Source organism: Edaphobacter sp. 4G125, from assembly GCF_014274685.1.
Lineage (GTDB): Bacteria > Acidobacteriota > Terriglobia > Terriglobales > Acidobacteriaceae > Edaphobacter.
Window position 1 is genome coordinate 3001940 of record NZ_CP060393.1, and the last position, 57671, is coordinate 3059610.

A 57671-nucleotide genomic window follows, 5' to 3' on the forward strand; every position below is an offset into this window, starting at 1 on the left:
TGGCCGATCGCAAATACCATGCCCGCAACAAAACCGACAGTAATCGCATGGCGGCTTGCACCCCATAGTCCGCCGGATCGGTCTAGTGGTACAGCCAAAACTGCCAGGATGCACGAAATCAGCAGCCATGCGTACGCCACACGCAGGAAGAAAGGAAAGCTCGGATGGATGTTAAGTAATTTGGGCGGCTGAATCGGGCGCCTCCATATATGCAGAGCATCTATGGAGAATATGGCAGCACTCAGCAGGACGATGGTTGAAGCCATCCACCATTGAAAGAAAGTGAGTGCGATACCAGCAACACTTAACACATATGCTAATATCAGCCGATTCCCGTCTGGTTTCTTTAGTCCGGCGAAGATCGATAGCCACCTGGCGTTGAATCCCCAGATGGTCGGTACAATAACACCCCACACCGCGAGAGTTACAAATTGCTGATCGAGCAGGTGCGGTACTGCAGGTGAGGCTCCTATCCATGCCTGATGCGTTAGAAACGCGCCATTCACAATCAGGGTAATAAAAAAAGTGACCGTCGATGCAGCTACGATCTGCATCCAAACTTCTGGCTTGTAGGATGTCGCTCGCGGGCGGTGCCGCCGTACGGAGATGAAAAAGAGTACGAAGGCTATACATTGCAGAATTGCACCCAGGGGGAACAAGACCCGCCAGTGCCACGTTGTTATGCCGCTCCACCAGCGAAGACCGATGCCGATCAGCCACAGAGACCAGACCCACCATCCTGTCACAAGAGGAAACTTCCTTCCCGACTGCATTTTAGTCAGCGAGTAGAAGCCTATCCCGAGTATAAAAGACCCAATCCATCCAAAGATCTGTGCCTGTCCATGTGCTTGCAGCCAGCCCAGCGGCAGCGCGTCAGCATCATGCACTTCGGAGATGCTTAATAGATTCCACACGCCAAGAAACGTCCCCGGCAGCAACATGAACAAAAGTCCAATCAAAATGAAGGCAGTCACCAGATACTGACTGTGCAGTTCATTCCTGACGTGCAGGAGATCTCCTTGTGCACCGACCGGTATATCTTCGACATGGGAGGACGTTTTCATCCACGCTCCTTCGCGAGCTCGAGCGCGCGGGGAAAGAGGATGTTGTTCTCTAGATGGATATGCTGATGGAGATCAGACTCTAAATCTTCCATCGTTTTGTACAACGCGCGGAACGTGGTGCAGGCATCAGTCGGAGGCTGATAGTTGTTTGTGGTTTTCCGTAACTGACAAAATTCCTCGCCGGTATGATCGTGGTCCTGCATCATGCGCGATATGGGATATTCCAGATTGCTGAATACAGGCGAGGATACAGATCGTTCCTCTGTCTCCAGTTGCTTGATGTACGGAAATAGAACATCTTCTTCGCAGGAAAAGTGATGGATTAATTCTGCGCGAACGGCCCCGAGCGCGATCCCTATGTTGAATATCTCGGGATGGCTGTTTCCATGCCTCCGCTCTACCTTCGTTGCAAGTTCCTGCAACAGATCTAGCTGGTCGCGCGCAAATTCATGATGATGATGAACGATATGGTCTATCAGATCCTGTAGGGGAAATTTCTTCCATTGTGGTCCCGAAGAACCTTGTCGCTGCCGATGCCGCTCCAATTCTTCAAGCACTGGGGCAGCTTCCACATTGTGTTGCGAGCACGCTTCAGCCAGCGAATGCGCTCCACCGCAACAATAATCGATATCGAATCGTTTTAGGACGGGGATGGCGGAGGGTACTTCAACCGCTATCTCGCGGACAGGTGTATCCAGCGTAATGACCATGGCAAGGGCCTCCTAAGAGGACGCTACGCCGAATGGAAGAGTCTCTCAGTGACATTTGTCACAGATGCTTGAAGATAACGAGAAGTGCGCGATTTTCATCATGAAACACGTTGCGAACAATGTAGCCATCCGTGAAGATAAACATATGTCCCTCGCGCGTCGCTTGGAAGTTCTAGGCAAATCGACACTTTTCGGAAACGTTCCAGAAGCCGCATTGCGCGATCTTGCTTCTGGCGGAATAGAGAAAAAACTTTCGTGCGGACAAATTTTGTTTACCGCGAACAACCCATCCGAAGGCCTTTATGTTGTGCTTTCTGGAGCCGTGCGGGCATTTCGGGTAAACATGGATGGCCGCGAACAGACAATCCATATTGAGCGCTGTGGTGGCACTCTCGCTGAGGTGGCAGCCTTTGATGGGGAGCCATATCCTTCTACAACCATTGCTGAGGAAGACTCTGAAGTACTTTTTTTAGAGCGGCAGACTGTGCAACGCTTTATGTTGCAACACCCGGAGGTGGCACTTACAGCCCTTCGCATACTCGCTCAAAAATTGCGCAGAGTGGCATCATTGGTAGAACAACTCGCGCTCATGGACCTTGGACAGCGCTTGGCTCATTTATTGTTGGAAGAAGCTGAGAAAACCGGCCGCCCTGTCGAAGACGGCATTTCTTTTCAGCAGCCTCTCTCGCACTCCCAACTCGCAGCACGCTTAGGGTCCGTACGCGAGGTCGTCTCAAGAACCTTACAGAAACTTACACAATATGGCATTGTTCAGTTAAACGGTCGCAATATGATCATCATTTGCAACGTAAAGGCACTCCGCGATTTCGCAAAAAGCCATTTGCGTTAGCCTCAGAATATTCGCTCACGCTTCCGAATTCCCTCGGCGATCCCCTCGATCGCTCGCAACTGAAATCCTTAGAGCCCAATTCTTAACGCCCTACTCTTACATTAGAAAGAACAGTCAGATCTTCTCTTGAGATTAACGAGCCGATTTTAATCAACCGATGTTCGATTTCTGGACAGCTATAAGGGCTCAATCCACGAATACTAGAGGGCTCAGCACTAACTACTGTTGTTCATGGCTCAGGTTCCTTATCATATCAACCGGGGCATAGACCACTCTAAGGCTCTCATGCGGAAAATAGTTCTTTTATAGCTTCTGTTGGCCGTAAACAAGATGCTCGATCCGGAGTGCAATGCAATGCGATTTGTATTCTGATTCCCAAACGCAATAGGATTTGGCGAACAATTTACCGACAACAATGGCACAGGTTTAACTACATGCACGATCCAAGTTGTCGAAAACGCGGCGTTGTAATCCTGAGAAGTTGGAATCGATGCCGTCACCACATGATCTCCTGGAGGAAGGACAGAATAGAAGTCAGACTCATCCCAATAGTTGCAATAGTTAACATTGCCATCTGCTGAACAATATTCGCCTGATGACTTTATCGTGTCATAGCTAGAACTGGCAGGGGCACCATCAACCGTCCAGCGGATGCTGCCATTCGGCGGAACAGTTCCCCCATAACAGGTATAGCTATCGTGCTGCTTACTGCAAAAATAGCTTTTGTAGCCGCTGCGTCAAGGATGCGTGGCAGCGTGGGCATGTCCGCATCGGCAATTCGCTGGTAAATCCCAGGTATCAACGCGAGCAGTACTTTTCCAGCGGTGAGTGAGGAACACGACGGCACGCACAGCAGCGAGCCACAGTAGTGTGTGGCGAAAGTAACGCCCTTCATTGCGAGCGAATCCATGTACGGGGTCTTAGCGACCTTATTACCATACGCACGGGTGATGGCCTAGCTGTGCTCGTCGGACATAATCCAGAGAATGTTAGGCTTCTTCACGGCCTTCTTAGGCACTGGCGAACCCGGATTCGCCAGCTACGACTGTGCGAATCTTCCCCAGATCAAACTTCATGCCTGTTCATGCTCCAGATGTAAATCGCTTCCCAAAAGGTCCGCTGTACCCGAAACCAAGTCATGCATATCGCCTAACGACTCCGAATTCAACGATCCTGCCTTGCTACATTAAAAAATGAGCATCGTTGACGACAAGAACGTGTTGCCGGGATGAAGTACCGTCCCTGGGAACTGCGAATGATTGGGTGAGTCCGGAAAGTGCTGAGTTTCCCGGCAAATAAGAATTGCACTTCAGCCATTGCTCAAAGGGAACATAGAGCCTTCGTTCAGCAAAATCGAGAATCTCGGATGCTTGCTGAAGCTCACAATTGTTACTCATTCACGCCGTTGTCCAACCCATTGATAAAGCGCGGGAAGAACCAACAGCGTGAGCAGCGTCGAGGTCACAAGTCCTCCGATCACCACCGTAGCGAGGGGGCGCTGCACTTCCGCACCGGCACCATGCGAAATTGCCATTGGAATGAAGCCCAAGCTAGCCACAAGCGCCGTCGTGAGAACAGGCCGTAGCCGAGTTTCGGCTCCCTGTTCTACCGCCGATTCAATTGGAAGGCCTTCATGTCTTAGCTCCCGAATGTAGGTCAACAAGACAATGCCGTTCAGAACGGCGATCCCGAAGAGCGCGATGAAGCCGACTCCGGCAGAGATACTGAAAGGCATTCCACGCATAAGAAGCGCCGCTATACCTCCGGTCGCGGCCAAAGGAATGTTTAGGAAGATCAACAGTGCCGGAAATGCGGACTGAAAATTTAGGTAAAGGAGCACGAAAATGAGTGTCAGGGCGGCAGGCACGACAATCATTAATCGCTGGCTCGCGCTTTGGAGCTGCTCGAATTGTCCTCCCCATTCCAATTGATAGCCATTCGGAATCTTCACTTTGGTGCCAACAGCCTTCTGTGCATCTGCAACAAAGCTCGCCAGGTCGCGTCCGCGGACATTCACCTCCACACTGATCCGGCGTTGTCCTCCCTCACGACTGATTTGCGCCGGCCCTTCCTCGTCTTGGATATCAGCCAATTGAGCAAGTGGAATGAAATGGCCCTCCGTATCTCCTACTCGCAAATTACTTATGGCGTCCACCGTCGAACGTTGCTCCTCTGGGAATCGCACCTGCAATGCAAAACGGCGGTTGCCTTCCACAATCTCCCCAACTGGCTTTCCTCCGATCGCTTCGATGGTGTCCAGAACATCGGAAGCGTCCAAACCGTGACGCGCCAGAGCATCGCGGCGAAGATGGATGCGGAGATATGGCAAGCCGGCAACGCGTTCAGCACGTACATCCGCTGCTCCTGAGACCTTGCTTACGACTGCGGCGATCTGGTCTGCCTTCTGGCGCAACACTTCCAGATCATCTCCGAAGAGCTTGATTGCGATGTCACTCCGCGAACCACCTTCCATCAATTCCTGCATCCGCATCTGAATCGGCTGAGAAAAACTGTAGACCGCTCCCGGAGCCTCTGCCTCCAACCGTTTCTTCATTGCGGCGACGAGATCGCTTTTACTGAGCTTCTTCGGCCACTCATCAGAAGGCTTCAACGTGACATAGACATCGCTCTGGTCGATTGCCATGGGATCGGTAGCGACTTCAGGACTGCCTGTGCGACTGAAGACTGTCGAAACTTCCGGGAATTCGCGTAAGACCGTCTCGATGATCTCGTTCCCATGCAGCGATTCCGTCATGGAGATACCGGGCACACGGTACATCTGAACCAGAATCGAGCCTTCATCAAGAGAAGGAATGAACTCCGCACCGAGAAACGGAATAGCGATCAAAGAAATTGCAAAAATGCCAACCGCAATTCCCGATGTCCAGCCCGGATGTCCCAACGCACGTTGGAGCAATGGACGATACCATTGATCCGCCTTTCGCATGAGCCAAGTCTGCTTCTCGGCAACGTTTTTCCGTAAGACATACCAGCTCAATACCGGCATCAGCATCAACGCAATGACAAGCGAAGCAAGCAGCGCGAACAGGACCGTTGCCGCCATTGGTTTAAACATTTTCCCCTCGACGCCACCCAGTGTGAGGATTGGAATGTAGACAAGGACGATGATCAAGACGCCAAAGAAGATCGGTTTGGCCACCTCACGGGAGGCAGCGAGAATGACATCGCTGACCTGCTCCTCTGGCTTCTTCTGATGCAGGCGACGGAGGATGTTCTCGATGATGACAACCGAACCGTCGACGATCAAACCGAAGTCGATAGCTCCCAAACTCATGAGATTGCCGGAGACCTTCGCTTGAACCATGCCGATGAAGGCGACCAGCATCGACAACGGAATCGCGAGGGAGACTACAACACCAGCCCTAAAACTTCCTAACAGCAGAAGCAGGACTGCAACTACCAAAATGCCTCCTTCGATCAGGTTGCGTGTCACCGTACGAACAGTTCGGTTCACCAGGTCGGTACGATCATAGAGTTGCTCGATCCGTATGCCATCGGGCAACGTCTTTTGGATACCGGCCAAACTCTCTTTCACTCGGCTGGCAGCGGCACGGGAGTTTTCGCCAATCAGCATCATGGCGACACCAATAACGATTTCTCCCTTTCCATCCTGAGTTGCAAATCCACGGCGCACCATCGGCGCAAAACGAACGTTGCCGATATTCCGGATGAGAATTGGGGTTCCGGTTGATGAGTTGCCGACGACGATATTTTCGATATCGGACAGACTACCGATCAATCCCTCCCCGCGAATCAGCGATTGTTGTTCCGACCGCTCCAGGTAAGCTCCTCCGGCGTTCGCATTGTTCTTCGAAAGCGCCTCAATGACGCGCCGCAGCGGTACATGGTATCCGGTCAGTTTGTCACTATCCACTGCGACCTCATAGGTCTTGAGCTCGCCTCCTTGACCATTCACCTCAACAATGCCCGGAACGCCACGGAGCTTGGGAGCAATATCCCAATCAAGGATGCTTCGCAACTCCATCGGGCTCCGACCGGAACCTGTAACCTTGAATTGATAAATCTCTCCGAGCCCAGTCGAAATCGGCCCCATCTCTGGTACACCCACCTGAGAAGGAATAGCCTCTTTTGCCTGAGGGAGACGTTCGTTGACCAGCGTTCGACAGAAGTAAGGGTCCATGCCGTCCTGGAAGTAAATGGCGACGTAGGAGAGACCGTACTTCGACGTAGACTGGATACGCGTGATTCCTGGCAGACCGCGCATGGCGGTCTCGACTGGAAAGGAGATTAGTTGTTCTACTTCCAGTGGGGACAGACTTGGAGCACGGGTCAACACTAAGACCTGGTTTGGCGTGATGTCTGGCTCAGCATCAATGGGAAGATTGCGCAGGGAGATCATTCCCAAGATCGCAACAAACACGGTTGCGAGTAGCACAAGAATGCGAAAGCGAAGAGCGAGCTCAACAAGACGTTGCATGGTTACTCCTCCCCCAATTCGCCGCCAGCCAGAATCGATTTCAAGTGAAATGCACCCTGGGTGACTATGGGTTCTCCAGCCTTCAAACCACTGACAATCTCAGTCATGTCACGGACGGTGACGCCCCGTTCGACTTCCCGCTTCTCGAACTGAGTGGGCGAGCGACGTACGAAGACAACGTTCTTGCCCTCGACTTGTTGCAGGGCGCTCGACGTGACAGCGATCGCTTGTTTGCTGAAGTTTGTCGGCAACTCGATGTTGACGAACATGTCGGTCTTTAGCCGCATGTCGCCGTTGTTGACTTCGCACCGGACGCGAGCTGTTCTCGTCTGTGGATCGAGGACATCGCTGACGTACGCAACGCGCCCAACGAAGTTTTCTCTGGGATAGGTATCGACCGTGATGAATGCGTCCTGGCCAATGCGAATCCGTCCGAGGTCTTTCTCATACACTTCTGCCTGCACCCAGACGTGGGAAAGATCGGCAACGGTAAAGACCGGCCGGCCGGCATCCACCACGTCTCCTGGCGACGCCATGGCCTTCGTGACTACACCGGCAAAGGGCGCTTTGAGCGCCGTCTTGAATGACCCACGACCCTGTTCATCGGACACACCAAAGCGACGAAGCCGCAGACGGATGCTGTCGATCATAGCCTGTTGCGACCGGATGTTGGCTTCTACACTCGCTTGCTCTGCCTTGCTCGATTCATAATCCTTTTCGGCGCCTGCGCCGACATCTGCAAGGCGACGACTCCGCTCGGTCTGGCGGGTCGCCGGGATCAACTGCGCCTTCAGCCGCTCCAGATCAGCATGGGCCGACTGCTCCTGCGCAATCAACTCACCCGCTTCCACATTGTCAAAGGTCGCGAGAATCTGGCCTGCTTGGGCGCGGTCTCCCACTCTGGCATAAACCTCAATAATTCGACCGCGAGCCAGCGGCCCCACTTCGCCGACACGGCTATCGATCGGTTGGACCGTCCCTGTGACGCGGAAGTATTCCTTAAGCTGGGTCAACTCCGCAGGCACAGTCAAAAGTCCAATGTGCTGCTGTGCCGGAGTCATCATCTCGACGAGATTGTTTTTGTTGGTTGTCTCCGACTGGGTGGTTTCGCCTTCATCCTTCGGGGCGTTCTTACGATTGCAGCCGGTGACGAGTAGAGCGACACAGGCAAGGGCAACAATCAGATTTTTCATGGAAGGTTTCCTCCTACCGCGCGTTCCAGCTCGGCGTGTGTTCGGGCGACATCGGCTTGCGCATCGATATAGGTCAATTGCGTATCCACGAGACGCCGCTGTTCATTGAGAACATCAAGCAGGCGTAGTTGCCCCAACCTATAGGCTTCGCGGATGACAGACAGATTGGCGGCAGATGGGTCCAGGACTCCTTCCCGAAGCATTTGCAAGGAGTCTTGGGCGGTTCGCCAGTTTTGGTATGCGGACTCCACTGCAAGCGGAATAGTTCGATCCAGATATTCCCGGCGTAAGCGAGCGCCTGAGGAACGAGCTGCCGCCGCCTGCACACTACCTGCCCCACTGCGACTGGTACGTAGGGGGATCGAGACGCCAAATTTCAATATGTCGTCCCGGTCACGCAATGGACTGAGTGTGCCGCTGGTGTTAAACCCATACAAGTCGTCGAACTGACTGTTCTGCCGGGTATACCCGGCAGAGAGCGTCACATTCGGCTTAGCTTCTGCCTTCGCAAGTGCTATCCCGGCGACCTCTTGCTCTTCCTCCATCCGCGCTGCCTTCAGGTCGGCCCGACTCTCAAGAGCCTTCTGTTTTAGGGCATCCAGTTCAACCGTTGTCGGCACAGAAAAGTCCACATTCGGGATGGGTGTTGCCTGCTCCAATCCCACTAGGCTGCGCAACTCCAATTCTGCCGAGACAAGGCGCCCTTGTGCACTTCTTCGTGAAACCTCGGCCCGGCTTATCTCCACCTTGAGAAGATTTGCCTCCAGCGGTGCGACATCGCCTTCTTTCACGCGCGCTTCGGTGAGCCTCAACATCTCCTGATTGACTGCAATCAGATCGTTCAGGACCTTCAACTTGCGCTGTTCCGCGAGCACCTCCGCATACGCGGTCTTAATCTCGAAGCCGAGCTGCACGACACGGGCCTGGTAGTCCGCCTCCGCGATGGAGATCGCGTACTCAGCCACTTGGACACGCTTCCCACGTTTGCCGAAGGTCTCAACTAATTGGGAGTAATCTGCGCCGTACTGATCTTCTCCCAAGGTCCCGAGTGGTTTTCCCGTAATACCTGTCAAGCCGAGTGTTGGAGAAGGCCGGACACCAGCCTGTCGTTTGAGACCCTGGGCTTCTGGTATCCGCTCTCGAACGGCGGCGAGATCTCGATTATTTTGAATACCTGCACGCACCAAATCGTCCACCGTAAGAATGGTGGAAGCCGCTTGCTGCGCCTTTAGTGCTGGCGTCAGCAAGAGCAGTGCGCACAGGAAGAGAGTTCTTCCCTGCATACACATCTCCTAAGTTGTCTTTGAGGTCGAGTGTTGACGCGAGATTAGGAGAGTTGGGGAGGGTGGTCGATGGCGGCAGGACTGAACAGGGGCTGTTCGACAGCCATTTCGGGGGTAGCTGGAGTGATTGTTTCCTGATGTATCAGTACGACAGGCTTGACGACAACAACATGCGCGCAGCAGCACAAGCAGTTGTCGCACCCGCCCGGCACCCGCACCTGCTCTTTATTATGATTCTGCACGCCAGAGGAGATGTAGCAGTCGGACGAGGGCAGGAGATCGCACGCGAAAATCTCGACGGATGCAAAAAGCACCAACAAGATCGCCGTCACGCGGAACGCTCTGGAGACAAAGCCCACGTATCTATGGTGCCATAAATTTCTGATGCGCGGGTCGACGCGTCACGAATGGGATACGAACAGAACTTGCGAGTGCGCCCGCAGCTTGAACGAGGGGGAATAAGGAACAGACCAGCAAATAATTTTCGAAGGCTTCCCTATCGCCGAAGCGGAAGACTCACTGCGATTGTCATCATAGAGATGACACTTCCCTACCACTCAATTGAGTCGATAGGACAAGCACGGAAATCCTACAACGCCTTCAGACCATTCAAGACAACGGAATTCGAGCCCCTCAGAATTCTTGAAGAATCGCCTGTTGCGATCGAAGCGCAGGTTGAAATTCGGAAGCTAGCCCAATGGACTAAAGAAGAGCTTCAAACGGATACATCACTAGGCAACCACAGCGATTATGGCAGTCAATAAGGGACAAAATGGTACTAAAATGACCCGATTTTGGTGCTTCATTCGACGGAAACGCCCAGAATCATCAACTCATTAGAAAAATCGCCTGAACTGCAAAACCTTTATGCGCAGGTTCGATCCCGCCCTATGCTGCTCCAGGTTTCACAAGCGGCCTGCTAAACGGTTTGACTAGCAAATCCGTGACGTGCAAGCCCTCGTAACCATTGGTAGACACACCAACCAGAGTAGTTTGAGGAAGTAACCTGAGACGAAGTTCCTAGCCGCCGTGCGACGCAGATCGTGAAACAGGAGATTGGGGACACCCGCAAACTCACATGCCCTTTGCCATAGTTTGGTGAAGTGTTTGACTGCCTTTCCATTTGGCCGTGTAAAGACGGCGGCATCAGACCCCTTGCCTCCTACACAAAGAGTCAAAAGCTCATGGACGCGAACGGTCATTTTGACTTCGCTGCCCTTCTTGTTTTTCGTTCTCCCCGGGTGCAGGCGAATCGTTCGCAGCACAAGGTTGACTTGATCCACTGTGAGTTTGATAAGTTCACCGATCCGCCAGCCATACGTCTTCCCAACTTCGACGATTGCCTGAAACCAAAGTTGAGGACAGTAGCTCAAAAGCTTGTCATATTGCTCGTCCTCAAGAAAGCCCTGCCGGACATTATCTTCTTCAAGCTTCGGAAAATGCGGAATGTAATACACCTTGGGCGGAGTCGCTTGATACCAAGCCGAAACATCCGCTTCAACGCGGCCGCTGGACGGGGCAACGCTTTCAGTGCATCGCTGAAGGAGCGGCGGATTTTTCGGGATGAGTGGAATCTCGGACAGAATGGACAAAGTCAGTCTCCAGTCTGGAACCGACGGTGTCGTAAGTTTTTGATTCTATGGTGCCGGGAGGGGGGGTCGAACCCCCACGACCGCAAGGGTCGGCGGATTTTGAGTCAGTTTTCGGGCATTTTGCATGAGTTTGCACTGGGCCGCAAAATGCCGCACAACTACCTAATAATGAGCGGTTTATAGCCGAAATTGACCTTGCACCCGCTTGCACTGAAATGCACGAATTTTGGCAACGAACAGCCACCAAAACGGCCACCACGGCGTTTCGGCGGACTTTTTCTCAGATTTATTGGGGTTTTCGCGCCTCCAGGTGCCATTTGGTGGCTGTTTTGGTGGCTGTTTTAGGCTTCAAAGTACTGACAATAAGCACGTTGTGAGCGGTCACACTTTTGGTGGATTTTGGGAGAAATACGCCTTGTTTTGAGGGTGGCTGTTCCAGTCCTCCGAGGAGGTCTTTTATAACATCTATTGTTATACTAATGGTGTGAACGGCAGTGATCTCAAAACGGCTCGCACCACTTCGAACTGGACACAGGCAGAGGCCGCCAGTCGACTTGGTGTCACGCAGGCATATCTCTCCATGCTGGAGCGTGGAAGTCGGCCTGTCTCCGATGACCTCGTTCCCACCGTTCTTCGTGTCTTCTCACTGCCTCCGACTGCACGTCCACTGCAGACCACTAAGAGCGCGGCTCCGGGAGAAGAGTTCTTCAAGGCGTCTTTGGGTGAACTTGGATATCCGGGATTCGCTTACCTGAAGAGCCGTCGGCTTTTGAACCCTGCCGAACTGCTGCTGCTTGCACTCGACAGTGAAGACCTCGACGCGCGTGTGACGGAAGCACTGCCGTGGCTTCCTTTCCATTTCCCTAATTTGGACTGGGCTTGGCTTGTCGCCGAAAGCAAGCTAAAAGATCGTCAGAACCGCCTGGCTTACGTGACACTCTTAGCGAGCGATGTGGCGCAGTCTCGTAGTGAGGTGAAGCTCGCTGGAGCTTTGCAATCTCATGTTGCAGGTCTCGAACGTTCCCGTCTTGCAAACGAAGACACCCTCGCGAAACAATCCCTGTCGCAAGCTGAACGAAAATGGCTCCGCACTCATCGTCCTGCAAATGCAGTGCATTGGAACCTGCTCACCGACCTGAAAGCTGAGGACCTTCAGCATGTCTTCTAATCCATTCCCTCCCGAGCCTTGGCATTCATTCCTGAGCGATCTTGACGGGTCTCTAAACTCGACTGCGCGGTTGGACTGCATCGGAGGGTTTGTTGTCACGCAGCTATATGGGCTCGCCCGGCCAACCGCAGACGTGGATGTCATTGAACTGGCTCCCAGAGAGGCTTCCGAAACCCTGATGGCGATCGCGCTACAGGTGGGCCACTTCATCGGAAACATCGTATTTACCTTGATCGTGTAGGCGTCGCAGCCATTCCCGAGAACTACGAAGAGCGATTGACCGAGATGTTCCCCGCCTCGTACAAACATCTGCGACTGATGGCTCTCGATCCATACGACATTGCACTCTCCAAGCTCGAACGAAACAGCCAGAAAGACCGCGACGATGTTCGGTTTCTCAGCCGCATAATCCCTTTCGATCTTCAACTCCTTCAGCAACGTTATGACGAAGAGCTTCGCTGGCAGCTTGGACGGCCCGATCGTGAAGATCTGACGCTGAGGTTGTGGATGGAAATGCTATCGGAATAGCGAAATCGAACATTGGGTTATGAGCGACCCGGCTCACGTATGTTGTTGTTTCTGGCAATCCTTCTCACCAACGGCTGCTAGTTTATGGGAACTTCGGGAAACAGGGGCAAGAGCTCTTTCAGTTTTGCTGCTACGGCGGGCATTGGTGACTCTTTCGTGTCCATTCCGCTTCTAGATGCGAGCATCGGGCTGACATCGCGAAGCTCGTCGTAGGTCACACCGTGAACTATGGGGATGAGCTGATCACGCGCGAGGAGCGCCGATAGTTCCTTGTCGGCGATACCTTCACTTTTTAGCCGCTTTAGCAAATGTGGCGTGACCAGCACGATGCCGACGCGCGAGTTTGCGAGTCCGCGGTCGATCTCCCGCATGAGCGGAGCGCCGAGCATGACATCCTTCTCGCTGAACCAAACTTTGACACCTTTCGATTCCAGCAAATCATGCAGTTGCTTAGCATCCCCGGCGCGATCGTCCCATGCGTGGCAAAGGAAGATGTCGCGTTTGTCAGGCTTCGGGCCAAGCCTCTCCAACGCCTCCCGAAACGGGGTAAGGGCTCTGACTTCGGCAGGGGTGTAGCCAACCGAAGACCCTACCGGTGACCAGCGTGGTCTTGCGCTCCCACCCGAACCGCCTCCACTTCGTGCGCTTCCGGAACTTCCTGATGAGCCGGAGTAAGACGAGTACGGACTGGGCGAGTAGGAGGAACTGTACCCGCCACCCCAACCACCATACCCTCTGCTATATCCTCCGCCGCAGGCCGGGCAGTTTGCGCGCCCGCTCGCAGTGCGGTGACCTTCTCTAGGTGCTGTGCATCTTGCCATGGGCAAAATAATACGCCGGACGGGAAAATCTATGGATATTTGTCGAGGTTCGTGTGAGACGTTGGAAGTGAAATGTCCAGCGACCGTCTATCCCTTTAAGAAGAAGTCCGCTGACTTTCCATAGAGTTCGGCAAGTTGAAGCAATTCCATCACGTCGATACGACGTTCGCCTGTTTCGCATTTCGAGAGAAATGAGTGTGAGAACCCTAGTTTCGCCGAAACTTCTTTCTGATTTAATCCGGCCTCTTGCCTTGCCACGATCAAACGTTCGAGGATAGCGTCATAGGTTTCTTGAAACGGAGCAGTGCGCGCTTTCCGCGATCTCCTGATTCCGGTCTCAGCCCTCATCCCCATCTTTCAAGTTTGGGTAGCGACCTATAGAATCCCCTAATAAGGGATTCGCTTTGCAAGGGAGATGCGTGTGGCTAACCAGATGATTGAATGCCCGGAAGTTGCTGGGAAAACAGTCGAACGCCTGAGACTTGCCGACAACGACCTTGGCGGTCAAGAGCTCCACTTGGAGTTCATTGACGGCACAGCATTCTCTCTGATCATCGAGCCTAAAACGACTCGCCAAGCGCGCCTAGTAGCGCAGTCCGATGGGACCATTCAGACTCTGCGGAACTACAGTGAATAGCTCTACTATTCCCGCGAGGAATAGTGACAATATCAGAAGTTATTGGACTCAAGGTTCCAACGAACCGTAGGTTTGCGCCATGCTGACTTGCTCAAGTTAGCGGAGGTGCAAACGTGATTCGTTCCTACCCCCAACTCAGATCGGTTGAAGGCACCGTTCGGTTGCCATTTCGTCTAGGCTCTTCCCATCGTGTTCGCCCGCTTCGTAAGGTCAGTCGGGTGATCGTCAAGCAACAGGCTTACCGTGTCCTTCGAGTCCTGTTCCCTAGCCTGGTTGCTCTCTCCTTCGCCACCGCTGCCCACGCACAAGGAACGATGGACTTCTCTGGTGCGCAGACGTTAATGGGCACCTTCAAAACATTCGCGATGTACGCAGGTGCTGTCATCTGTCTGGGCGGCCTGATCTTCGCTGGCATTCGCATGATGTCAGGGAGGTTCCAAGACGCTATCCCAGGTCTGTTCGGCGCGCTTTTTGGTGCCGGTGTTCTCGGATGGGGAGCTGGCTGGATTGGCTCGCTGACCGGGCAGTCGATGTAGGAGGTGCATCGACTATGGCTCGCCGGGGAGAACCGCAACCGATCAATCAAGCGCTGAATCGACCGAGAGCCAAACTTGGACTCGATCTTACAGCATGGATGGCGATCTCATTCGTCTGCGTTGCGGTTTTCCTCGTCGGCTTTCGTCTGCTGGCGATGATGGCCTTTCCCACGCTCGCTACCGCCGCGTGGCTCATCATCCGCAAACACCCAAAGATGTTTCAACTGTATGGCCTCAGCCTCAACCAAAAGAGCTACTATGACCCGCGCAAACAGTGAACAACTCAAAAACGTTCCGTGGTACGCCAAAGCTGGAGCAGCATGCAGCATTGTGCCGATTGCCCGCTTTGTCGGTGACAACATCTTCGCTCTCAAGGGTGGCGGTTATGGATGCTTCTTCCGACTTTCCGGCGTTGATGAGGAAGGGCTCACCGACCAGGAGCTTGAGTCCCAGCTTCGCATGATCGAGGGCAGCTTGCGTGGCCTACCCGAAGGCGCGGCTCTCTATCAGTACACACGGGTGCGCGCTGGATTTCCCCTACCACGTCAGAGCAACTATTCCAATCCAGTTACGCAAGTGTTCGTCGAGGAACGACTCCACTTCCTTGAGTCGAGTGCAGCGTTCAGAAGAATCGACCTCCACTGGTGCTTGACCATCGAGCCGTCGCAGGTCAAGGCATTTGAGAAGAAGCCGCAAGAGAACGCAGCCCAAACTTCACGGCTACTTGCCGAATTGCAGAAGACTGCCATGCTCCTTGCCGGGAACCTCAGCAGTTCCGTCGGATTGGAGCTGCTTGGCAAACAGGATGTGTTCCGTTTCTTGAGCTATCTGTTCAATCTTGAAGATTGGGTCGAAGCCGGCGAGCTGCGAGATGACACAGGCGTTGACCGACAGGTTGTACAGAGTCCCGTCTCGTGGGAGAGCGATCATCTGCGCATCGGCAAACGGTTCGTGCAGATGTACTCCCTCAAAACCACACCCGAGGCTTCGCGGCCCTGCCTCTTTTCAGACTTGCTGACGCTTAATTGCGACAGCATCCTTTGCTCCACATGGAGACCGAAGTCATCAGCGACGGCACGTAGAGAGATCGACCAGCAGGAGAAGTTCATCAGCTTCTTCAAAGTTGGCGTGCTGTCTCGTGTGATGGCCGGGAAAGACACGGCCTCACTGGATACCGGAGCCGGAGCGAAGGCCGCGAACAACGCCGTGGACGATCTGAGCGATGTCATCCGCTCTCTGGACAAGAAGGCGCAAGGTGAGTTTTCTCTTCGGCTGCTTATCGCAGCACGCAGCCAGGCGGAGCTTCACTCCATCTCTCCGGCTGTGCATCGCGTCTTCGTCGAAGCACGGGCTCAGATCATGGAAGAGACGCTTGGCAATCTCTCGGCGTTCTATGCCATGTTTCCCGGTAACGGGAAGTTCAATGTCTTTCCGATGTGGCTAGGCGAGGATCACCATGCGCGCTTGTCTTCGATCTACGCTCCGAGTCTCGGCCACGCGCACTCCGAAGACCTTGACGCCGAATATCTCAACATCTTCGAGACGCGCACCCGGACACCGTTTTTTCAGGATGTCTATGTTGAGGGCGTCCGCGTGCAGCTCATCCTCGGACCCACGGGCTCAGGTAAATCCGTGATGGGCAACGCCACGATTGCTCATGAGCAAAAGTACGGCGGCTTCACCTACATCTTTGATATCGGCGGCAGCTATGAGAGCGTTGTAGAGCTGTACGGAGGGCGCGTCGATCGCATCGGCAAAGACGGCCCGCGCGTGAACCCGTTTACGCTGGAGCCCACCGAAAGCAACATCCAGTTTCTCTACAGCTTCATCAAGCTCCTGCTCACGAACGGCGGCGCGGAGCTGGAGCCCGAAGACGACGATGTAGTGCATAAGGCCGTGCAGGATATCTACCTGCTTGATCCCTCCAATCGCAGACTTGCGAATCTTTACCTCCCGAAGAGGCTCGACCGGTATCTGTCGAAGTGGATTGGCAAAGGCATCTATAGCGCCATCTTCGACAACTTAGAAGACAGCCTTTCGCTCTCGCGAGTCCAGTGCTTCGACTTCCAGGGAGTCAATAATTCGCAGTATGCAGACCTGATTGAGCCGTTGATGGTGTGGCTCCTGCGGCGCATCAACGACGTTCTGTACAACCCCGCCAATCTCGGTGTGCCAAAGCACATCCTGATTGAAGAGCTCTTCTCTTCCATGAAGAACAAGCAGCTTTTGGATGCGGCACTGGCTTCGATCAAGACCGTCCGCAAGAACCTTGGCGGCGTGACCATGATCGGCCAGTCCGCCGAGGACCTGGGAGCGAATGCCGACAGCATCGTGAACTCCTGCACATCATTCCTGTTCCTGCCCGATGCGACCTTCAATCGGAAGCGCTATGCAGAGCTGTTCAAGATGAACGACCAGCAGCTCGCGCTCTTCGAGAGTCTTCAAAGTCGCGAGGCGCTGTACATCCGCCGTGATGGTCTAACGAAGGTCGTTCGCTTGAATCTCGACAATCGCAGCTATGCTGCGTTTTCCACTAAGCCGAAGGATCGTGTTCGGCGCTCCAAGCTCATCGCCAAATATGGACTCTCCGAGGGCATTGCTCGCTTTGCTCAAGGTGAGACCGCGTAACCGAAACGAAAGGACACGAACCATGAAGCCCCTTATTCCCATTGCCGTCGCCCTCGGTTTCTTCCACGGAGGATTATCTGCCGTCGCTTCAGGTCCAGAGCATCCTCTCCGGCCAAGCGCGCAACGGTCAGTCACAGTCATAGAGTCGCAGGCTCCCCCTGTGGTTCGTGCAGGGCTTCTGCAATCGACGCTGATTGTCTTGCCCGCCGAGGAGAAGGTTGCAAACGTCTTCGCTGGCGATACGGTTGATTGGGTGTTTGATGGCGGTCACGTGGCGAGCCGCTTTATCAGCGTGAAGCCGAAGACCGCTGGCACGTCGACGGATATTCATATCGTGTCCGACCACGGGAACGAATACACCTTGGAGCTTCGCGAAATCTCAGCCGATGCCGACGCGCACTATGACTCGAAGATCCTCATCGAGCCGGGCGACAAGGCCGCCAAAGAGAAGCTGACGCAACTGCCTGTGTTCGTGCCGGCCGCCGAGCTGGAGAAGGCAAAACAGGACGCCGCCGCTGCGCAGGCTGCACAGGCCGCCACCCTGAAAGCCGAGCAAGGCAAGGAAGAAGCCTATCGCAGCCAGTATCCCGGCTCGCTCCACTTTGACTACACCTGGGATGAGAAGAAGGGCAAAGAATTTGGATTGCAGCAGATTTGGAGGGACGACAAGTTCACCTATCTTCGCGGCCACTTCCAGGAGACGCCCGCCCTTTACGAGGTGAAGGACAAGAAGCCAAGCCTCATCAACTTCGACTTCGCCAATGGCCTCTACACGGTGCCCAAGCAGGTTGACGCCGGTTATCTCGCCATCGGCAAGCAGCGCGTGGATTTTCACCGTGACGCGGAGGTGAAGTAGTCATGGCCGATCAGAACGAGAACATCCCCGCTACCGTCCCCGACCAGCCTGAGTCAAAGCCTCCGCTGCGCAAGAGTATGCCTGTCGTGATTGCGCTTGTCGTGATTGTTGCGTTGGTTGGCATAGCGAACATCTCCAGTCTGCTCAGCGGGAACAAGCGTTCCGCGCCACAGAGTGTTTTGACGATGAGCCCGACGACCCCGAATGCTCAGCAGGTGTCGAGCTTCCAGACACAGCAGCAACAACAGGCACGCCACGATGCCGAAGAACGGCAGCGCCAGCAGGAACTGGCCGCCGCGATGCAGCAGCTTCAACAGGATCAGGGTGTACCTGGCCCCGAGGCAGCCAATACGCCCCCGATGACGCCTGCGCAGCGTGCGTCCATCTACGGAGAAAGCTTGAACGCGCCACAACATACCTCCAACGTCTCCGAAGCCCAAGCCGAGGCGAAGCAGCGGCGGCTCGCCATCGAAAAGCAGAAGCAAGATGCGCTCAATAGCGATACGGTCGCCATCGACTTCTCTCATGCAACGAACGCCGCCCAGCCGGTTGCCGTCCAGGGTGCTAAAGAGGAGGACGTTGCGAAGGCGAGCGGCGAAGAGGTTATCGCCAAGCCAGCCCCCAAGGACGGTACGACAAAGACCGATCCGATGTCCGGCTACCCGTTCGACCAGTATCAGGGGCAGCTCTACAGAGTCTTCGAGGGAACCGTGCTGGAAGGCGTTGTCACCAATCACGTCGATGGGGGCCTTGCAGGACCGATCCTCGTCATGCTGACGACGGATTACTACTCACACGATCACCAGCAACTTCTCATGCCGCAGGGCACACGCCTAATTGGAAGCGTGCAGAGCGTCGGCAACGCGCAGCAGCGCAAGATGTTCGTGACCTTCCATCGCGCCGTATGCCCGGATGGCTTTTCTCTCGACTTCGACAAATACCTCGGTCTCGATCAAATCGGCACAACAGGTCTCGCTACAAAGGTCGATCACGGATACCTGCTTGCCTTTGGCGCAGCCGCCGCGATTGGTGGTTTGGGTGGACTCGCGCAGATTGGGAACAACGGGAGCGTTTTTACGCCCTCCACCGAAATCCGAAACGGCATCTCTGAACAGTCCGCCGCCGAAGGCGAGCAAGTGCTGAATCACTTCCTTAACCGCTTGCCCGTTATCACGCTCAAGGAAGGCTCTCGCGCTCGTGTCTATATCGGGAGGGACATCCTTATTCCGTCTTACGCCCAACATCGCGTAGATCCCACTCTCTGAAAGGAGGCAGCATGATTCTCACTCACACGCGCTATCTACTCACCGCCGGAGCCACAGTGTGCTTAGGAGGAACCCTGTTCGTCGGATTGGGTGGCCTTCCTTTACTGGCGCGTGCGAGTGAATCTTCGCTTGAGTTTGTCGGAAACCTCATCAGCGGCGTCCACAACATCTCCCTGGACCGGCTTGATCCGACGTATCCACGTTGTTTCTGAAACGCTCTGGAGCGCTCCATGAAACTGAACATCACAAAACGGCGCAGATGGCTTATCGGAGGCGGGCTTCTACTCCTCACCGCGACGCCGAGCTTCGCTCTCTTCGGAATCGGCGATATCGTCTTCGATCCGACGAGCTATGCAAGCCTTGTCTCGCAGCTCACCACCATCGAGTCGCAATACAACATGCTCAAGAACAACATCGAGCATTTCTCCGTCAAGCAGCAGTGGCAAACCACACTGAATGCTCTGAAGAACGTGAACGTCGCCAATATGTTCGGTGAGACAGGCGGCATGACGATTGCGTTCAACTCCAATTCGGCATCGGCTTCCAGCACCGCGTGGAAGACGGCCACAACCCCGATGAGTTCCAACGTCACGAGCTACCTCCAGGGACAGCAGCTTGGAAGCGCTCAGATGTCGCAGCTTGCGATGGTCGAGATGTCGGACTCCATCTCTCCCGATTGCATTACAGCCGTCGGGTCCTATCGTGCGGCAAGAACCCAGGACACAGCGGCGAATAGCAGCCTGACAGCCAACCAGCTTGACGGCACGAGTACGACCAACAGCGAGGTTCAACAACTCAATCTACTCAACGCTGCCGAGGTGCAGAAGTTGAGCGAGATGCAGAACCAGGGTGCGATGCAGGCTTGCCTCGCTTCGCAGATGGCTGTCGGCAACATGGAACGTCGCAATGCCGCTGCGACCGACCTCAACACGGCTGCTTTTGTGCAACAGCAACGCTCTACAAACGACGTGAGCGCGGCGAACGAGAGCAATACCTGGCAGACCTACTTGCCCTGAGAGAATCCATGCTGAAACTTCTCAACACGAAATTGTTGATTGCAATCCTTGCGGCGCTAGGCGTCATCGCCAGCGCCGCCATTTACCAACGCCACGAGACCGCGAAGGCCGCAGCGATCCTTGAACAGCAGCAACGCGATGCCGAGCGACGGAAGCAGGAAGATGAAGCGTTCCGCAAGAAGGTCGAGGCGGATAAGAACCGTCATAACTCTGCTGCCGGTAACGAAGGACAAACCTGGAAGAGCTACATCCCTTAATCCTCTCGGGAGACTGTTATGAGCATCGCCGTTCTCGCACAAGCAATGCCGACCGCCAGCGCAGGTATGAATTGGCTGTATCAGTTCACCAACAACCTGACGAATCTCACCACGCAGAATGGCGGCGCTTTGACGCAGTTGGGGGTAGCAGAGCTGAGCGCCATTGCGTTCTTCAAGCTGGTCAGCATGATTGTGAACTGGAATACCAGTGCGATGACGCTGCGCTTTCATACACACCCCGTGCGTGCTGGCGAAATGGTGAACTTTCTGATGAAGCTCATCATTTGCAGCCTGCTCATCAACTATTGGGTCAACCCGTTCCCCGGCGCGAGTTTCGGCATCAATCACTTCTTTTCCTACATCGCCCAGGCGATGGTCGCCGTCTTCGATCAGAATTCACTCGACCAGCTTCTACAGCTCATCAAAACGGCAGGCGACGGCACTTCTATGCCGTCCTTCACAGCGCCAGTTCAGATCCTTTGCTACATCCTCGTCCAGCTCATGCTTGGACTCGCTTCCGCGATCTTGTTTGTCATCAACTGCAGCGCCTTCATCTTGTACGGTGTGACCGCTCTATTCGGTCCCGTCTTCGTACCGCTCCTCATGACGCAGACCTTCAAGGCGAAGTTCTTTCACTTCCTGGATATCCTGATTAGCTTTGCGATGATCCGGGCGGTCGCCGCGGCATTCATTTACGTCTGGGCTGGATTCCTGAATGGCTTCCTCCAGCAGACCTTCAATGGCAACTATTCGATGGATATGTGGATCGCGAATTTGATTCCTTGCTTAATGGTTTTCGTCGCGTTCATCATCAATATGTTGTTCATTCCGAGCATGACGCAAGCGATCTTCGGCGGGGCAGCAGGATTGACATCTGCTCCAATGCAAGCCGCCGCAGGGATTACAGCGCTCGTAGCAAAGGCCGGTGCCTGACCATGTGGAACTTCTTGTTAGCATTCTTCTCCGCAAGAGCCGTTCGTAGATCCCGGCCCGTCCGAATGGTGGTCATGGCCCTACTATTCGGCTGCTTCATCGCTGGTCTTATCTACGTCTATGTCGTTCTCCAAGCCGTATCGGAAAGGAACAACACGCACCATGTCAGCACACACAGCTCACATTGAAACTGCGCTATCACCCGAGCACGCTTTGCTTACCGACCGGATCGGCAACGAGGTCTATGCGTCTCACTACTCGGAGCGCAAAGCCTACCGCTTCATCATCGGTTGTGGAACGGTTCTCCTCTGCGGGTCGTCCTGGTTGAACTTCTCTTTGGCCCACCGGCCCATCGCCAATAGGTATATTCGCATTGACGAGATGGGGCGCGCCCAGGCGATTCAGTACACGGACCTCAACTACAGTCCGCGCGAGGGTGAGGTTCGCACCTATCTGACCGATTGGGCGAATTACCGTTTCACCATCAATCGCGAGGTTATTGCGAAGAAGTACGCGCTGAACTACTACTTTCTTTCGCAGCCGCTCGCCGCACAGTTGATGGCGTCTGACAATCAGACTCATCTCGTCTCTCAAGTAACTGGCGGCCAAATCGAATCGGGCGACGTTCAGGTGCGGAATGTCACGATCACCTCCATGTCGGAGGAGACCGTCCAAGGAACGCTTGTAGCGCGTGGGACGGCACTTCTCACACTCGACAAACTCTATTCGGAACAGACATCACACCAGCCCCGGACGGAGCATTGGCTGCTGTCTGTGACGTACTACCTGAACCCAAAGCAGGTCAGCGATCAGGCTAAGATTTATCCGCAATACGAGTTCATCAATCCGCTCGGTTTAACCATCACGGAGTTCCACGAAAATCGAGTCTCCGTGGACATCGTTTCGCCTGGCGCTGTGGGCGGGAATCCAAACGCCTCCGCCCAGCCGACGACCGGAGCTGCGCGATGAGCTTTGAGCTGATACTTCCGTTCTTTCCCGACGAGCTGCGGACGCTGTTGCTCGACCCGTCTATCTCCGACTTGATGATTAACGGGACCATGGGAGTGTTCGCAGATAAGGGTGGCTTAGTGGAGCAGATCCCGCTCTCCGCTCCTTACACGAATGACCGCCTGCAGGCCGCCATTGAGCGGGTGGCCCGCATCCTGGGGCAAGACCTTACACAGCAAAACCCCATCCTGAATACACGTATGCCGGACGGCTCTCGTGTGGCCGTGGTTGGCTCTCCTTCGTCGATCAATGGCCCCACGCTTACCGTCCGCAAATTCAATCGTTGGTTTACCAGCGATGAGCTGGTCGCCAGTGGTAGTTTGCCTTCGCTAATTCGCGATGATGTCGTGAACCTCATCCTGAAGCGCAAGAACGGCATTATCAGCGGTGGAACCGGGTCGGGCAAGTCCACGTTGATGAAGGCGCTGCTTGACCATGTTCCAATGCATGAACGACTCGTCGTGATAGAGCAACCGGCCGAACTGAAAGTAGCCCATCCGAACGCAGTTCGCTGGGAGGCTGTCGCCGCGATCCCAGGCCAAGTCGCCATCACACCGAGCCAGTTGGTGGCAGCAGCTCTACGCCACCGACCCGACCGCATCATCATGGGTGAAATCCGCGACGAATGCGGATACGACTTGCTGCAGGCAATGAACACCGGGCACGGCGGAACGCTCTCCACATTGCACGCGGATTCCGCCGTCGATGCACTGGACAGACTTGCAGACATGGCTCTCAGTGCAAGAACGAACTTGAATCAGTCTTTCGTCCGGTCGCAGACCGGCAAAGCCGTGGACTTCGTATTGCATTGCGAGCGCGATCCCATGGGCCGCCGCAGAGTCCGGGAACTCGTCACCGTCTCCGGTTACAGCCATGCGGAACAGTCCTTCGTCACCGAGGAGGTCTATCGTGCCTCCGACGCCTGATGCGCGGGCTTTCAGCTAACGAATCCACTCCGAACTGAGGTTACTTCCATGCTTCTTTCTACGGCTTCTGTAGCCGTGTACCCCAACTCGTCTCTGAACACGCCCAACATGGCTAATCGCGCAGTTTTCGACGTGCTGTGCAGATGCTATTCGGGGTGCTCAAGCCGTTGCTCTGCTGAGGTGGAGGCTCTGACCGTTGGCGTGGTGTTCAGCCGGGCTTACGGTCGCGGGAAGCGTGGAGATTTTCTTGGTTCAGCGGGGTGTCATCCGGTTCGTATCCCGTCCTCTGCACGGGGTCACGCTTCGGGCCTATCCGCCGCCCTGCGGCAAGCTCGCTCTTCTGCTTCCGCTACGCGGCCCTGCGGGTTACGGTTTCCAGCTTCGCCGGACCCACCGTAAATGCAGAGCTTCGGCCTTGGGAGGCGGGGCACTCGCTTGGCTTCGCCTAGTGTGACCCGAGCAGGATACGGGAAATACAACGAAACGGAGATCACCACCATGTACCTGAACAGAGCAATCCTTATGGGCTTCCTCGGTAGCGACGCGGAAGTACGCACCGGCAAGAACAACCAGAACTTCACCACGTTTTCCATTGCCACCAAGCTCTCGTACAAGAGCAAAGAAACCGGCGAATACGTCTCGCATACCGAATGGCATCGCTGCATCGTCTTCGGCAAGTTCAGCGAGTTCGCAGCCACGCTCAAGAAGGGCGCTCACATCCAGGTCGAGGGTGAAATTCGCCACACAGAGTACACCCCGAAGAAGGCGAAGAAGCCGGTACGCAGCGACAGCCTTCGGGTGACTTCGATCCTCAAGCTGGACCGGGCCGAGAAGGCTACCCCGGAAGAGCTTGAGTCGGAGCCGGTGACGACTGACGAGGACATCCCCTTCTAGGGATGGTCCTCATGGCTTTGGGAGTCCGGCACAGACCGGACTTCTTCGACTGCTAGGCCTTGGTATCGCGCTCACAAAGCAATACCGCACGGAGGGATTCGATGAACGAAATCGCCAAAGACTTTCTCGCCCGTTGCTTCGCTCCGGGTTCCACCATCGCTCTCCTGCTGCGCACGGTGATTCCGGCTAAAACGCAACAGCGTGTCGTGATGCTTGAGCAGGCACTTGCGCCTCGTTATCTCGGCTGGCTCGCGCATGAGAACCGTAACGGCGCGAACATCTATGTGGCTGCCAATCCGCTTCGCTCTGGCAGCCGGAAGCGCACAAAAGACTCCATCGCTTCCGTCCGTCATGTCTATCTCGACATCGACGAGGACGGCGATGCCCGACTCGCTGCGCTGCGTGCATCGGATGCGGTGCCTTCGGCCTCCGCAATCCTCTCCACTTCGCCCGGCAAGTACCAGGTCTTCTGGCGCGTTGAAGGATTCGACTTCGAGTTGCAGGAGATCACTCTCAAGCAGCTCGCCACTGTCTTCGGCGGCGATCCTGCCTGCACCGACTGCAACCGGGTGCTTCGCATCCCCGGCTTCGTGAATCGGAAGTATTCTCCCGCTCACACCGTCACGGTCGAATATCCTTCCAACGCCCTTGCACATCCGTCGGACTTTCAGTTGCCGAATGACATGACGGATGCCGCACTGCAGCTTCGCGGAACTGCGCGGGCTATCGGATCACGGAAGGACAGCCACTCAGAAGCAGATTGGGCATGGGTTTGCCATGAGCTTGCGCAAGGCAAAGATGCCGGCAAGCTGACGCATGAGCTGGCTTCGCGCCGCTCGGATAAGCCTAACCCCCTCTATTACGCCCAGCGGACTGTTGACGTGGCATCCGCCCGTCAATGGCTCCTTGAAGGCGCTCCGATTGACGACGTAATCACGGTGCTTTCGGAGCGTCGTCGTTTCGAGCTTCCCACCGCACTTTGCTCCGCTCGTGCGCGGGAGATTGCGGCCACCGCACAGCGGCTGGTCGCTCGCAGAAAGATCGCCTAATTCCAACCCCAAAGGAGAACACAAATGCCGTTGCTTGAAGTCACACAAACCCGCCACGTAAGCGCCTCTATTCGGCTCACCGATTCCACCGCCAATCAGATCGATCAGTACGCTTCTTTCATCAGGGCTTCTGCTGACGAAGTCGTTGAGCAAGCAGTCGCCTATGTGTTCTCCAAAGACCGCGACTTTCAAGAGTTCTTGAAGTCGCCGGAAGCGCAGCGGATTACGCCAACGCTCCGCGTTCGTCGCGGCAATGCCAATGATGCTGCCGAGTCGAGCACGAAGAAGCCCGTTTCCTCAGCATCATCGACGGCACAGACACCTGCATCAGCGGCGGGATCGAAAGCATGATCCCGCTCCTACATCTGTGGCAGGGCCACAGCGGCGCTTTGCGCCGGAAGAAGATTGACACTCCATCCCTACTAGGGTTGCGTTTGGAACCCGATTGGTTCCATTGGGAACCATGCAGAAAACAACGAGGTTGCCGTCATACGCAATTTCCTGCATTTCCATTAGCAACCGTACTTAGACCGTGCCTTGAGAGGTGACTATGCCTACAGAAACACTTGGACTTCACGCGCGTCTCCAGAGGATTAAGGGCCGTGAGACCCGCAGCCAGAGCATAGCTACTCGCTTTACCAAAACAGAAGAAAAGACGTTGCTCCGCGTCGCCTCAGACCGAGGGATGAACCTACGCGAATGGTCACGCGATGTACTCCTGTCGGCAGCCAGAGGCACCCCGCTCAGAGACGAAAGCGCACTCTTCGCGGAAGTCCAGGCACTCCGGCTCCTTCTTATCAACACTCTGGAGCCGCTTCTGCGGGGCGACAAGATGACGCCGGAACAGTTCAAGGAGATGCTTCGGTACGTGAAAACCAACAAGCGCAGAGCAGCAGCGGATATGCTCGCCAGCTACGCAGAAGGGGCTACGGAACAACCATGACCGACACAAAATGGGGACGCAAAGAGACCATCGTCCGCCCGCCTCACTATCCCGTGTACAGCTTCGGAGCCGTCTTCATTTCGCTCTTCGTCACCGTGCTCTGCATCTATCTTCACTTCGCGTTCGCGATGAGTCCGCTCCAGCGATACTACGTTCCGTGCTACCTCGAAACTGGCTTTCTCGGCACCATGAGGCAGAGCAGTGAGTATCAGCTCGTCACGGTGGCCGACCGCCAGCAACACAGCCGGCCTGTCACCGAAGCCGATGTACAGCCCGGCTTCACGCCGCAGCCAGTAGGCAAGCCTATCCCGCTCGCGCTCTCGCAAGCCGCCCACTCTTCGGGAGTCGTTTACCTCTATCGCGGGGCAAAGGTCAACTACCAAAATCGCCACCTCCACATGTATCTGCGGCGTTTCGTCTATGCCGGCGACAGCTTCCTTGCGATCTTTCGTGTACCGCTGTGGTCCGGGCTGGTGGTGTTCCTTTTGCAGCTTCCATTCACAGTCCACAAGGATGTCCGCAGACTGAAAGAGATGAAGTACGGACGCCTGTTGAAAGGCCCCGTCATGGTCTCGCCCAAGGCATTCAATCGGGCCATCAAAGGTGACGGAGTTGGTTTCCGAACCACCGAATCCAAAGACCTCATGCGTATTCCGCAGCGTGCCGAGGGCCAGCACATCGAACTGATGGGCGATACCGGAACGGGTAAGACCCGGCTCATCATGCAGCTCCTCGTGCAAATCAGAGAGCGCGGTCACTCCGCTATCGTGTACGACCCCGCTTGTGAATTCGTTCAGCGATTTTACGACCCCAAGAACGACACCATTTTGAACCCTTTGGATGCCCGTTGCCCCTATTGGGGGCCGTCCGAAGAGCTACGCCGCCGCGCCGAGGCGAAGGCCATTGCCGCTTCGCTCTATCAACCGACGACGGACAAGAAGGGCGAGTTTTTCACGGAGACGCCGCAGAAAATCTTTGCTCATCTCCTCACCTTTGGCCCCAGTCCGCAGGAGTTGGTCGAGTGGATGGCGAACCCAGACGAGATCGACCGTCGCGTCCAGAACACAGAAATGGCCATGATGATTGCCAAAGGCGCGCAGCAGCAGCGCAACGGTGTCCTGGCATCGCTTGGCTTGATTGCGGACAGCCTGCGGATGCTCCCGAAGAAAGAGACGGCACACGCCCGATGGAGTGCAACGGAGTGGGCGGAAGAACGCAAGGGTTGGATCTTCATTACCTCGAAACCCAGCGAACGGGAAGCCTTGCGGCCGCTGCACAGCCTCTGGATCGACCTGCTTGTGTTGCGCCTGTTGAACGAGCCGAAAGAGAGCCAGCATCCGGTGTGGTTTGTGCTGGACGAGCTGGCCAGCTTGCAGCGATTGCCGCAGCTCCACACCGCCATCACCGAGAACCGGAAATCGAAGAACCCTTTGGTGCTTGGCTTCCAGGGCAAGGCCCAGCTTGAAATGATCTACGGCCACTTGGCCGAGGTTATGTTGTCGCAGCCGACGACCAAGATTTTCCTGCGTACAACGGAGCCCAAGGCTGCTGAGTGGGTATCGAACGCCATCGGCAAAATCGAGATCGAACGTCTACGCGAGACACATTCCACCGGCCTCCGTGCGGGCAACAACTTCAGTCTTGAGCGCCAGGTCGAGCCTTTGGTTCTGGACTCGGAAGTTGCCGGCTTGCCCGACCGGCACGCCTTCATAAAGCTCGGAAACCACGTCTCCCGCTTCGCCTTCGACTACTGGAATATCCCCGCGACCCAGCCGGCATTCGTACCGCGTTCGCTCGAAGATGACGACCTTACATTCGAGCCGATCACGCTCACAAAGAAGCCGACGAGGTCTGCGCCGACGACCGATGCAGGTGTCTCCGACACTGCCGCAGATGACCCAATCGAAACCGGATTCTCCTTGGGTGACTGACCATGCTCACCATCTCAAAACCGTTGTCGGCATCGCAGGCGCAGACCTATCACGCCAAAGAGTTCACGTCCGCCGAGCAGAATTACTGGAAGCAGGACGACCGGACGTTAGGAGAATGGCATGGCAAGCTGGCCGACGAGTTCGGCGTTGCCGGAGGCGTCAATCAGGAACACTTTGCTCGGCTGGCGGACGGCCAACACCCCATCACCGGCGAGCAGCTTGTGCGTCATCGCATCGTTCAGGAATATGAGGGGGCGGATGGGAAAGCCGTGGCACCAGTCGAGCATCGCGCCGGTTGGGACGCTACCTTTTCAGCGCCCAAGTCGGTGTCGCTTACCGCTCTGGTCGGGGGCGATGACCGTGTCCGGGACGCCCATCGGCAGGCCGTGAACGTCGCGTTGAATGGGTTGGAGCGTTACACACAAGCCCGCATCGGCGGCAACAGCCCCGCCGAAACGACCGGCGCATTCATCGCCGCCAAGTTCGAGCATGACACCGCCCGTCCTGTGGATGGCTATGCTGCGCCGCAACTCCACACCCATACCGTCATCTTTAATGTTACGGAACGGGAGAACGGGCAGACACGCGCCTTGCAGGAGCGCGGCCTGTTCGCCTCGCAGCAGTTTGCGACCGCCGTATATCAGTCGGAATTGACGTATCGCCTCCGAAATCTCGGCTATGAAATCGAGACTGGTCGCAGCGGCGCACCGGAGGTAAAAGGCTACTCACAGGAATATCTTGACGCTTCCAGTCCCCGCAGCCAGCAGATACGCGAGTATCTGGAGAAGAGCGGGTATCAGGGGCCGGAGGCTGCGCAGATCGCCGCACACTCCACCCGTGACCGCAAAGAGATTCACTCGCCCGCTGAGGTATTGGCCGCACACCGGCAAATCGCCGCGGAGTTCGGGAATCAGGCCGACAGAGTTGTGGCAGAAGCGCGTGGACGCGCCGAGAGACGCTCGCCCGACCTCAACCGGGAAGATACGCGGCAGGTCGCACGGCAGGCCGTCACCTATGCTCGTGACCGGAGCTTTGAGCGCGAAGCTGTCACGGACGAACGCGACCTCTACCGCGATGCGTTACGGCGCGGCATGAGTGAGACCACCTACGCCGAGGTTCGGGCTGGGTTCGAGGCACGCATCGCCAGCGGGGAGTTCCAGCTTGTACCGGGACAGAAGCATGACTCCGGGCGACAGTTCACGACCGCCGAGACCATCCGTGCCGAGCGGGAAATGCTTCGTAAGATGCAACAGGGACAGGGACGCGCCGAACAGATTATGTCTATCCAGGCCGCCGTCGCCCACACCGAAAAGCAGCAGGTCCTCAACGCGGGACAGAAGACCGCCGCAGAAGAAATTCTGACATCGCGCGATGTTGTGCAGGGGTTGGAGGGGAGGGCTGGCGTCGGTAAAACGACCCTTCTAAAATCGGTCCGTGAAGCCGCTGAGAAGCGCGGCTATGTCGTCGAGGGTTTTGCTCCGACATCCCGTGCCGCGAATCAGCTTCGCGATGCCGGAATCTCCGCCGACACCTTGCAAGGTTTCCTCGCGCGTGTCCGCCAACCCGCTCCAGAGCGGCACCTGTACATGGTCGATGAATCCAGTCTCGCCAGCACGAAACAGGTGCGGGACTTCCTCGCCAAGCTGGAGCCCGGTGACCGTGTATTACTTATCGGAGACACGCGTCAGCATCAGGGCGTCGAGGCCGGCAAGCCATTCGAGCAGTTGGTCAACGCCGGAATGAAGACCTCGCAAGTGGACCAGATCGTGCGCCAGAGGAATGCCCCCGAACTGCTCAAAGTAGTCGAGCATCTTTCGCGTGGTGAGATCGCCGAGGGTGTAACTCTCTTGGAACAGCAGGGCCGTGTCACCGAGATTGGCGACGCGCAGCAGCGCATCGCGGCGATTGCAAAGAGCTACGCGGCCAGCCCGGAAAACACCATCGTTGTGTCCCCTGACAACGCCTCGCGTCGGCAGATCAATCAGGCGGTGCGTTCCGAGCTGCAGGCTCTCGGCACCGTCGCTACAGAAGATCATCCGATGCGTGTGCTCGCGCCCCGTTCCGACATGACCGGCGCTGACCGGACGTGGGCCGCTCGCTATTCCGTCGGGGACGTACTTTACTATCCGCGCGGCAGCCAGGACATCGGCATCGAGAAGCAAAGCTATACCAAAGTGATTGCGACCCAACCTCAAGACAACATGCTCACCGTGCAGAAGGGCGACGGCGAAACCGTCTCCTACAATCCCGCCCGGCTCTATGGCGTAAACGTCTATCGGGAGTTGGAACGAGAGTTTGCGTTGGGCGACAGGCTTACCTTTACGGCTCCGTCCAAAGAACTCGGCGTCGCCAATCGTGACCTTGGCACCGTGCAGCAAATTGACAAAGACCAGCTCACTGTGAAGATGGACAACGGAAAATCAGTGAGCTTCGACCCAAATCAGATGAGGCACTACGATCACGGTTACGCCGTCACAAGCCATAACTCCCAAGGGCTCACAGCAGAGCGGGTCATAGTGAATCTCGATAGCAACATTAACGCCGACCTGATAAATCAACGGTTCGCATACGTCGCCGTGTCACGCGGCTCGCACGACGCGCACATCTTCACCGATAACGCCACGTCCCTCATCGGAAAGCTGTCACATGACTTGGCGAAATCCTCCGCGCTCCAAGTGGGACAACAATTCGGAACGGATCAGGGCACGGGCTTTCAGATGTAGAGCGCTTTCCTTCCACTTCAGCTATCAACCAAGCGCGATGTGCCCCAGCTCCGAGGCAATCTCGGCAACATCGGGACCGTCCAACGCCCTTCAAATTTCCTAAGTCGTTTCCGGCGACGACACTGGGCCAGGTTCCCACTGATCAATCAAGGTCATCGTTTTGTTTTTGGGCTCGTACTTTTCGACGATTGCTCCGATATCAACTACGACCGGAACGCTTGCGATCAGTCCCGCAAAGACACACGTCCCGGTTGGCAGGATGGGAAGCGATTCGAACGATACCTTATCAAGATATGAGACCGTTCTCTCGACCGCTTTGATGTCCTGATTGTTAATCAACCTGTGCAGAAAGTAGTTGTGGAGTTGAGAAATGATGGTCGCTGAGATGTCGGAAGGCCGTTGGCTCGCAATAGTTAAGAATGTGCCGAACTTGCGTCCCTCCTTAATGATTTCCTCGAACACCTCCAGGCGATAGTCCTTCCACTGCTCGCTTTCCCGCTCCGACGATTCCGACAGGATGTTATGCGCCTCATCCACAATAAGGTTGAGATAGCATCGAGGATCATTTTCATTCTTCTTGTCGTCATAGAGCTGCTTGCAAATGAGTAGCGGCAGAACTTTACGAATCTGAACATTTACATCCTTGAGAGAGATGACTCTCAGATTTTTTGCCGCCGCTTCGACCGGAGTTTCTTCCTGCAGGCAAATTACGCGCTTCAAATCATCGATTCTACGATCCATCCTTTTCAGCAAGGGCGCGAGATGCTCTCGATTTGAGAAACCCTTCACAATCTCGTCGTAGTAGCGAAGGACAATGCGTAGTCGTACCTGGTCAATCGGTGTGAGGGCATCAATATCTAACGCGAGCGCATTGACCTTGTCGTACACAACCTCGATCTTGAACGGATCTTGGTTGCTGTAGCAGGAAAAGTTTCCATCATCGTAGTAGTAGTTCCGGGTTGTTCCGTTGAACTGCAAATTATCACGATAATCTAGAATCAGTGTCCTCAGGCTTTCATTGTTGGGAAAGCACTCTGTGAGTTCTTCCAAGAAGTTTAGAATCGTGCCTTTTTCGAGATTGCGATCATTCGCGATAGTCGCAGCATAGATCGTGTCGGCGATATAGCTGCGGAGAAGGGCCGCATCCTGCACCTTTTTCTGCAAGAACTTGCTTTCGACAGAGCGGGTCAGAAACGGTGCTTGCGTTTTCTCCGTAGCTTCCAGAAAAACTACCCAAAACTTAGCATCGTCGATGGTCTCCCGAGGCACCGGCAGTCTGTCGCCATCATCATCGCGTGTGGAGAGCTTGAAGACATGCTTGTGTTCCTTTTCCACGATCACGTTATCGTCCTCACTGACATACTCGCCGTTGAAGTCGATTAGCAGGAACCGCGCGCGTTTCTGGAAGTTCGGTGAATCTTTGTATCGAGCAAACAGTTCGCGATAAATCTTTGCAAGCGTATATGACTTGCCACTGCCGGTATTGCCGAAGATGCCGATGTGACTGGCAAATAGTCCATTGATTCCAACCTGAATGTCCTGACCCCGTTCAAATGCCAAGCGGCCTAACGTGATTGGTTGGTCTCCGGGTGTGATGAAGTTATGGACTTGGCTGAACTCTTCAACATGCAGAAGGAAACATTCGTTGTCGATCAGTGGCATCTCCTTGATGCCGCGAACGAACTTGTTGCTCTTAAAGAATCCGAGCAAGCTCACGTTGAGGGTGCGGCTCACTCGCTCGCGCTCGCTGCCGTACTCCGACTTCACGAAGACCTTGTCTTCTTGGACGAACTCTCCCTCGACCTTTCCGATAATCGTCGTGAACCCTTTAACGATCTTGATATAGCCGCCCACCGAGATGTTTCGTAGCAACTCTCCCTTGTATAGCAAGTGAGAGGTGTTCTTCGTCTTGTCAACCTTGACCCGGACAAGCCTCCCATCGACGGAGATAACCTTGCCGATACGAAAGATGGAATCTTCGAGCGTGGGGTTCGTCTCGATCATCACGAATCCTTCGCGGGTGTAGCCGGCAAGTTGCTCGTCTCGTCCGGGAACATCCGTTGGAAAATCACACGATTGATGGTCACAAGGTCATAATTCTCATCGTCACCATTTGGGCCCGCGTTGGGTGCAATGATGTTGATGTTCGCGTTCTTGATGTCCGTTCCAAGTTGGGAACGAATCGCGGCGGCAGACTCCGTGCTGTGAGCGAAGACGTACACCAGCAGCGTCGGATTGGAATTGGCCGCCCGCAATGTGATTTCGCGGATGTGCTCATCTGCAAATGAAAAACCCATCACGAACAATACGGAGTTGTCCTTCTCAAGTTCATTCGAGAAGATACGCAATAGTTCGTAATAGGTTTGATTGAGCAGCGTGTGCTTGAACTTTTCCTTCGATGGATTCACGACCAGAAGATCTTCGTAGGCCGTGATGAACGCTTCCATCTGTTTTGTGACCTTGAGACTCTTAGCTGCAGTCGCCAGATCGTCGAACTTGGCATCATCGGCCACCTTGACCAAACTTCCATCGGGGATCTGAATCGCGGCGGTCGTTCCTACCTTATCCAGCGTTGCGGAAAAGGTCATGGTGCGGTCGTCTTCTAAGTGCCATGTCACTGAACCGTGCAACTTGATCAGATTGAAGACAGGAATCTCAGAGACATTATCAAAGTGGAGGCTTCGTTTCGACCGTGACTTATTGAAATTGCTCAGGCTAAATCGGGGCCTGAAACGACCATTGAATCCGTCGTTAAACTCAAGCCCGATTTCTTCGAGGCTACGCTCCAAAAAGATATCTACGTTCGTGGTAAACAGATTGATCTCCTTACCCAACAGCGAGCTCTTGCGACGTTGCAGGATCGTGTTGAGAGTGCGGAGAAGGCCACTATATGCGGCTTGAACTGGTTCCGCTGCCGCATCTTTATCCAGAATCGACCTGTTGCGAAGCATCACCTGGTCAAAGTAGAGCTTATACAGCGAACAGCGTACTACTTGTGCTTCTGCGGCTGGCAAAGATGACTTATCGACTTCTGTGAGGAGTGTTTCGATATTGCCCAACGTGCGGATATAGGGCATTGAGAGGCCGGAACCCAGCAGAAAGTTCAGATTGCAGTCTTGAATGACATCTTTGAGCCGTTCCAGTTGAGTTTCGGTCATCGTTTAAACCTCTAAGTTCACTTCATACTTCATTCTCGAGCCTTTCCAGTTAAGTTCGCCAAGCACCGCCACACGTCTTCGGCATCTCCATGACACCACCTCAATTGGCACGGCATGGGGAGAACGGCCTGCGATACTACCTTTTGCACTGCATCCTGTGCTTACTGACAGAGTACAATTCTTGCGCCCGCTGATCAGCCGACAATTGAAGATGGTGTCGAAGCAGCCGAGAGGTGGGAACGTAGGAAGGATTTCAATTCGCCCTCTGATCGCGTTTCACATTCCCAGACAACGATGACCCGCCATCCTGCAGCTTCCAATGCTGCGCGATTTCTAACATCACGGGCTATGGTTCCGCCTCTCTTTTCTTTCCAGAAATCAGCGCGAGTCTTTGGTATGACATTGCCCCAACGGCAGTCGTGACAATGCCAGAAGCACCCATGTACGAAAATTACCGTGCGGTACTTCGTAAGCACGATATCAGGCCGACCCGGAAGATCTTTGCGATGCAGCCTATATCGAAATCCCATTGAATGAAGCAGAGAGCGCACGCGCATCTCAGGCTTCGTATCCTTCCCACGTATGGCGGCCATGTTGCGGCTGCGCTGTTCGGAATTGTGTACGTCCGTCAATTTTTTACAGACTGGTTGCAATAGTGATGAGCCAACTGGCCATTGTCCTCTGTTCCGACACCGCCCTCGCGTACACGCTTTTTATGGTCGTAAGAAACAGACTTGGTGGGGTCGAGATAGCCGCCGCAGATGCTGCAGCGAAGCGCGGAAGCCAAGGCGTCACGCAGATATATGGCACTTTTCGTCTCCGTTGCGAAGCGGGACGATTGTTGTCTTTCGACGCCGAGGATGATTTTCCCTTCGACACCCGCCTTGGAAACGATGTCTTCCTCCGTGGGTGTCACGCCTTTGCTGTATGAGTCAATCAAGTACATGAAGAGGTCCGCGATAACGTCATATCGCTTGGCACTTCGCGTGTTTTGTATGACGGCAGCAATCAATCGCTTGTGCTCAATCAGAGCCTCTTCCACCGGCTTACGGACCTTGCTGAATTTTTGGAAGAATGCCGTGTCATGGTTCAGTAGCTTGCGGGCAAGCAAGGTGGACATTCCCATGAACAGAGCGCCCACATGTGTTCCAGAAGGGCCGTAGAAATACACGGCCGGATGCAGGCCGAGGCTACCATTGTCATTTCCGGTGATACGGCCTGCGAGGCGTAGAGTACGGTCCAGCACAAAGATCGTGCCATCGCCGTTTTCGTCCTCTGTCTCATCCTCTACCTTTACCGGATCGCCCTGCTGGTCACGGCTGGCAACCATCACGAAGTCCACCAGCAGGCGTAACGCTGTGCGCACGCCGGCCCCACCACCGAGGGGCAGGTCGAGAGTTTTAATGGGGGAGTCCACTTCCGGCTCAAACAACCATTGATACAACTGGCTTGACTTTTCTTCGATGAGCTTCTGCTTTTCCTTGGGGAAGCTGGACCAGTATTTATGCCCCATCCCTGCGCGAATGATGGAGCGCGCGGCGATTGCAGCCGGCCGTTTCCGGTTGCGGATCAGCAGCATTTCGATGTCATCCAGGGGCGTACCCTGCGTGTTGATCTTTAGAAATGAGGCCTGCGCGGTTTCAGCGTTGCCATTGACCCACTGAATAGGAATTGAACGCGTCAGGACGTTTGCCGTTCTCTCTTTCTCTTCCTTCGGGAGGTCTGGAATCTGACCCTTTGCGATCCATTGCTGATAGGTGCCAACTTCACGCTCTACAAGCTGGCGTGTTTCCTTCGCGGCCTTCTTCTGGTTGTCGTTGATATTGAAGCCAAAGAAGGTTTGAGAAATAGCACGATCGCCGTAGTCGTCTTCGATCCATGCACGCAGGACGCTGAGACGGTGGCCACCGTCAATGACAAAGATAGAACCGCTGGAGCGCCACAGAATGACAGATGGGATCAAATCGCCATCGACAAAAGACTTGATAAGCAGAGTAATTTGCGCCGGGTTCCAGTGGTTCGTCTCCCGTTGAAAATCAGGCTTACGCAGCAGGGGCAAAATTCCGTCAGGTTTGAAATCACGTGTGCCGATATTTGCGATCGTTTCAGCGGCCGGCACGTTGCCGCCCTCCACCAGAGCGAAGTCCGCGCGAGGAATCATCGCGTCGAGATTTACGAGTTTTCGGCCAGCCATCTTCGCTCCTGAAGTTTTACCGTGTAGTGCTGGCAGCTTCGCGTTGCTTCACCATAGCTGTGAAATTGGCCAGCGTCATCAGCTCACGTTGCTGTGGCGCTGTAAACGTACCATGCAGTCCACGAGGTAGTACGAGCTGCAACTTATATTCTTTCATCTGGTCCGTCTGCGCAACGCTGATCGCCGCTTCCAGTGTCAGTAGATGCTTATGGTCAATGCGCTTTGCTTCTGCGAGGACCTGACGCCAGCGATCCTTGCAGGTCGTCTTTGCGCCGAGCATAGTCAGCAGTGTGGCCTCAAAGCTGAGGTCCGCATATTCCTTGCCGCCGGGGAACAGGAAGTCAGGCTTTTGCTTCGCTTCGGTCAGAGCGCCGCGCTGATACCTAATTCTGTTTGCATCGAAGATGACCTGCAAATGGTTTTCGAGAGCACGGCCTGAACGACTCTTGCGTCGATTCTGAACCGCGAGCGAGAACGCAAGAAATCCGTCCACATCATCGGCAAAGCCCTTCTGCAGGCGGTCGCCGAGGATATGCTTCTCCATCGTGCGGAACAGAATCTCCTCTCGTTCCATCCAGCCCAGCAGTGCGCCATCCGGATCAGCCATAGGGTCGAGGTCTGGCAGTGTCTCTCGCGCGTACGCAGAGAAGGCAGCCGTGGGCGGAAGCTGTCCGTTGAAACGAGCCAGCATGGCATCCAGATAGTTCTCCGCCGCGGCCGGTGCGTCCGCGTCAATGCCAAGCTGTTCCAGGATAAAGGCGGATGCGAATTGAATCCGGTCCTGTTCGGTTTCGAGCTCCTCTCGAACGGAGAAACCTTTGTGTTGTACAGCCACACCGAACAGCCACTGTACCTGACTGGCGATAGTAGAACCGCCCTGCGCAATGATGATGAGCACCGAATCGTCCGGACGGCGGGCGACTACCAGGAGATCGCCTTCGGCAGCCACAATCGAGACGGGATTCGTCGGGAAGTAAAAGCGATGCTCCGTGCGTGGACGGCGATCCACGCGGGCGTCGTACCAAGTCAGCGTGCAACGAGCAACAATCGGTTCATCGTCACTGTCGCTCAGATAGACCCAGAGTGCGTCGAAATAACGCTTGACCTCTGTCCTGCCAAGAACCCGAATGAGGCCTTTATCCCCGTTAAACTCATGCTGGTGGCTGCGAACGAGATCCGCTTCCACCGCACTCAGGCGCTTGATCGCTACTCCGCTGAAAAATTCAGATAGGTAACCGGCTCTCATAGGCTCCTGTTGCAGGCCCGAATAATGGAAGTTCGAGCACTCCTGTATCTTCGTACCGCTGCAGCATTGCTATATGAGGAGCCATGATGCGCGCAACCTCCGCGATCACAGGAACCACCACACTGTTTCCGAACTGCTTGTAGGCCTGCGTGTCGGAGACAGGAATCTTGAATTTCTGGTTGGGAGTGTCAAAGCCCATAAGACGGGCACACTCGCGTGGTGTCAGACGGCGCGGCGTCTTCTTCCTTCCACGATCAATCAGAATCTCGGAGCCGTCCTTGTAATAGCGCGCACTCAGGGTTCGCGCCACCATGTCCGGCGTGACCAGTCCGAACCCGAATCCATTTCCTGCTGCCTTATGTTTTGCAGCATAGTTCTGTAGGTAGACCCAGAGCTTCTCCGTCAGGACATACTTTGGCTGCACCTTACCTTTGGGGGTAAGGAAGCGTTCTTCAATCTCTTCACTATCGTCCTCAGGGTGAAGGATCGTGCCGAGTGTCGGTCCCACATCCGGATGCTTGAAATCATCAAAGCTAAATCCGGTCGCTTCACGGAAACCCACAATCAGGATGCGTTCCCGATGCTGCGGCACAAAGTAGCGGCCATCGAGCACTTTGGCGCGGACGTGATATCCGAGTTCCTTTTCAAGCGTTTCCTTGATCACTCGGAACGTGTTGCCGCCATCGTGGCTAACGAGGTTTTTCACGTTCTCAAGCAAAAAAGCCTTCGGACGTTTCGTCTGGATAATGCGGGCGACATCAAAGAACAGCGTTCCCTGAGTTGTGCATTCAAACCCGTGAGGTCTGCCCAACGCATTTTTCTTGCTGACCCCTGCGATAGAAAAGGGCTGGCACGGGAAGCCTGCCAGCAGAACATCGTGATCCGGAATCTCCTCCGCGTCATAGGGAACGATGTCGCCGACGATCTCGTGTGCATCCTCCGCGAAGTTTGTACGATAGGTCTCCTGAGACCACTCGTTCCATTCACTCGTAAAGATGCAGCGTCCCCCAGCACTCTCAAAGCCCTTCCTCATCCCCCCGATCCCGGCGAAGAGATCGATGAAGGTGAAGTCTGCATCGGCAGGGTCTGCTGTCGTTCGGACGGGCAGCATTTCGCGCAGTGCAGCCTGCACGTAAGCCGGGCATTCCGTTTTGCGGCTCTCCCATCGGCTGATGGTTTTGGAGGCCACCTTCAGATGCTCTGAAATTTGCCGCTGTGTGTAGCGCTGGCGAACCTGAGCTAAAAGCTCGAGGGTCTGGCCAGTATCGGTCGAATGGGTTTCGCTGGGCATGTCAGAGGACATTGTGTCCCAAATGTGTCCCAATGTCCAGAAAAATCGAAGAAGAGGCGAAACTACTTGGCTTCGAGCCTCAGGTTTCTGATCTCGGTATCTGTCACGTGATCCTGCAGTTCGCCATTGAGGGCAGCCGCGAAGCGTTCGGAGATGTTCGTGTCATTCAGCAGACCGATGCGATACAGGCTCGATGCCGCGAAGCTGACGTACTGCATATCGCCCTGACCCGTCAGAGTAGTCTTTCCCGGCGAGGTCTTCGCCTTTTGGTGATAGAGCGCGTCCAGATCGTCGAAGCTAAAGTGCTTCCCGCAGAACAAGACACGGCTTCGAGCCTTCATGTCATTGAAGAGATAGGTCACGGTCTGGGTATCGTTCCAGTACGGCTTGAGCATGATGGAGTGAAAGCAGCGGAACCCAACCGACGCCAGATCCCGCAGCACGCCGCAGCTTCCGCAGTTGATTCCAAACTTTAATCTCCAGGGCTCCTTTCCGAAGGGATACTTGTGCTTCACCTCGATCACGCCATAAACCCGTCTGCGCTCATCCCAATACACGCGATCAATGTCCCATATCCCGCGGTCGAAATAAGGTTGCACCGCGAAGTTTTTGAACAATCTGGGGAGCACCACCGCATCCCCCAGACGATTCCCGTAAGCTCCCACGAGCTGGCCCCAGAAGCCCTGTTGCTGTCGCATCTCATTACGGACCGCAGATTCCACCTTTGTGAAGCCACTGGAACGTAGTTTTTGGGTCAGTGCTCCGTAGGAAGCGGTGAGTTCTATACCCGGTCGATAAGCTCCGGGGTGGGTGACCAAGTCGCGCGCTGTTGAATCGTAGCGAACCAGCTTCACACCGAATTGCCGCGAGAGCTGTTCCAAATAAGGATGCAGCAGTTCCGGGGCCGTCCCCTGATCCAGCACCAGCACGGTGCGTTTGTTGCTGCCGCTCCGCGCGCCGACGACCGAAACCACACGTAACGGCGTTAGAGAGCAGTCAGATGTGAGTGCGCCTTCGAGTACCTGATCCGCAGTGTTCTCGGCAACAAGGCCTTCCAGGATCTGGTGCTTGTCATAGAACAACACGAGCTGCTGCGTGTCCGAATCGCGGAGATTAAGTGTCGTCAGATCGCCGAACGGAGTACTCAGCATAATCACAGTATGGCATCTTCATATAGGCCATCCTGACATGCCATCCGTTAAGGAATCGGCAACTGCATAAGCAGGGACACTACGATCATGCCAACATGCCCGAGGATGCTATCTGCTTGATCCTGCCATCTATCTCACCCGACGGTCGCTTGCCATTTGGACATGCGCCGGGTACGAACTTCATGTTCAAAGAATGTCTTAAAGTCGATGACATTGGCATGATCTTCATATTCGGTAATCTTCGATGACTTCAGGCTTTCTGGCACGACAAGCGTGATGCCCATGGATGCCATCTCTTCAATAGCATTCCCGGCGACGTTCTCGTCCACCGTAGCGAGAAAGAGATCGCAGTTGATCATCTCGCTCTGAACCTGTTTCCATCGCTCTCTCAGAGTAGTTTTCGCGCTCAGAATCAGAACGTCCTCTTTCGCCCGTTCCTTATTCCGGAATAGAGTCAACGACGGCAGGATGAAGTCCGGCCGCTTTAGGGCAGTGAGAACCACCTGTTTCTTGAAGGGTACCCGTCCGTCGATCAGAAGCTGTTCAATATGACTCTCAAATGAAGAGCCGGCCCGCGATTTTCTCTGCTGGCTGGCCGACAGCAGGATCGCGTCGATCCTTTGATATTGACTCACAAGCGATGTGATTACTTTCTCTACCGACGCCGAGGTGGGGTCATCTCCGACGATCAGGTTCACGAGTTCGAGCGACCTCGCCTTTAGCTGGAAGTTTTTGAACAGTGCCCACTCAATCCCGCGACTGATTTCGCGAACAGCATCTCCCGGTCTGTCCAGCTTGAAGGGATTCAAATCTGGAATGCCATGTTTCCCCAGAAAACTTTCCCGCGCCATCATGGCGAGGACCGCTGGGTCGGGCAACACAGCGTGTGCAGCGGCGAAGCTGACGAGCTCACCATCCCGGAACGCTTTCAGTACCAGTTCGAGAAACGTGAGCTGCCGCTCTTGGATGGCTGCGTCTCTTTGAGCTGGCTGGATGATCTCAGAAAAGAAGAAAGCGGGATCAATCGACAGCCGTTCGGAGAGTATGTCGACATCGTCTGAGATTGAGTCTATGGTGAGGCACCTGTAGAAGGGCTCACCATCTGCTGGCTCGATCCTGCCCATGACCAGAAATGAAGCCGGCGCAAGTGATGCGAATGCTTCTTTAGGGACGCGCGTGAGATGAGTCTCCGGCCCCTTGCTGGTGTAATGAACGAGTCGCGTCTTTCGCCTCTCCGGGCGGACTTGAGGCCATTCGGTAAAGAAGAATACTTCCCGAATCTCCGCTTCGCCTTCCTCCCGGATCTTCGCAGAAAGAGGTGGGAAAAAGCCTGAGTCTCTTTCTTTCGGCGGTACATATGGGCCAGCCTGATTCGTAATGCGTGCTTCCCAGCTCCATCCGCGATCATTTGTCGAGAGCTTTTTGACGAAGACCGATGCGGCTTCATCGAGTAGGGCTTCTAGAAGCTTAGAAGTCGGCTCTGCGGCAACCACCGTTTGATCAGCTCTTTCCCTCATGTGCAAATTGTATTTGCAGGAACGCTCGATCTATATCGACTACATATGAGCCACGGCCACGTAAACAAAACCGGCTTCGGCAACAAAAGCTACATGGCAAGAAGGGCAAGAGGGCGGCAGCTGGGAGCCTGTGTCAAATAGATTCCGGCAACGGCAAGGCTTTTAACCAAAACGCCCTGGCGCCATCTTCCTCCATCTCACGGACGCGCTCCATGTCCCCTCACGAATAGAGCTTCGGAGCGTCAGCGTGCGTGCTCCTCTTCCTCAATGACAGAAAAGACCTTGTTTAAAGCGCTATGTAACTCTTTGGTCACTCGGGCAACTCGGGTCGCCACCTCCGTGTCCGCGATCCCATCGAGCGAACGAGCAGCTACGTATAGACGCATCAGGAGAGCCGGATCGCCGTCGGCAATTGCCTCCCGGATATGTTCGTCCATCGCATCACCATAACGAAGCATGTTGACGTGCATTCCATAGGTAATAGCCTCGACTATGCCGCGGGCGGGGCATGGCACTGAGCCGTAGCCTGGCAGAGCATGTTCATAGACCGAACTTGCATGCTCGAAGGATGGGCGACCCACATCTCGCAATGTAGCTCGGAATTTGCCAACTCGCATGAAAATCGAGGGCGCTATCAGAACTGGACCCGGCTCTTGGTTGATGGCGATGCCCGCATAAGAAAGGTGAGAGAGAATTTGCCACGGGTGGATGTCTGTCAACAGCCGGAGAGGGCCTTCATCTTCGGGCCACTCCAATTCCTGCTCAGTGCCATCCTCAAACTTCAGCCGCAGGGCATCGCCGTCATATATAAGCTCGACAAGATGGCCTCCAGGCGCTTGCATCAGGAAGTTGCCACTATCTTTTAGTTCTTCGTGGGGCTCCAGTTCCATGAGTCGCCCAGCGATCTCAAAGAAAAGAGCTGCATCGCGTAGCGCAAGATCAATCAAAACGGAAGCTGCAACCCGATCCCCTAGCGCCAAGCTTCGTGTCCATCGCAATAACGCATTTGTTGCCGCTTCCTCACCCTCCATCTCCACCCTCTTCAAAAGCATCGGCATCAGAACAGGAACGCAGGCGGCACTGAGTAATTCAGGAACGGTCGGGACAATGACTACGGAAGACAACAGTGGGATTCGTTTGATATGGCCTTGCGCCAAAAGTCGATTGAATACTTCTGACGTCAAATGGGCCTGTGCTCCTTCAAGGGAGATTACGCCGATTCCCATCCCAATGGCGGTGAGATGGACGCTCTGCTGACGTGCTGGAGAATCTTGAAAGTAGCAGTTGGCAAGGGCGAGATAGTCCGCACGCAGCTCAGATGAGGTGGCGGTGCGATCCCATAGCGCCCTCAGAAATGTTGTCGGAAGTACGGGAGGGACGCGGCGCACCATTCCTTCTGGCATTTCCTCTTTATCGTCTTCCAGGGACATCATCAGGCGAAGGATGTGCGGTTGCCGCATAGAGAGCTCAAATTGTTCAGGATTAGGTAAAAGCGTCCTCTCTCCTTCACGAAGATTCGTCTGTGCAACCTCCAATTCGTCGTCGGTCAACTCTCGCATCATGACTGCTTTCGCGTGCCGCCCAAGCTTCGACAACGTCATCCGGCCGGGAACGCTGCGTACTCTATCCCAATCTCCATCCGTTAGCGCATAAAGTATGGAGAATTTGTCTCCGGCACTGCCGAGTAACTGGCTCGCCTGCTTCATTAGCTCGGCAGAGTCAGATGGAAACAAGGAATCGAGAATCAGGAGAAGGCGGGGGCGGTCATCTCCCGTCGTTCCCATGCCCAGACGAAGCCAGTCATACACTTGATCGCGCGGAATACTGGTGCCTAGTGAGTCGGTAAGAGCTCGCGAAATTTCTTCGAGCAGATCTGATGCTTCCATGCAATCGATATAGAGCGGCGCGAGGCTGAACTCTTCAGCCCGACAGCACAGTTCCGCAATGACGTTAGTCTTTCCTGAGAGAGGAGGTCCAACGAGAGCTAGGGCTTTCTCACCCGCTATAGAGAAGCCACCTCCGAGAATCGCGGTAGCCCGTCGCGGCAAGCTAAAGTCTGAGCTCAGCGGTTTCGTGAAATCGCTCCGTTGTGCTTTTAGGTCTTCTAACAGTCGTTTGGTTTCTGCGCGGAGAGCGGCGGCCCACGTCTCAGGACTTCCTCCGATGATGCTCCGAATTGCTTCTTCTCGTGCAGAGGAAGCCAATTGGGACCCACGTTGCAGGACTTGCGCTAACACTTTCTCGTCAATGGATGTGCCATCGAGCTTCTTACCATCGAAAGTCGCATAGAGTTCAGTCGATGCACCATTTGTAACCGCGAGCAGAGGTATCATGGGCCGATGCAGTCGGGCATAGCTTAATCCTTGCTCGACATCTTCGTCCGTTAGAGCAATCTCTGGGCCCTTCAGTTCCAGCAGTACGGTAGGTTTTTCAGCTACAGACAGGATTACATCTCCGCGTCCACGTTGTAGTGTCTTTCTCGCATCTATCTCAAATGTGTTATGACCGAGCTTGAGTGTAAACACTCGTTGGGTTTCTACTTGGGTGCGGAGGGGCGTTGGAAACAGCGACAAAAGCGCAGTAGCCAAATGGCTCTCAAACGTTGCTTCGTTCATTAAACTCTCCGGAGTAGAAACTGATCTGTCCTCTTGTCCTTCACTCAGTACTCCATAGCTAACTGGCTAATGTCCATAATGATTACTCTTAATTCAAACGACGCTGTCGGTTAACTCACTAAAGTGAATCCAATGGTGGTGGCCACTTTTGCTCCAGCAATAGCTCGGGCCAGACGAGAAGAACTCCAAGCGAAGAACAAAGCTCGATCCAGGAGCCGTCACGCGGTTTTCGTTCGACAATCAGAACGGGACATGCCTTGAGCTCGCGCATGGTGTGGGCGTACCTAAGAACTTGCCCAAGTCCCAATCGCATTTGTTTCTCTTCATTTTGGTTCGTCAGCGACTTCACTTCGGCGACGTAGTGCCTTTCGGTCGCTTGCCACGCGATGTCGAAGTTCGGCTCGTCCGCCGAGGGCGAACGAGGTACATGGCCCTGCTTGGTGAGAAAATCGGCAAATAGATTCTGTGTTTTTGCGTGCCCTCGGACACCTCTCTCCACTAGCGCAGGATCAACAGAGAATGCGTCGCGTTCAGCGACGGATGCAGCTTCATCAGCGCGTCGGTAATTGTCTTTGATGGGCCTTTCGGTAACGCTCTCTTGCGGATGCGGAACGGTGTTCGCAGCAAAGTCCATGCCGAGGAGATTCACAAGTGCGTGAGGGAATTTGAATAAATATCCTTGCAGCGGCCTCATTGGCCTATTCGATACCTCGAATGGGAAGTAAAGTGGGGAACCGTATCGAGTCTGCAGGTCATCAATTATCACCTTGATCGCACCCTTTTTCGCTCTAATCATCTCCAGATCGACAGGATGATTTAGGCGATTGAACGCCTCAAGCCCGTGATACCAGCCCGGACGAGTGTGTGGCTCTATACCGGCTGAACGCGCCGAAGTTCCGCGAGCGGCCCACAGCACTTCGTCACCCCAGTGCTCACCGACAACCTTTGATTGCGCCACAATCTGTTGAACATTGCCGTCATAGTGGAAAACAACATCTCCCGGTCGGAGGTGCTTGATGAGCGAATAACTCCAATGCTCCTGTCCGTTTTCGCCAGCTTGCGGAGCTTTGAGGTTGCTACCGATATCCGGCCGGCGTGTGACTTCGAGCCAGAAACGTTCTTTATCCTCAGACTTCCACCAACTATGAATTCCCGCCATTATGCCTTCCTCTATTTGTAGTGCGGTCTGTCTGGCAATCTCCACTTCATCATAGGCAAACCGGAGGAAGTATCCTCCTTGGCTGCGTCCGCCTCGCGTCTCCTCCGCCACCTACCTCAGCGGCCTGTTCCTGCCGCAACGCGACCCTGCAAGTCATGCGTGCTGACGCACGCAGATAAGGAAAACAAGCCTCGCTAAGTCTGTATGTCTCTGCTCGAGTCGAAGCCCGGCTTCGGTTCTCCTGTAGAGAGGAGGACTTGAGACATGCAGGCAGTCAGATCATTCGTTGGGATGGACGTCCACAAGGAGACCATTTCGATTAGCGTGGCCGAAGATGGACGGAACGGCCCGGTGCGGTTTATCGGCGTCATACCCAACCAGCCGGATGACATCGCGAAGATGGCCAAGCGGCTTGCGAAGCACGGCGAGCTCGATTTCTGTTACGAAGCCGGCGGTTGCGGCTACAACATCTATCGCCAACTCACTGCGTTGGGCCACAGTTGCACGGTCGCGGCGACCTCGATGATTCCGCGCAAGCCGGGTGAGAGGATCAAGACGGATCGGCGGGACTCGCAGAAGCTGGCGATCCTGCACCGATCTGGTGACCTAACGCAGGTGTGGGTGCCGGACGCGACACATGAGGCGTTGCGTGATCTCGTTCGTGCGCGTGTGGATGCATCCATGCATCTGATGCGCTGTCGTCAGCAGTTACTCGCGTTCCTGCTCCGCCACGGGCGATCTTATCCAACCGGCAAGCACTGGACGCAGCGCCACCGTTCCTGGCTAGCTGGACAGACCTTTCAAGTGGAAGTTCATCGCATCGTGTTCCAGGATTATGTCGAAGCAGTGTGGACTGCACAGGAGAGAAGAGACGCGCTGATCGAACGGATCGGTGCGATGACGGCAAGCTGGTCGCTTGGCCCATTGGTCGAAGCACTGCGCGGCTTGCGAGGGATCGACCTACTCTCATCTGCCACGTTCTTGGCTACGACCGGCGACCTGAGCCGCTTCGAGTCGCCACGGATGCTGATGGGCTACCTCGGCCTCGTTCCGTCCGAACACTCCAGCGGTGGCAGCATCCGTCGCGGAGGTATTACGAAGACCGGCAACCGCGAAGCACGGAGGATGCTGATCGAAGCGGCATGGAGCTATCGCTATCCAGCCCGTGTCGCTAAGGAGAAGGCCGAGATCCTCGTCCGCTTGCCGAAGAACGTTAGGGATATCGCGTGGAAGGCACAGACCAGGCTTTGCGCTCGCTATCGAACGATGATTGCGCGCGGTAAGAAGCCTACGGTCGTCGTGGCGGCACTTGCACGCGAACTCGCGGGCTTTATCTGGGCTATCGGTCAGGAGATGCGATTGTCTGGAGCATAGGTATCTCTATCGAGTCCTTTGCTATTGCGCTTTTCGGCAGGCAGATACCACTTGCCTTTTCCAGTCCTTCCCATCTTTCACCGGATTGTCTCCGCTGATGGGTGTCATCCACTCGGCCAAGGCTGATGGACGACGAGCAACACCAACCAGATACACCGGGTGGTCCGGTGTGCTGCTCTTATCTAAAAAGACGACGATCGAGTACCGTGGCCAGCTTTTATCTGAGTACACGGGTTTTCGAGGTCCACCGTCGGGGAACTGTGAGGTGCCTAGCGCAACCAGCTTCAACTGCTCCGGCTGACTTGTCAGATCGCTTGTCACGTATGTGCGGAGATTGCCGAGTTCAGGATCGTGAACTTCCTGGCCGGTGACCGCAGCTGTGCAGGTCAGCTCTAGTTCCGACTCAGATGGTGGAACCCGTTTCAGACGAGGCAGACCACTGCCTGATCGGATAGCTCGGATATTCCGTTCGACCGCATCTTCCGAAGCGGGTTGACGCACCACGGAGCTACTGGAGACTCCTTGAACAGACATTGTCTGCGCTGGAACGGTCTGCTCAACAAGAAGAGCAGAGACAGCCAACGCGAACAGAAGCTTGAGCATGACAACACGATAGCAAACGCCCACGCTTTACCGCTTTACCTATGGTGTGGGGAACCGGGTAGCCGGTCATGGTGATCCTCGTGAGCCCCTTGGGCCGGTGTACCTTCCGACGCCCGCGCTAAGTCCGAGGCAAGCCTGCGACGACACACGTTCGTGCGGTATCCAACCCGCGTATGGAAGTTTGAGCGACTGTCGCTGAACGCTGCCCGGTTCCCGACCCCATAGGAACTCGAAGAAACAAAAACAACTGCTGCCTTAATAAGGCAAAAAAACGCAGTGCAAATATTCCTGCGCTTGACACAGAACTAGAGACATGGAGGGGCTCGGCCCCACGCGCTCTGCAAGGCCGTTCGCCCTCTGGATTTTGGCTCCCCCGCAAGCGGTCCCCCCAAAAAGCTGCGCTCGAAGACCTTTCCGTTTGCTACCCCCGCCTTCGCCAGGAGGCGTTCGGCATGTACATGCCGCGTTTCAACGCGGACGTGCAAAAGCAAAAGCCGACCAAGGAGTAAAGGCCATGAAGAAAGCCAAGACTACGAACCGACCGAGTATCTATCAGACCGTCACTGACCGCATCGTTCACAGCCTCAAGGCTGGCGTGATTCCGTGGGAGAAACCTTGGAAGACGCCACGCTTCGCCGGTAGCCCGTCCCCGCGGAATTTCTTTACCGGCAAGCCCTATCGGGGCATCAATGTCATGCTGCTTTGGTCGAGCAACTTCAGCAGTCCGTTTTGGCTGACCTACAAACAGGCGCACGAGTTGAAAGGCCATGTCCGCAAAGGCGAAGTGGGAACGCCCATCGTCTTTTACAAGCAACTGCCTCCAGACAAGAAGACTGAAGAGAACAAGGACGAGGACGAACGCGCCCCCTTTCTCCTCTGTCGTTACACCGTGTTCAACGTCGAGCAGTGCGACGACCTCACCCTGCCGGAGATCGAGCAGCCAACCCCCACTCCGGAAGTAGACGAAAACGAAGTCTGCGAAGGCATCGTGACCGCATGGGAGAACCGCCCTGCCTTGCATCTGGCAAGCCCCACAGAACACCGCGCCTACTACCGCCCCGGCATGGACTCTGTGCATATGCCAGCCCGGAGCCGCTTTGTGGATGCGCCCCACTACTACAGCACCCTCTTTCACGAACTGGTACACAGCACCGGCCACAGCAGCCGCCTCAATCGCACCTTTGGCGACCGCTTCGGGGATGAACTGTACAGCAAGGAAGAGCTAGTTGCCGAGATAGGGGCAGCCTTCCTCTGTGCCATCGCTGGCATTGCCAACGAATACACCGATCGCAACACCACCGCCTACATACAGAACTGGATCTCGAAGCTGGAAGAAGACAACCGCCTTGTCATCCACGCCGCCGCCAACGCACAACGCGCCGCCGATTGCATCCTTGGCAAGACCTTCGAGCTGACCATGCAAGCCACAGCAGAGACCGAGAACGACTAGCTTTTGGAGGTGGCCGCATGAAGACCATCCTCGACATCCTTGTGAAGGTTGGAGAGTGCCACCCCGGCCTCTGCCTCAAGATCGAAAACACACCGTATATGGAGTTTGTCATTGAGGCAATGGACAAGTCCGGCCCGTGTGGGCTTCCGGCACTCTCCGTATGCCGCTATAGCGAAGTCAACGGTGACCTGATGCGCGACCCCGAAATGTGCTTTGAGCTTAGCTTCGCCGGAGAACGGCATCTGACCGCCTACTACTACCGCAACGACTTCCTTGGCAGGGACGGCGAACCTGCTGCCCTTTTCTACCCCCAATCAGAAGCAGAAAGGCACCTAACCGGCATAGCGATGAGTCTTCAAAGGAGGCCACGGCACCGTTTGCCGCTTGCCGGCTATGCTTGGTTCAGTTAAACGGTTGCGGTTGCGATGACGACCTTACCAATATTCCGCCCCGCTTCAAGGAGTTCGTGGGCGGCTTTCATCGTCTCGGGAGTAAGTCCTATGAGCCGGGTTGTTGCGATCGGTTTGATTCGTCCTTCTGAAACAAGCGCAGCCACAGCTTCGAGAATGCGTCCTTGACTCTCAACGTCGTACCCGTGGAGCACCTTGCTGAAGACCATTTCCGTGTGGAGCGATGCGGACTTCAACATAAGAGTGTTCGCATTGAGTGATGGAGACATATCAACGACCGAGAGATATCCAAAGGGGCGAAGCAACTTCGCTATCCACGAGAGGTTGTCTGCGGTCTTAGCGGTCGAAAGAATCATGTCAACCTGCTCAATGTGTTCTGCCGACAGTTGTTCTTGGATGTCATTGCTGTGGTCGATCACAAGATCAGCGCCCATCTCATGGCACCACTCGCGGGATTCCGGGCGCGACGCGGTGCTTATAACGAGCGCGCTGGTCTCCGCTTTCAGGAGCTGCGTAGCGATGGAACCTACTCCACCCGCGCCTCCCACGATCAACACCCGTTCGACCCCCACTGGCAGATCGCTTTGCTCACGGAACATAGCCTCCCAAGCAGTAAGCGCACCTATCGGAAGAGAGGCCGCGTCAACGAACGGAAGGTTGTCGGGAATCTTGGCAATGATGCGATGGTCCACCGCCACACGTTCAGCCCAGGCACCGTCGCGCGTCATATCGCCAGTGCCGAAGACTCTGTCACCAACTTTGAAACCTCGAACATCTGAGCGGGCAGCGACAACCACGCCAGCAAATTCCCAACCTAGAAGGACACGACCGCCCGGCTCCGCGCTGCGTGTCCTGCGGATGAATGCTTCGCCCGGATTGATGCCGACTGCATGTACATCGACTAGGACATCCTCCTCGCGGAGAGTTGGTTCTGAGACTTCTTCCAGCTTGATAGCGAAGTCTTCGAGGCTATGTGCTTTCTCGTAAACGAGTGCCTTCATAAAGAGAACCTTTCGAGAAATTCGAGCCGGATACCCGCCAGCGGTCCACCGAGTTGCTGAAGCCTTCCTCCAACGGCTAGTGAGCCCAGATCGACCGGCTCAAAGCCGATTTCGTCGATGAGGTTGTGAACCGGTTTCTTAGCTTCGGGATCATCCCCGGAAATAAAGAGAACTGTGCGTGGCTTGGATGGGGAGAAATCGGAAATCCAAGCCATCGGCACGGAATTGAATGCCTTTACGACACTTGCACCGGGCGCAAGGTCCGCAATGATTTCGCTGGAGGTGCGTCCTGAAATGTCACCTAGGGTTAGCGGAGTAAAGCCAGCGAGCCGATTGGTTGTATCAACGAGAATGCGCCCTTTCCAGTCGGGGATGGAAAATAGCGCCTGCTGCACCTTTGGCCAGTTTGCGGCCAGAACGACAATGTCCTGTTCAGTAGCCTGCTGTGGTGTCCCTGCTTCTGCACCAGATCCAAGCTCTTTCACAAGCGAGGCCAATGAGTCAGGACCTCGAGTGTTACTCAACAACACCCGATGACCCACGGCGAGTATGTGCTTCGCAATAGTCTGAGCAACAACGCCCGCGCCGATAAAGCCTATCTTCACGACACACTCTCCTGGCTCTTGACCGCATCCGCGACTGAACGCAAATATTCGGCGGGAGTCGTAGGCTTGTGGCCGATGAGCCTTTCGAGGTCGCCGGTTACTTCTTCCCACTCACCCTGATTCATGCCTTGAACCCACTTCAAGATGAACGGGCCAACGAAATCAGGAAAGCCCAACGCTGCCATTGATTTCATGTATTCCTCATCCGAGATCGTGATGTAGGGCACATCCTTGCCGTGGATATCCGAGAGGATATGGGCAATCTCGGCCCACGAAACTGATGGTGCCCCCGATAGGTAGTAGGTTTTGCCTTCGTGACCGAGCTCGGCCAGAATCGTCGCATGGGCGGCTGCCAGATCATCACGGGTCGCCGATGTGAACTTGCCGTCGCCTGGCGGTACCCGAACACCTGTCTCCACGGCGTTCGGCCCGGCGTACATCATTGCGGGCTCCATGAATGGCGGGTGCTGTACGAGCGTATAAGCCAGCCCTGACGACCGCAGTTTCTCGATTGAGAAGATGTCTTCCTCGGTAATTTCCTTCATGGTGAAGGTCGAACCGGCTTTGCGATAGATCGGCATGTAGACGAGGTGTCGCACGCCAGTCTCCGCCGCCACATCGATCACATTGGCGTGCGCCGTCTTGCGGTCGGTAAAGGCGTGAGTCGAAGTCAGCATGAGCTTCTCAACACCTTGGAAAGCCCGTGAAAGCGAATCGCGGTTGTAGTAATCGCCCTGCCGAATTTCGATACCATTGGCCGCCAAATCCGACGCCTTTGACGGATCGCGGGCGAAACCGACCAGTTGCTCAGCGGGCCTAAGTTTCAGCAAGTGGAGGAGTGTCTTTCTACCGATGTCTCCGCTTGCTCCCGTTACAAGAATCTTTCCCATGCGCGATACTCCTTCGGCCTTCAGGCCGCATTTATGAATCTTACGGTACAGATGTGTTGAAGAGCTATTGGGATGCAGATTGTTTCCCGGACAGCCAGCAACAAGCCTTGCATTACGGTTATGAATTCGGATGGAACGAAAACTTTCTGCGACCAATGCGCGAACACTACATCTGAATCGCTAGGTTCAGATTATGCCATGATGGCGCATTCGACACCGAAGGAGAAAAGAAAACATGTCTCAATCAGTTCTTGACCTGTCCAAAGAGTTCGCGGGTCGCCGCGCTCTCGTCACTGGAGGTTCCCGAGGTATCGGCGCCGCCATCGCTCAACGTCTCATTGATGGAGGCGCATCTGTCGTCGTCGTTGCGCGCAATCGCCACGAACAAACACCTCCCGGCGCTACCTTCATCAAGGGAGACATTCTGACTACCGAAGGCTGCAAGAAGATCGTGGAAGAGTCACTCAAGGCTCTTGGTGGCCTTGACATCCTCGTCAACAATGCCGCCGCCGCGAGCCTTGTTCTTCCCAACTCCGAGGCAATTTCTGACGAGGTATGGCAGGAGACGATTGCTTCAAATCTGCTCTCTGTGGTCCGCATCACCAATGCGGCATTGCCAGCATTGAAGCAGTCGCCCGAAGCGTCAATCCTCAATATCTCCTCCGGTAGCGATCAGCCCGGCAATGGCCCACTCGTTCACTACGGAGCAAGCAAGGCCGCGATGAACTACTACACGAAGGCTCTGGCGAAGGAACTCGGCGCGACTCACAAGATTCGTGTGAACATCGTCACGCCGGGCGGCGTCGAGACACCAGGTGGAGACAAGATCCGCAATGAGATCATGGCGGCGATGGGCGCGCCGCCGGAAGCCGCTATCGCGATGGTTCCGCTTGGGCGCCTCGGACTGCCTTCGGATATTGCGGAAGCTTCTGTCTTCTTGCTCTCGCCGCGTGCCATCTGGATCACCGGCCAGAATTTTCACGTGAACGGCGGCTTCAGCTTCTAACTTCCAATTCACTTTTCAAGAGAATCAGGCTCGCGATGTTCAGCGAGCCTGATTCCATTGGGAAGGAAAATGAACTGTGTCAGTCCGCGTACCCCATGTATCCAAGTGCTGTGTCTACGACTTTGGTCAACTCCGCCTTGGTCGCCCCGCTCGCCGCTTGCACACAGAGTCCCTGCAAAATAGCGGCTATAAAGCGAGCCATAGCAACGGGGTCCACGTCCTTCCCCAGTTCCCCTGTCTTCTTTGCCTGCTCTAGGCGTTTACGTGCAACAGCTTCCCCTTGCTTCCTCCCCTGAATCAACCACTGCTTTATCGAGTCGGCTTCGTCACCGACTGCAAGAGCTCCCTGAATCGATAGGCACCCCTTCGGATAGCCCGGCGTCGAGAGGAAGTTCACTGTTCCTCGCAACGCAGCTTCGATCATCTCCCGCACGGTTGGCTTCTTGAGAGCTTCGCGCATGAAGCTCTGGTAGACATTCGTGTATCGCTCAAATGCTCGCTTGAAGAGCTCTTCCTTATTGCCAAATGCAGCCCACATGCTTGATCGGTTGATCCGCATTGCATCTGTCAGGTCGGTCAGGGTGGCTCCCTCATATCCTTTTTCCCAAAACACGCGCGTAGCCGCGTCCAAAGCGGCTTCCGTATCGAAGCCCCTTGGGCGGCCCATCTTCGGATTGTCGGCCGTCTTGCTCATACCTTCTATTTGATACACTTCTGGACCGAAAAGGTCGAAACTTCTTTTTAGGATGCAGGTCATACCGACGCCGAATCTTCGTGGGCTTCGGTGTGAACCAACGCGAGCTTTGAGAGAGCTGACACATAAGCACCCAAGACCTCTCGATTGACCTTGTGCCGTCTCCAGCGCCCATCGCGAGACGACACTACTAACGAAGCGAGGCGGAGCTGTTGCAGGTGGTGCGAAACGGTGGCGGGCGTGACGCCGAACATCTCGCATAGGGCGTGGGAAGAGATCATTTCACAACTGGAGATCGATCTAAGGATTCCAAAGCGCGTCGGATCGGCAAGCGCGATGGAGATCAATGGCACGTTGATGCTTGGCATACTCCCAGTCCATCCAGCTTGCAATAATTATATCTGAACCTTACGATTCAGATGTAGTGAAATTAGGCGGGATGCGAAACTTTTGGATCGTTCTGTTACCGATAGACGAACCTGCCGTCGTTGGGCAAGTCCCAACCGCAAAGGGCCAGAAGGCGAACGAGCAGATGTCGAGCACCGACCAACGCAAGTGTGTAGTCGAGCAGTGAAGATGCACCGTTGGAGTACTCATTGTCTTTACTCGTTGATATCCGCCTTCAGATGGCCGCAGTCACACTGGCCGAAGAGATGAACTTTACACGAGCGGCAGACCGGCTGAGGATTACGCAGCCTGCCCTTAGCAAGCAGATTGCCGAGCTAGAAAGCCGCCTGGGCTTTGTGGTCTTCGAGCGCGATCAGAAACACGTCGAGCTCACAGAAGCGGGCCAAGTGTTCGTTCGTGGCTGCAAGGATTCGTTGGCCATCTTGGAGAAGGCAATACGTACTGCTCGCGCGACACAAGAAGAGATTCAGCCGGTCGTTACGATAGGACACAGTCCCTACGTCTGTCCCGTCTTGGTTTCGGCTTTACTTTCTGTGAATCTACCTCTTTATCCGAGTCTTCGTTTGCGGATGGAGAGCCGCTTCGCAAGTGAACTCGTTCACAGCGTTCTTTCTGCAGAACTTGATATCGCTCTTCTCGAAGAGCCGATTGATAGTCCTCTTCTCACTTTGGTGCCGCTCGTTACGGCCCCTCTTCACGCAGTGATGTCTCTTGATCATCCCGCAGCTCAGCAGCGGTCTGTGAGCATTGAAGACTTTACAAATGTGGGGTGGATGATGTTTCCGAAGAAAGCAAATCCTGCGCTCTACGACCGTCTTTTTGAGAGCGCAAAGCAATTAGGGGTGTCACCTATTGAGCTCCATCACTACATGACTCCTCAGGAAGTAGTGCAACTCATCTCCGAGAACTTTGGTGTGGCTTTTATGCCGCCTGGGGTAGCGGAACAGATCGCGGGAAACAACTTCGTAAGTCGTCCCCTCACATCGAAGGCTCTTGAGTTCACGTCCTACCTAGCCCTAAGGGCGGACCAGTCTTCGCGTCTAGTAAACGAGTTTGGGAGAGCGTTCCTCAAGAAAGCAGTTCCGAACGGTCAGCACGGCGATGCCTCAGGTCAGATGTCGCTCAAGCTGTAGTAGCGGTGAGAGTGGTCAGACGGACGATCATTCCAAGGAGGAATAATGAGCTTACGAAAAGTAATTGGACTTGAACGTCTGTCATCGTCAATCCTCGTTGGCAACGCGGTACCTCGAAAGCCCAACCTGCCAGAGGAGATTACATGCCCATCCCCGAATCAGCTATACAGCAGCCACTGCAACAGAGGAAGCGTCCAGCGCGTGCCTCGATCTCCCCCCAAGAAAAGATTCTCGTAGGCAGAGATGAAGCTGCCGAGATGCTGTCGATTAGCCCACGAGCGATTGATTACCTCGTGTCCACGCGGCAGCTAAACATACGGAGGATTGGCACGAGAGTGCTGATTGCAACAGCTGAATTGAAGCGCTTTTCAAGATCAGATCATCCAGAAAGACTTGCTGGCTAATGGTCAGCTGTCCGTAAACAGACTCTGTCGCTGGATGGCCTCAAGATGCGCGAGGACTTTATGCGTGGAGTTTTTGAGAAACCGGTAGGTAGTGGTGTTTGGTGGATTAACTATTATGTCGATGGCAAGCGTCGTCGAGAAAAAGTTGGCAAGAAGGATCTCGCCAACAAGCTGTATCAGAAGCGCCGCGGAGATATCGTCTCGGGACGTAAGCTGCCCGAGTTGCGAGACTCGAAGTCGCTACGCTTCTCTGAACTCATTGATGATGCTCTTGAGTATGTAGCCGACCACAAGGACTTCCGCAGCTACGTCAGTAAAGCTGGAATCGTAAGGGAAGCACTGGGCAAGAAGCTGGCTAACGAACTGACCCCTCAGGAAATCGAGCGCTGGTTACGCAGCCACTGCAAGACACCAGCTACGGCGAATCGCTACAAGGCGTTTATCTCGCTTTGCTATCGAGAGGGTGTCCACAATGGCAAGGTGACAATCAATCCCGCTCGGTTAGTGCGCCACCGCCGAGAAGGATCAGGACGGCTGCGATTTCTCACGCGCGACGAGTATGTACGTCTCTATAAGGTAATCGAGAGGAAGTTTCCAGAACACCTAGCAGAGTTCATCATTTCGGTGAATACAGGCATGCGTCTCTCCGAGCAATACTCGCTCACGTGGAGCCAAGTTCATCTTGACCGTCGTACGGTAGACCTCATTGAAACCAAGAATGGTTCCGCTCGCACGGTCCATCTCAACGATGATTCGACTTCAGCGTTCGAGAGCCTCCGTCGTAAAGGGCAGAAAGCTACCGATCCTATCTTCGTAAAGCAGGGCCCACGCTTTGATACACGGTCATGGTTTGTGCCGAGTCTGGAAGAGGCCGAAATCGAAGATTATGTTTGGCACTCGAATCGCCATACGTTCTGTTCCTGGCTGGCGATGGCTGGTGCTTCCATCAAAGAGATTCAGGAACTCGCAGGTCATAAGACAATCACGATGTCTGCACGCTATAGCCACCTGTCACCGGAACATCGCCTCTCGGTGATCGATCGGATTTCTTCCAGACCATCCGAATAGCCAACGAACTGCGTCGAGGTTCCCGTGCGGGAATATTTCGGTGCCGCATTGGCTGATCACGGTTCATTGTTCCCGTACGGGAACAATCAGACAAACGTTCTCGACTCACTCCAGATCGTGCGGTGATGTCGGCCGGCCAAGTTTGCGATAGTGTTCGAAGAACTGGTTCAAGCCCTGTGAGGTCGGATCAAGATTGGTTGCGACCGTTCTTGCCCACGTAAGCCATCGGTCCGCGTAGGCAGCTTCCGCAGGCGGTTTCGACTCGATCCTGCGCTCTACCTGCGCAATCAATCGATGAAGCGCTTCAGCTTTGCTCCAGTTTTCCACGTCCTCATCGAGCTTCTTCAACTGGGCTTGAGCTCGTCGATGCTCATCCGCGCGCTTTTCCTCGGCTTCCTTCTTCCTGGCGAATCTCTCCGTCCTCTCTGCCAATTCCGCTGCGGCTGTACGCAAGCCATGGAGGATGATGCCCAACTGGCTTTCGAGCGATTCCTTAGATCGATCCGAGAAGGTCGGTTCATTGCGTGTGGCCAGGTATTCCCGAATCCTGAAGGAGAGTCGCCCCGAGGGATGAAATTCAACGGTCGTTTGTGCGGACCGTGTGCCCTTTGATACGACTCGGGTGGCTTCTTCGAAGACTGTGAACTTCACTCTCTGACGCTGGATCACGATCTCTAGCCCACGTTCATACTCCGTCTCCGGCAGGACGAATGAATAGCCACGATCTTCGGCCGCCTTGAGGAAGGCATCGACGAAGAGCAGCACACGCGGTATCGAACTGGGCGCAATCTTCACATCGATGTCCTCTCTTGAAGAGCCGATTCGTCCGTAAGAATCCGGGCTGCGCAGAGAGAAGCTCTTCTGCAGTTGAAGCGTGAAGCGATGGGGCGAAGACAACACACCTGACACAGGTGCGGGAGTGATCTCCGCCGTCTTCAGTTCGGACGCCCACGTCCTCCCGCGACCTGGATCGGCCTGGACTGTTTGTGGCACGCCCTGTCCGCGAGGTGGAAGAGGAGGTCGG

Annotated in this window: 54 protein-coding genes (2 of these 54 running past the window's edge); 29 read left to right on the top strand and 25 right to left on the bottom strand. The window is 55.0% G+C overall.

Going from position 1 to position 57671, the window contains the following annotated elements; all coding sequences use genetic code 11:
- On the bottom strand, positions 1 to 1064 hold the 5' portion of the coding sequence (locus H7846_RS12440) for a hypothetical protein (protein ID WP_186692480.1). Its footprint begins 283 nt before the window's first position; the window shows 1064 of its 1347 coding nt (coding positions 1-1064); the start codon lies at positions 1062 to 1064; the stop codon falls past the left edge of the window.
- Positions 1061 to 1774 (bottom strand): iron-sulfur cluster repair di-iron protein, encoded by a 714-nt coding sequence (gene ric / locus H7846_RS12445; protein ID WP_186692481.1) that lies wholly within the window; start codon positions 1772 to 1774, stop codon positions 1061 to 1063. The genes H7846_RS12440 and ric overlap by 4 nt, the downstream gene beginning before the upstream one ends.
- 64 nt (positions 1775 to 1838) lie before the next feature.
- Here ric and H7846_RS12450 point away from each other — a divergent pair, with 64 nt between their 5' ends.
- Positions 1839 to 2624: a Crp/Fnr family transcriptional regulator gene (locus tag H7846_RS12450; RefSeq protein ID WP_255460995.1), complete on the top strand. Its 786-nt coding sequence runs from the start codon at positions 1839 to 1841 to the stop codon at positions 2622 to 2624.
- Positions 2625 to 4017: 1393 nt separating this feature from the next.
- On the opposite strand, the gene H7846_RS12465 is transcribed toward H7846_RS12450, so the two are convergent.
- From H7846_RS12465 to H7846_RS12475, 3 genes are read right to left on the bottom strand one after another with little or no spacing between them, the layout of a single operon-like run.
- Entirely contained in the window at positions 4018 to 7083 is a 3066-nt protein-coding gene (locus H7846_RS12465) for an efflux RND transporter permease subunit (RefSeq protein ID WP_186692484.1), read from the bottom strand.
- A 2-nt stretch (positions 7084 to 7085) separates the two neighbouring features.
- Positions 7086 to 8276: an efflux RND transporter periplasmic adaptor subunit gene (locus tag H7846_RS12470; RefSeq protein ID WP_186692485.1), complete on the bottom strand. Its 1191-nt coding sequence runs from the start codon at positions 8274 to 8276 to the stop codon at positions 7086 to 7088.
- Entirely contained in the window at positions 8273 to 9559 is a 1287-nt protein-coding gene (locus tag H7846_RS12475; protein ID WP_186692487.1) for a TolC family protein, read from the bottom strand. The genes H7846_RS12470 and H7846_RS12475 overlap by 4 nt, the downstream gene beginning before the upstream one ends.
- 62 nt (positions 9560 to 9621) lie before the next feature.
- Between H7846_RS12475 and H7846_RS12480 the strand changes: the two genes are divergently transcribed.
- Positions 9622 to 9936: a hypothetical protein gene (locus H7846_RS12480; RefSeq protein WP_186692489.1), complete on the top strand. Its 315-nt coding sequence runs from the start codon at positions 9622 to 9624 to the stop codon at positions 9934 to 9936.
- Positions 9937 to 10491: 555 nt separating this feature from the next.
- On the opposite strand, the gene H7846_RS12485 is transcribed toward H7846_RS12480, so the two are convergent.
- Positions 10492 to 11151, bottom strand: coding sequence for a tyrosine-type recombinase/integrase (locus tag H7846_RS12485; RefSeq protein WP_186692490.1), 660 nt, complete (start codon positions 11149 to 11151; stop codon positions 10492 to 10494).
- A gap of 484 nt (positions 11152 to 11635) precedes the next feature.
- Here H7846_RS12485 and H7846_RS12490 point away from each other — a divergent pair, with 484 nt between their 5' ends.
- The 3 genes from H7846_RS12490 to H7846_RS12500 are packed head-to-tail and all read left to right on the top strand — an operon-like array spanning position 11636 to position 12847.
- Positions 11636 to 12319: a helix-turn-helix domain-containing protein gene (locus H7846_RS12490; RefSeq protein ID WP_186692492.1), complete on the top strand. Its 684-nt coding sequence runs from the start codon at positions 11636 to 11638 to the stop codon at positions 12317 to 12319.
- Positions 12309 to 12560: a hypothetical protein gene (locus H7846_RS12495; RefSeq protein ID WP_186692494.1), complete on the top strand. Its 252-nt coding sequence runs from the start codon at positions 12309 to 12311 to the stop codon at positions 12558 to 12560. The genes H7846_RS12490 and H7846_RS12495 overlap by 11 nt, the downstream gene beginning before the upstream one ends.
- Before the next feature lie 11 nt (positions 12561 to 12571).
- Positions 12572 to 12847 (top strand): DUF6036 family nucleotidyltransferase, encoded by a 276-nt coding sequence (locus tag H7846_RS12500; RefSeq protein ID WP_255460997.1) that lies wholly within the window; start codon positions 12572 to 12574, stop codon positions 12845 to 12847.
- 77 nt (positions 12848 to 12924) lie between these two features.
- Here the strand turns inward: H7846_RS12500 and H7846_RS12505 are convergent, their stop codons facing one another.
- Complete coding sequence (locus H7846_RS12505; RefSeq protein ID WP_186692497.1) at positions 12925 to 13668, bottom strand: toll/interleukin-1 receptor domain-containing protein; 744 nt, start codon at positions 13666 to 13668, stop codon at positions 12925 to 12927.
- An 87-nt stretch (positions 13669 to 13755) separates the two neighbouring features.
- The gene (locus H7846_RS18160; RefSeq protein ID WP_370561246.1) at positions 13756 to 14022 is read right to left on the bottom strand and encodes a helix-turn-helix domain-containing protein; all 267 of its coding nucleotides are present in this window, start codon (positions 14020 to 14022) and stop codon (positions 13756 to 13758) included.
- Positions 14023 to 14523: 501 nt separating this feature from the next.
- Here H7846_RS18160 and H7846_RS12515 point away from each other — a divergent pair.
- From H7846_RS12515 to mobF, 18 genes are all read left to right on the top strand, one after another.
- The gene (locus tag H7846_RS12515; RefSeq protein ID WP_186696359.1) at positions 14524 to 14841 is read left to right on the top strand and encodes a hypothetical protein; all 318 of its coding nucleotides are present in this window, start codon (positions 14524 to 14526) and stop codon (positions 14839 to 14841) included.
- Between the two features lie 14 nt (positions 14842 to 14855).
- Entirely contained in the window at positions 14856 to 15119 is a 264-nt protein-coding gene (locus tag H7846_RS12520) for a VirB3 family type IV secretion system protein (RefSeq protein ID WP_186692501.1), read from the top strand.
- On the top strand, positions 15100 to 17469 hold the full coding sequence (locus H7846_RS12525; protein WP_186692503.1) for a VirB4 family type IV secretion system protein: 2370 nt from the start codon (positions 15100 to 15102) through the stop codon (positions 17467 to 17469). The genes H7846_RS12520 and H7846_RS12525 overlap by 20 nt, the downstream gene beginning before the upstream one ends.
- A 22-nt stretch (positions 17470 to 17491) precedes the next feature.
- Positions 17492 to 18325, top strand: coding sequence for a TrbG/VirB9 family P-type conjugative transfer protein (locus tag H7846_RS12530; protein ID WP_186692505.1), 834 nt, complete (start codon positions 17492 to 17494; stop codon positions 18323 to 18325).
- A gap of 2 nt (positions 18326 to 18327) precedes the next feature.
- A complete protein-coding gene (locus tag H7846_RS12535) occupies positions 18328 to 19590 on the top strand; it encodes a TrbI/VirB10 family protein (RefSeq protein WP_186692507.1) in 1263 nt (420 codons plus the stop codon).
- Positions 19591 to 19601: 11 nt separating this feature from the next.
- Complete coding sequence (locus tag H7846_RS12540; protein ID WP_186692509.1) at positions 19602 to 19802, top strand: hypothetical protein; 201 nt, start codon at positions 19602 to 19604, stop codon at positions 19800 to 19802.
- Between the two features lie 18 nt (positions 19803 to 19820).
- Positions 19821 to 20606 carry a hypothetical protein gene (locus H7846_RS12545; protein WP_186692510.1) on the top strand — a complete coding sequence of 262 codons (786 nt, stop codon included), beginning with the start codon at positions 19821 to 19823 and terminating at the stop codon, positions 20604 to 20606.
- Between the two features lie 8 nt (positions 20607 to 20614).
- Positions 20615 to 20863: a hypothetical protein gene (locus H7846_RS12550; RefSeq protein WP_186692511.1), complete on the top strand. Its 249-nt coding sequence runs from the start codon at positions 20615 to 20617 to the stop codon at positions 20861 to 20863.
- Between the two features lie 18 nt (positions 20864 to 20881).
- Positions 20882 to 21796 carry a type IV secretion system protein gene (locus H7846_RS12555; protein ID WP_186692512.1) on the top strand — a complete coding sequence of 305 codons (915 nt, stop codon included), beginning with the start codon at positions 20882 to 20884 and terminating at the stop codon, positions 21794 to 21796.
- A gap of 162 nt (positions 21797 to 21958) precedes the next feature.
- Positions 21959 to 22765 (top strand): VirB8/TrbF family protein, encoded by an 807-nt coding sequence (locus H7846_RS12560; protein WP_186692513.1) that lies wholly within the window; start codon positions 21959 to 21961, stop codon positions 22763 to 22765.
- Complete coding sequence (locus H7846_RS12565) at positions 22762 to 23730, top strand: CpaF family protein (RefSeq protein WP_186692514.1); 969 nt, start codon at positions 22762 to 22764, stop codon at positions 23728 to 23730. The genes H7846_RS12560 and H7846_RS12565 overlap by 4 nt, the downstream gene beginning before the upstream one ends.
- A 260-nt stretch (positions 23731 to 23990) precedes the next feature.
- Positions 23991 to 24179, top strand: a complete 189-nt coding sequence (locus H7846_RS12570) for a hypothetical protein (RefSeq protein WP_186692515.1) — start codon at positions 23991 to 23993, stop codon at positions 24177 to 24179.
- Complete coding sequence (locus H7846_RS12575) at positions 24166 to 24624, top strand: single-stranded DNA-binding protein (RefSeq protein ID WP_255460613.1); 459 nt, start codon at positions 24166 to 24168, stop codon at positions 24622 to 24624. Before H7846_RS12570 ends, H7846_RS12575 begins: the two co-directional genes overlap by 14 nt.
- A 101-nt stretch (positions 24625 to 24725) precedes the next feature.
- Positions 24726 to 25673, top strand: a complete 948-nt coding sequence (locus H7846_RS12580; RefSeq protein ID WP_186692516.1) for a RepB family DNA primase — start codon at positions 24726 to 24728, stop codon at positions 25671 to 25673.
- Between the two features lie 24 nt (positions 25674 to 25697).
- The gene (locus H7846_RS12585; RefSeq protein ID WP_186692517.1) at positions 25698 to 26024 is read left to right on the top strand and encodes a hypothetical protein; all 327 of its coding nucleotides are present in this window, start codon (positions 25698 to 25700) and stop codon (positions 26022 to 26024) included.
- Between the two features lie 199 nt (positions 26025 to 26223).
- Positions 26224 to 26616: a hypothetical protein gene (locus H7846_RS12590; protein ID WP_186692519.1), complete on the top strand. Its 393-nt coding sequence runs from the start codon at positions 26224 to 26226 to the stop codon at positions 26614 to 26616.
- Positions 26613 to 28547, top strand: a complete 1935-nt coding sequence (locus H7846_RS12595) for a type IV secretion system DNA-binding domain-containing protein (protein ID WP_186692520.1) — start codon at positions 26613 to 26615, stop codon at positions 28545 to 28547. Before H7846_RS12590 ends, H7846_RS12595 begins: the two co-directional genes overlap by 4 nt.
- A gap of 2 nt (positions 28548 to 28549) precedes the next feature.
- Complete coding sequence (mobF, locus tag H7846_RS12600) at positions 28550 to 31270, top strand: MobF family relaxase (protein WP_186692521.1); 2721 nt, start codon at positions 28550 to 28552, stop codon at positions 31268 to 31270.
- Between the two features lie 99 nt (positions 31271 to 31369).
- Here mobF and H7846_RS12605 read toward each other — a convergent pair whose 3' ends face one another.
- From H7846_RS12605 to H7846_RS12650, 10 genes are all read right to left on the bottom strand, one after another.
- Positions 31370 to 33274, bottom strand: a complete 1905-nt coding sequence (locus H7846_RS12605) for an ATP-binding protein (protein WP_186692522.1) — start codon at positions 33272 to 33274, stop codon at positions 31370 to 31372.
- Entirely contained in the window at positions 33274 to 34428 is a 1155-nt protein-coding gene (locus H7846_RS12610; RefSeq protein WP_186692523.1) for an SIR2 family protein, read from the bottom strand. Before H7846_RS12610 ends, H7846_RS12605 begins: the two co-directional genes overlap by 1 nt.
- A 194-nt stretch (positions 34429 to 34622) precedes the next feature.
- Positions 34623 to 35081, bottom strand: a complete 459-nt coding sequence (locus H7846_RS12615; RefSeq protein WP_370561247.1) for a very short patch repair endonuclease — start codon at positions 35079 to 35081, stop codon at positions 34623 to 34625.
- Positions 35057 to 36622 (bottom strand): HNH endonuclease family protein, encoded by a 1566-nt coding sequence (locus H7846_RS12620; protein ID WP_186692525.1) that lies wholly within the window; start codon positions 36620 to 36622, stop codon positions 35057 to 35059. Before H7846_RS12620 ends, H7846_RS12615 begins: the two co-directional genes overlap by 25 nt.
- A 16-nt stretch (positions 36623 to 36638) precedes the next feature.
- Positions 36639 to 37868 carry a type II restriction endonuclease gene (locus H7846_RS12625; RefSeq protein WP_186692526.1) on the bottom strand — a complete coding sequence of 410 codons (1230 nt, stop codon included), beginning with the start codon at positions 37866 to 37868 and terminating at the stop codon, positions 36639 to 36641.
- A complete protein-coding gene (gene dcm / locus H7846_RS12630) occupies positions 37846 to 39159 on the bottom strand; it encodes a DNA (cytosine-5-)-methyltransferase (RefSeq protein WP_304487879.1) in 1314 nt (437 codons plus the stop codon). The genes H7846_RS12625 and dcm overlap by 23 nt, the downstream gene beginning before the upstream one ends.
- A 62-nt stretch (positions 39160 to 39221) precedes the next feature.
- Positions 39222 to 40310 carry a hypothetical protein gene (locus H7846_RS12635; RefSeq protein ID WP_186692528.1) on the bottom strand — a complete coding sequence of 363 codons (1089 nt, stop codon included), beginning with the start codon at positions 40308 to 40310 and terminating at the stop codon, positions 39222 to 39224.
- A gap of 134 nt (positions 40311 to 40444) precedes the next feature.
- The gene (locus H7846_RS12640; RefSeq protein ID WP_186692529.1) at positions 40445 to 41827 is read right to left on the bottom strand and encodes a type II restriction endonuclease; all 1383 of its coding nucleotides are present in this window, start codon (positions 41825 to 41827) and stop codon (positions 40445 to 40447) included.
- 242 nt (positions 41828 to 42069) lie between these two features.
- Positions 42070 to 44442, bottom strand: coding sequence for a hypothetical protein (locus H7846_RS12645; protein ID WP_186692531.1), 2373 nt, complete (start codon positions 44440 to 44442; stop codon positions 42070 to 42072).
- A gap of 118 nt (positions 44443 to 44560) precedes the next feature.
- Positions 44561 to 45601: a hypothetical protein gene (locus H7846_RS12650; RefSeq protein WP_186692533.1), complete on the bottom strand. Its 1041-nt coding sequence runs from the start codon at positions 45599 to 45601 to the stop codon at positions 44561 to 44563.
- Positions 45602 to 45865: 264 nt separating this feature from the next.
- Here H7846_RS12650 and H7846_RS12655 point away from each other — a divergent pair, with 264 nt between their 5' ends.
- Entirely contained in the window at positions 45866 to 46975 is a 1110-nt protein-coding gene (locus tag H7846_RS12655) for an IS110 family RNA-guided transposase (RefSeq protein WP_186692535.1), read from the top strand.
- Positions 46976 to 46996: 21 nt separating this feature from the next.
- Here H7846_RS12655 and H7846_RS12660 read toward each other — a convergent pair whose 3' ends face one another.
- Positions 46997 to 47602, bottom strand: a complete 606-nt coding sequence (locus H7846_RS12660) for a hypothetical protein (protein ID WP_186692536.1) — start codon at positions 47600 to 47602, stop codon at positions 46997 to 46999.
- A gap of 490 nt (positions 47603 to 48092) precedes the next feature.
- Here H7846_RS12660 and H7846_RS12665 point away from each other — a divergent pair, with 490 nt between their 5' ends.
- The gene (locus H7846_RS12665) at positions 48093 to 49028 is read left to right on the top strand and encodes an ArdC family protein (RefSeq protein ID WP_186692537.1); all 936 of its coding nucleotides are present in this window, start codon (positions 48093 to 48095) and stop codon (positions 49026 to 49028) included.
- A gap of 17 nt (positions 49029 to 49045) precedes the next feature.
- Positions 49046 to 49438 (top strand): DUF6908 domain-containing protein, encoded by a 393-nt coding sequence (locus tag H7846_RS12670; protein ID WP_186692538.1) that lies wholly within the window; start codon positions 49046 to 49048, stop codon positions 49436 to 49438.
- Here the strand turns inward: H7846_RS12670 and H7846_RS12675 are convergent.
- From H7846_RS12675 to H7846_RS12685, 3 genes are read right to left on the bottom strand one after another with little or no spacing between them, the layout of a single operon-like run.
- Positions 49435 to 50439, bottom strand: coding sequence for a zinc-binding alcohol dehydrogenase family protein (locus H7846_RS12675; RefSeq protein WP_186692539.1), 1005 nt, complete (start codon positions 50437 to 50439; stop codon positions 49435 to 49437). The two genes, H7846_RS12670 and H7846_RS12675, sit on opposite strands and share 4 nt — an antisense overlap.
- Positions 50436 to 51044, bottom strand: a complete 609-nt coding sequence (locus H7846_RS12680) for an NADPH-dependent F420 reductase (protein ID WP_186692540.1) — start codon at positions 51042 to 51044, stop codon at positions 50436 to 50438. Before H7846_RS12680 ends, H7846_RS12675 begins: the two co-directional genes overlap by 4 nt.
- The gene (locus H7846_RS12685; protein WP_186692541.1) at positions 51041 to 51934 is read right to left on the bottom strand and encodes an NAD(P)H-binding protein; all 894 of its coding nucleotides are present in this window, start codon (positions 51932 to 51934) and stop codon (positions 51041 to 51043) included. Before H7846_RS12685 ends, H7846_RS12680 begins: the two co-directional genes overlap by 4 nt.
- A gap of 235 nt (positions 51935 to 52169) precedes the next feature.
- On the opposite strand from H7846_RS12685, the gene H7846_RS12690 reads away from it, so the two are divergent.
- A complete protein-coding gene (locus tag H7846_RS12690; protein ID WP_186692542.1) occupies positions 52170 to 52940 on the top strand; it encodes an oxidoreductase in 771 nt (256 codons plus the stop codon).
- Positions 52941 to 53019: 79 nt separating this feature from the next.
- On the opposite strand, the gene H7846_RS12695 is transcribed toward H7846_RS12690, so the two are convergent.
- Entirely contained in the window at positions 53020 to 53634 is a 615-nt protein-coding gene (locus H7846_RS12695; RefSeq protein ID WP_222597500.1) for a TetR/AcrR family transcriptional regulator, read from the bottom strand.
- Between the two features lie 59 nt (positions 53635 to 53693).
- Positions 53694 to 54002: an ArsR/SmtB family transcription factor gene (locus tag H7846_RS12700; RefSeq protein WP_186692543.1), complete on the bottom strand. Its 309-nt coding sequence runs from the start codon at positions 54000 to 54002 to the stop codon at positions 53694 to 53696.
- 228 nt (positions 54003 to 54230) lie between these two features.
- Here H7846_RS12700 and H7846_RS12705 point away from each other — a divergent pair, with 228 nt between their 5' ends.
- Both H7846_RS12705 and H7846_RS12710 read left to right on the top strand, forming a co-directional pair.
- Positions 54231 to 55175 carry a LysR family transcriptional regulator gene (locus tag H7846_RS12705; protein WP_186692545.1) on the top strand — a complete coding sequence of 315 codons (945 nt, stop codon included), beginning with the start codon at positions 54231 to 54233 and terminating at the stop codon, positions 55173 to 55175.
- A gap of 449 nt (positions 55176 to 55624) precedes the next feature.
- A complete protein-coding gene (locus H7846_RS12710; protein ID WP_186692546.1) occupies positions 55625 to 56647 on the top strand; it encodes a tyrosine-type recombinase/integrase in 1023 nt (340 codons plus the stop codon).
- Between the two features lie 105 nt (positions 56648 to 56752).
- On the opposite strand, the gene H7846_RS12715 is transcribed toward H7846_RS12710, so the two are convergent.
- On the bottom strand, positions 56753 to 57671 hold the 3' portion of the coding sequence (locus H7846_RS12715; RefSeq protein ID WP_186692548.1) for a hypothetical protein. The gene runs 185 nt beyond the window's last position; 919 of the gene's 1104 nt are visible here — the last part of the coding sequence; its start codon lies beyond the right edge, outside the window; the stop codon is at positions 56753 to 56755.

What these genes read in the sequence shown, in the direction of transcription:
- H7846_RS12565 (WP_186692514.1), top strand. Translation starts at nt 22,762, where the DNA reads ATGAGCTTTGAGCTGATACTTCCGTTCTTTCCCGACGAGCTGCGGACG.
- H7846_RS12675 (WP_186692539.1), bottom strand. Translation starts at nt 50,439, where the DNA reads ATGAAGGCACTCGTTTACGAGAAAGCACATAGCCTCGAAGACTTCGCT.
- H7846_RS12710 (WP_186692546.1), top strand. Translation starts at nt 55,625, where the DNA reads ATGCGCGAGGACTTTATGCGTGGAGTTTTTGAGAAACCGGTAGGTAGT.
- H7846_RS18160 (WP_370561246.1), bottom strand. Translation starts at nt 14,022, where the DNA reads ATGGGGATGAGGGCTGAGACCGGAATCAGGAGATCGCGGAAAGCGCGC.
- H7846_RS12495 (WP_186692494.1), top strand. Translation starts at nt 12,309, where the DNA reads ATGTCTTCTAATCCATTCCCTCCCGAGCCTTGGCATTCATTCCTGAGC.
- H7846_RS12535 (WP_186692507.1), top strand. Translation starts at nt 18,328, where the DNA reads ATGGCCGATCAGAACGAGAACATCCCCGCTACCGTCCCCGACCAGCCT.
- H7846_RS12610 (WP_186692523.1), bottom strand. Translation starts at nt 34,428, where the DNA reads ATGACCGAAACTCAACTGGAACGGCTCAAAGATGTCATTCAAGACTGC.
- H7846_RS12475 (WP_186692487.1), bottom strand. Translation starts at nt 9,559, where the DNA reads ATGCAGGGAAGAACTCTCTTCCTGTGCGCACTGCTCTTGCTGACGCCA.
- H7846_RS12560 (WP_186692513.1), top strand. Translation starts at nt 21,959, where the DNA reads ATGTCAGCACACACAGCTCACATTGAAACTGCGCTATCACCCGAGCAC.
- H7846_RS12580 (WP_186692516.1), top strand. Translation starts at nt 24,726, where the DNA reads ATGAACGAAATCGCCAAAGACTTTCTCGCCCGTTGCTTCGCTCCGGGT.
- H7846_RS12470 (WP_186692485.1), bottom strand. Translation starts at nt 8,276, where the DNA reads ATGAAAAATCTGATTGTTGCCCTTGCCTGTGTCGCTCTACTCGTCACC.
- H7846_RS12700 (WP_186692543.1), bottom strand. Translation starts at nt 54,002, where the DNA reads ATGCCAAGCATCAACGTGCCATTGATCTCCATCGCGCTTGCCGATCCG.
- mobF (WP_186692521.1), top strand. Translation starts at nt 28,550, where the DNA reads ATGCTCACCATCTCAAAACCGTTGTCGGCATCGCAGGCGCAGACCTAT.
- ric (WP_186692481.1), bottom strand. Translation starts at nt 1,774, where the DNA reads ATGGTCATTACGCTGGATACACCTGTCCGCGAGATAGCGGTTGAAGTA.
- H7846_RS12625 (WP_186692526.1), bottom strand. Translation starts at nt 37,868, where the DNA reads ATGAGAGCCGGTTACCTATCTGAATTTTTCAGCGGAGTAGCGATCAAG.
- H7846_RS12540 (WP_186692509.1), top strand. Translation starts at nt 19,602, where the DNA reads ATGATTCTCACTCACACGCGCTATCTACTCACCGCCGGAGCCACAGTG.
- H7846_RS12665 (WP_186692537.1), top strand. Translation starts at nt 48,093, where the DNA reads ATGAAGAAAGCCAAGACTACGAACCGACCGAGTATCTATCAGACCGTC.
- H7846_RS12505 (WP_186692497.1), bottom strand. Translation starts at nt 13,668, where the DNA reads ATGGCAAGATGCACAGCACCTAGAGAAGGTCACCGCACTGCGAGCGGG.
- H7846_RS12655 (WP_186692535.1), top strand. Translation starts at nt 45,866, where the DNA reads ATGCAGGCAGTCAGATCATTCGTTGGGATGGACGTCCACAAGGAGACC.
- H7846_RS12670 (WP_186692538.1), top strand. Translation starts at nt 49,046, where the DNA reads ATGAAGACCATCCTCGACATCCTTGTGAAGGTTGGAGAGTGCCACCCC.
- H7846_RS12690 (WP_186692542.1), top strand. Translation starts at nt 52,170, where the DNA reads ATGTCTCAATCAGTTCTTGACCTGTCCAAAGAGTTCGCGGGTCGCCGC.
- H7846_RS12555 (WP_186692512.1), top strand. Translation starts at nt 20,882, where the DNA reads ATGAGCATCGCCGTTCTCGCACAAGCAATGCCGACCGCCAGCGCAGGT.
- H7846_RS12550 (WP_186692511.1), top strand. Translation starts at nt 20,615, where the DNA reads ATGCTGAAACTTCTCAACACGAAATTGTTGATTGCAATCCTTGCGGCG.
- H7846_RS12620 (WP_186692525.1), bottom strand. Translation starts at nt 36,622, where the DNA reads ATGGCTGGCCGAAAACTCGTAAATCTCGACGCGATGATTCCTCGCGCG.
- H7846_RS12465 (WP_186692484.1), bottom strand. Translation starts at nt 7,083, where the DNA reads ATGCAACGTCTTGTTGAGCTCGCTCTTCGCTTTCGCATTCTTGTGCTA.
- H7846_RS12525 (WP_186692503.1), top strand. Translation starts at nt 15,100, where the DNA reads ATGACCCGCGCAAACAGTGAACAACTCAAAAACGTTCCGTGGTACGCC.
- H7846_RS12585 (WP_186692517.1), top strand. Translation starts at nt 25,698, where the DNA reads ATGCCGTTGCTTGAAGTCACACAAACCCGCCACGTAAGCGCCTCTATT.
- H7846_RS12450 (WP_255460995.1), top strand. Translation starts at nt 1,839, where the DNA reads ATGCTTGAAGATAACGAGAAGTGCGCGATTTTCATCATGAAACACGTT.
- H7846_RS12605 (WP_186692522.1), bottom strand. Translation starts at nt 33,274, where the DNA reads ATGATCGAGACGAACCCCACGCTCGAAGATTCCATCTTTCGTATCGGC.
- H7846_RS12645 (WP_186692531.1), bottom strand. Translation starts at nt 44,442, where the DNA reads ATGAACGAAGCAACGTTTGAGAGCCATTTGGCTACTGCGCTTTTGTCG.
- H7846_RS12635 (WP_186692528.1), bottom strand. Translation starts at nt 40,310, where the DNA reads ATGCTGAGTACTCCGTTCGGCGATCTGACGACACTTAATCTCCGCGAT.
- H7846_RS12695 (WP_222597500.1), bottom strand. Translation starts at nt 53,634, where the DNA reads ATGAGCAAGACGGCCGACAATCCGAAGATGGGCCGCCCAAGGGGCTTC.
- H7846_RS12590 (WP_186692519.1), top strand. Translation starts at nt 26,224, where the DNA reads ATGCCTACAGAAACACTTGGACTTCACGCGCGTCTCCAGAGGATTAAG.
- H7846_RS12640 (WP_186692529.1), bottom strand. Translation starts at nt 41,827, where the DNA reads ATGAGGGAAAGAGCTGATCAAACGGTGGTTGCCGCAGAGCCGACTTCT.
- H7846_RS12685 (WP_186692541.1), bottom strand. Translation starts at nt 51,934, where the DNA reads ATGGGAAAGATTCTTGTAACGGGAGCAAGCGGAGACATCGGTAGAAAG.
- H7846_RS12530 (WP_186692505.1), top strand. Translation starts at nt 17,492, where the DNA reads ATGAAGCCCCTTATTCCCATTGCCGTCGCCCTCGGTTTCTTCCACGGA.
- dcm (WP_304487879.1), bottom strand. Translation starts at nt 39,159, where the DNA reads ATGCCCAGCGAAACCCATTCGACCGATACTGGCCAGACCCTCGAGCTT.
- H7846_RS12650 (WP_186692533.1), bottom strand. Translation starts at nt 45,601, where the DNA reads ATGGCGGGAATTCATAGTTGGTGGAAGTCTGAGGATAAAGAACGTTTC.
- H7846_RS12545 (WP_186692510.1), top strand. Translation starts at nt 19,821, where the DNA reads ATGAAACTGAACATCACAAAACGGCGCAGATGGCTTATCGGAGGCGGG.
- H7846_RS12520 (WP_186692501.1), top strand. Translation starts at nt 14,856, where the DNA reads ATGGCTCGCCGGGGAGAACCGCAACCGATCAATCAAGCGCTGAATCGA.
- H7846_RS12595 (WP_186692520.1), top strand. Translation starts at nt 26,613, where the DNA reads ATGACCGACACAAAATGGGGACGCAAAGAGACCATCGTCCGCCCGCCT.